Genomic DNA, 54,902 nt, shown 5'->3' with positions numbered 1-54,902 from the left:
GCGAGGTGCCGGACACCGACCGCATCATCGACTTCCCGTGGACCGAGGTACGCCGGCTGTCGGGCCTCGACCTGCCGCGGCCGGAGATGAAGGTGACGCTGGAATCCCTCGGTTTCCACGTCGCCGGCTCGGGCGACAGGGCCAAGGTGCTCTCGCCGTCCTGGCGCCCCGACGTCGAGGGCAAGGCCGACCTCGTCGAGGAGATCGTGCGCATCGCCGGCCTCGACCGGATCGAGCCGAAGCCCCTGCCGCGGATCGAGGCGACCGTCATCCGCCCGGTGCTGACCGTGATGCAGAAGCGCACCCGGCAGGCCAAGCGCGAATTCGCCGCCCGCGGCCTCGTCGAGGCGGTGACCTGGTCGTTCATCGCGCATGACGACGCGACCCTGTTCGGCGGCGGCAAGCCGGAGCTGGCGCTGGCGAACCCAATCGCCGCCGATCTCTCGGACATGCGCCCGAGCCTGGTGCCGGGCCTTGCCCGCGCCGCGCAGCGCAACGCCGACCGCGGATACGGCGACGTCGCCCTGTTCGAGGTCGGCCAGTGCTTCGCCTCCGACCAGCCCGAGGGCCAGACCACCAAGGCGACCGCGCTCCGCCGCGGCTCCGCCCGCCACGGCGGCGCCGGCCGGCACTGGGACGGCGCGTCGCGCCCCGTCGACGCCTTCGAGGCCAAGGCCGACGCGCTGGCGCTGCTGACCAGCCTCGGCGTGCCGACCGGCGGTCTGCAGGTCGTGGCCGGCGGGCCGGACTGGCTGCATCCCGGCCGCTCCGGCACGCTGCAATTCGGGCCGCGCAACCCCGTCGGGTTCTTCGGCGAATTGCATCCGCGGGTCCTGAAGGCCCTCGACATCAAGGGCCCGGTGGTGGTCTGCGAGATCACGCTGGACGCCCTGCCGCTGCCGAAGCACCGGCCGACCAAGATGAAGCCGGCGGCGGCACTTCCCGACTTCCAGCCGCTCACCCGCGACTTCGCCTTCGTGGTCGCCCGCACCGTCTCGGCGGGCGACATCCTGAAGGCGGCGCAAGCGGCCGAGCGCACCCTCGTCACCGGCATCGAGGTGTTCGACGTCTACGAAGGCGCCGGCATCGGCGAGGACCAGAAGTCCGTCGCCGTGGCGGTCCGGCTCCAGCCGACCGACCGCACCCTCACCGATGCGGAGATCGAGGCGGTGAGCCAGAAGATCGTCGCCGAGGTGACGCGCAAGACCGGTGCGACCCTGCGGGGTTGATTGCGGAACGAACCGGCGGCGCCTCGGGCGCCGCCGACCGGGCGAGGAGGCGGGCATGACGGACGACACGGACAAGACGGATATCGGGCTCGTGCAGGAGCTCTCCCGGGCGATCCACCTGCCGGAGGACGCCCTGCGTCGGGCGGCGGCGGACCCGGAGACGATCACCGTCCCGGTCCTCATCTTCCTCTACCGCGCCGCGGCGGCCGGCCTCGAGGAGGGCACCGAGCCGCTGAACGACGCCGAAGCGAACGTGCTGTTCTGGGGCATCCACGTCCTGGCCTCGATCGGCGAGAGCCGGATCCACGAGCCCCTGATGCGCCTCCTGTGCCGCGATGACGACGCGATCTCGTCGGCGCTCGGGGAAGACTATCCGATCACCCTTGCGGGCCTGATCGCCAGCACCTTCGACGGCGATGTCGACCGTCTGCTCGCCGCCATCGCCGGCGACGCGCCTGACGGCCTCGTGCGGATGGAGCTGTTCCACGCCCTGGCGCTGCTGACCGCCGACGGCGACATCGACCGCGAGACCGTCCGCGCCTTCCTGGTCCGCTTCGACGACGAGCGCCTGGGCGATTCCGACGAGGAGGCGTGGCAGGGCTGGGAGGATGCCGTCGCGCTGCTCGGCTTCGACGACCTTGTTCCCCGCCTCAAGGCGGCGCGCAAGGACGGCCGCAACACCGGCCTCTTCATCGACTTCGAGTCGGTGCAGGAGGCCCTGAAGGAGGCCCGCCTGCGGCCGAAGAGCCGCGAGCGCTTCAACGAGATGCAGGTCGGCTACCTCGACGACCTGATCGGGGCGCTGGAGCACACCCGCGAGGGCGCCGACGCGCACCGGCCCGACCTCGACGAGGACGGCTACCCGATCCCCGAGCGCAACCCCTACCGCGACGTCGGCCGCAACGATCCGTGCCCCTGCGGCAGCGGCAAGAAGTTCAAGAAGTGCTGCCTCGACAAGGTCGAGCAGGGCCTCGGCGCCCTGCCGCCGTTGCCGCCGGCGCGCTGAGCGGGTGCTTCGGCTCTCCGCGCCCCGTCGGAACTCACCGCGCGTACGAGAAGGTCGCGCACAAGCCGGGGCCGGATTCTCTCGTCGGGAGGGTGTCGCCGGTGAACGCCGCGAGGGTGAGCCTGCGGCCGTCGTCGCCCCGGTAGGCGACGATCCAACGGACCGGCGCTCCGCAGAGCCGGTTGCCGCGCAGGAGCACGGGATCGACCGGTTTCGTCACCCGCAGGATGCGGGCCGGTACCGGACCCGTCAGGGTGCCGAAGGCCGGGACGTCGGCGGCGACGGCGAGCGGCAGGGACTTGCCCGCCGCGACGAGCCGCGTCGGCGAGAGGGTGATGTCGCCGGTGATCGCCATGGCGGTCCGGCTCAGCGCCGACCAGCGCTCGACGCCGGGCGCCGCGAGGGCAGGATTCACCGTGAGCGCCGACAGGAGCGTTGCCGCCACTCGCCTCATCCGATCCTCCCGCGCGTCTCAGCCTTCCGTCCCGCTCAGCGGGTTGCCCGGGTCCCAGGCATAGGACAGCGTCTCGAAGCGTAGGGAGCGGGCATCGACCATCAGCAGGCGGCCGACCAGGGGTTCGCCGAAGCCGGCGACGGCGCGGATGATCTCCAGCGCCATCAGCGAGCCCATCAGCCCGGCGAGCGCACCGAGCACCCCGGCCTCGGCGCAGGTCGGCACCGAGCCGGCCGGCGGCGGGCTCGGAAAGAGGCAGCGATAGGTCGGGTTCGGCCGTCCGTCCGGCCCGGTCTCGTGCGCCCGGATCGTGGTGAGCGAGCCGTCGAACTGGCCGAGTGCCGCGGTCACCAGCGGCCGGCGGGCGCGGTAGCACGCATCCGAGACGGCGTAGCGGGTCGAAAAATTGTCCGAGCCGTCGGCGACGAGGTCGTACGACGCGATCAGCGCCTCGGCATTCTCGGGTGTCAGGCGGGTGGCGTGGGTCTCGACCCGGACATTCGGGTTGAGCCGGGCGATCGCGTCCGCCGCGCTCTCGACCTTCGGCCGCCCGATGTCCGGCGTGCCGTGGATCACCTGGCGCTGGAGGTTCGAGAGCGAGACCGTGTCGTCGTCGACGATGCCGATCGTGCCGATCCCGGCCGCCGCCAGGTACTGGATCAGCGGCGCGCCCAAGCCCCCGGCACCGATCACCAGCACCCGCGCCGCCTTGAGGCGGACTTGGCCGGGGCCGCCGACCTCCCGCAGCACGATGTGGCGGGCGTAGCGTTCGATCTCGTCGGGGCTGAGCGCGGTCATGCGGCCTAGTTAGGCGAGACGCCGGTCGCCGGGAAGGGTCTTGGAGGGCAGGGGCTCAGAGAGCGAGGGTCTCTACGCGGCGGGGGCGTCGATCGCGGCGGTTCTCATCGGTGGCGTTCGGCGCTACGGCTCGCGGCCACCGAGCCTTCGACCTCTCTGCGGATACGCGCCGTGACCGATTCCCATTCCCCCCTCGCCCTGGCCCAGGGGCTGATCCGCTGCCCCTCCGTGACGCCGCACGAGGGCGGGGCGCTCGCCACTCTCGCGGGGATCCTCGGCGAGGCCGGGTTCACGGTCGAGCGCCCGGTCTTCTCGGAAGCGGGCACGCCGGACATCGAGAACCTCTTTGCCCGCATCGGCGAGGGGCCGTGCCTGCTGCTCGCCGGCCACACCGACGTGGTGCCGCCGGGCGATGCCGCGGCTTGGCGCCACGACCCCTTCGCCGGCACGGTCGAGGGCGGGGAGCTGTTCGGCCGCGGCGCCGTCGACATGAAGGGCGGCATCGCCTGCATGCTGGCGGCGGTGCTGGCCTTCCTCGCGCGGCGGGGGCCGGATTTCGGCGGCGCGATCGCGTTCCTGATCACCGGCGACGAGGAGGGACCGGCGGTCAACGGCACCGTCAAGCTCCTCGACTGGGCGCGCGAGCGCGGCGAGCGGTTCGGCCACTGCCTGCTCGGCGAGCCGACCAATCCCGATGCCTTGGGCGAGATGATCAAGATCGGCCGGCGCGGCTCGCTCACCGCGACCCTGACCGTGCATGGGGTGCAGGGCCACGTCGCCTATCCGCACCGGGCCGAGAACCCGATCCCGGGCCTTCTGCGCCTGGCGCAGGGGCTGCTGGCCAGTCCGCTCGATGCCGGGACAGTGCATTTCGACGCCTCGAACCTTGAATTCACCACGATGGATGTCGGCAATCCGGCGACCAACGTGATTCCGGCCGAGGCGCGGGCGACCTTCAACATCCGCTTCAACGACCTCTGGACGCCCGAGACACTGGCCGCCGAGCTGGAGCGGCGCCTGACGGAGGCGGCCGGCAACGCCGTGCGCTACAGCCTCGACGTGCGCCCGACCAACTCCGTCGCCTTCCTGACCGCGCCCGACGCCTTCGTCGAGCAGGTGGCCGACGCGATCGAGGCCGAGACCGGCCGCCGGCCCGTCCTCTCGACCACCGGCGGCACCTCGGATGCCCGCTTCATCAAGGACGCCTGCCCGGTGATCGAGTTCGGCCTCGTCGGGCAGACGATGCACCAGGTCGACGAGCGGGTGGCGGTGGCGGACCTCGATCGGCTGGCGGCGATCTACGGGCGGGTGCTGGAGGCGTATTTTCCTGCCAAGCCCGCGACGCCGCGCCAGGCTTGACCGGCATTAGACGAAAGTTGAATCTGGCGGCCTCGATGCTGGGGGCCGCCGATGTTCGTGAGCGCTGACGAGGTGACCCGCTCCCTGCGCGGCACCGCCGGCCTGATCGGCCGCCGGCCGGGGGCGCTCACCCATTTCGACGTGAGCGAGCGCGGCTTCTGGCGCTCCTTCGGGGCGGTCTGGCTCACGGCGCCGGCGGTGACGGTGGCGCTCGCCCTGGAGCGCGGGGGCGGCTGCGCGCCGTTCCAGCTCGACCACGTCACCGTGGCGGTCCTCGCTGGGTGGGCGGCGGGGTTCCTGGCAGTGCCGCTGGCGATGGTCGCGGTGCTGCGCCGTCTCGGCCGCACCCGGGCCTACGTACCCTTCGTCGTCGTGACCAACTGGTGCCTGGCGACGGGCCTCGCCGCCCTGGCGCTGCCGGGCTGCCTGCTGCTTCTCGATCTGGCGACGCCCGGCCTCGCGGCACTCGATGCCGGCGCTTTCCTGGTCGTGGTGCTGTGGCTGCACGCCCGGGCCGTCCGGGCGATCCTCGGCCTCTCGGGGCCGGTCGCGGCGCTGGTCACGCTCGCCTGCTTCGGACTGATCGCCGGCGTCGCCGGCGGGGTGCACACGCTGGTGTGAGCGGACGTCCGGTCGTCATGGCCGCGCTCAATGGCCGGCAGGTGGCAAATAGCGAAAGGCAGCGATCATGATGCCGATGCCGGCGGCGACCAGCGCCCCGAGCTTCACGGTCATCCGCTGTTCCAAGAGCTTCATGTCGGCTCGGCCCGCCGCCAAGCCGAGATCCACGCGGTGAGACAGGTCCGTGACCCTCTGGGAAAGGTCCGTGATTTTCACCTCAAGGCGACCTTTGGACTCCCGCAGATCCGCCTTGAGCCGATCCTCGGCCTCACGCAGGTCCGTCTTCAGCGAGGTCTCGACGTTCCGCAGATCCGTCCGTAGCGAGGCCTCGACTTTCCGCAGATCGGTCTTCAGCGAGGTCTCGACGTCCCGCAGGTCCGTCCGCAGCGCGACCTCGCTCTCCCGCAGGTCGGCCTTGGTCGCCAGCGACGCCAGATCCGAGTCGCGCCCGTCCCTCAACGCGCCCGTGATCGCCTCGGCCTGATCCTCCGAGAAGCCGGAGGCCTTGAGCCGGCGGACCATCGCATACGTATCGAAGGCGATGGCGGTCATGGTCGCTGGCTCGATTCCGGCGATGCTCACGATGCCAGAAACGCCGGACCCGGCCAAGCGCTTCAGTGACGCTAGGTCACCCGAGCTCCTCCGGATAATCCACCCCGATCAGCGTCAGCCCGCCGGAGGGCGCCAGCGGCCCGCAGCGGCTGCGGTCGCGGGAATCGAGCACGTCGCGCACGCCCTGCGGCGTCAGCCGTCCGCCGCCGGCGAGCATCAGCGTGCCGACCATGCCGCGGACCTGATGATGCAGGAACGAGCGCGCGGCGGTGACCACCACGATCTCCTCGCCGTCCCGCGCCACGTCGAGCCGGTCGAGGGTGCGCACCGGGCTGTTGGCCTGGCACTCCGCCGCCCGGAAGGCCGAGAAATCGTGCCGGCCGAGCATCAGCTGCGCCGCCTCGTGCATGAGCCCGGCATCGAGCGGCCAGGGCACGTGCCAGACGAAGCCGCGGGTCAGGGCCGGCGGCGAGCGGCGGTTGAGGATGCGGTAGCGGTAGTGGCGCTTGATCGCCGAGTGGCGGGCGTCGAAATCCGGCCCGACCTCGGCGGCTGCGATCACCGCCACCGGCTCGGGCCGCAAGTGGGCGTTGGCGGCGTCGCGCACCGTGTCGGTGCGCCACGGCTTGTCGAGGTCGAGATGGACGACCTGGTGCGTGGCGTGCACGCCGGCATCCGTGCGTCCGGCGCAGTGGACCCGCACCGGCCCGCCGACGAAGCGGGCGATCGCTTCCTCCAGCGCCTGCTGCACCGAGCGGTCGGCGGCCTGCCGCTGCCAGCCGGCGAAGGCGGTGCCGTCATACTCGACGACGAGCTTGTAGCGGGGCATCAGGCGAGGCGGGCGCCCGGCGCGAGTTGCCGGCCGCGGGCGAAATCCTCGAACGCCATCGCGCCCTTGCCGGCCGGCTGCACGGTGACGAGGCGCAAAGCGCCCTCGCCGGCCGCGACCGTGCCGGCGCCGTCGAGGAGCGTACCGGGCTCGCCCTGACCTTGCGCGAGGCGTGCCCGCAGCACCTTCACCCGCTCCGGCCCCCGGCCAAGATCGGCCGTGACATAGGCGCCCGGGAACGGCGACAAACCGCGCACCCGGTCGTGGAGAGTTTTGGCCGGCTGCGACCAGTCGAGCCGCGCCTCCTCGTTGGTGATCTTGCGGGCGTACTCGACGCCCTCCTGGCTCTGCGCCCGGAACTGCAGGTTGCCGCGCTCGAGCGCGCCGAGCGCCCGCGCCATCAGGTCGGCACCGAGCGGCATCAGCCGGTCGTGCAGGTCGCCGGCACTCATGTCGGGGGTGATGCCCACCCGCTCGATCATGCCGACCGGGCCGGTATCGAGGCCGGGCTCCATCCGCATCACCGCGACGCCGGTCTCCTCGTCCCCCGCCATCACGGCGCGCTGGATCGGCGCCGCGCCGCGCCAGCGTGGCAGCAGGGACGCGTGCAGGTTGAGGCAGCCGAGCGCCGGTGCGTCGAGGATCGCCGGCGGCAGGATCATGCCGTAGGCCACCACCACGGCGACGTCGGCCGCGTGACTTCGGAACGTCTCGGCGGCCTCGTCCGTGCGCAGGGTCGCCGGGGTCAGGACGGGGAGCCCGAACTTCTCCGCCAGCGCCTGGACCGGCGAGGGCCGCAGGGCCATGCCGCGGCCGGCCGGGGCCGGCGCACGGGTATAGACCGCCACGACCTCGTGGCCGCCGCCGACGATCTCGGCCAGCGTCGGCACCGCGAAATCCGGGGTGCCCATGAACACGACGCGGAGGGACATCGGCGTTACGCGGCTTCGCGCTTGGCAGCCTTGGCGAACTTCTTCATCACCCGGTCGCGCTTGAGCTTCGACAGGTGGTCGATGAACAGCACGCCGTTGAGATGGTCGATCTCGTGCTGGAGGCAGGTGGCGAGCAGCCCGTCGGCCTCCTGCTCCACGGTCTCGCCGTCGAGGGTGCGGAAGCGCACCCGCACCCGGTCGGGCCGGATCACCTCGGCGTAGTATTCGGGGATCGACAGGCAGCCCTCCTCGTAGGGCCGGGTCTCCTCCGAGGTCCACACGATCTCGGGATCGAGGAGGACCAGCGGCTTGCGGTCCTCCTTCTCCTTCGAGGTGTCGATGGTGACGATCCGCACCGGCTCGCCGATCTGGATGCCGGCGAGGCCGACGCCGGGGGCGTCGTACATCGTCTCCAGCATGTCGGCCGCGAGCTTCCGCACCTCGCCGGTGATCGTGCCGACCGGCGCCGAGATCTCGCGCAGGCGCGCGTCCGGCAGGATGACGAGGGGACGGATGCTCATTGGTGCGCCAGCGAAGTCGGGGAACCGGGCGCCGACGGGCGCCCGCAAGTGTTTCGGGAAATAAGGTTTCGTGTCGCCGGGGTCAAACCCCGATGATGGGCGCCGCTAGAACGCCGTGCGCTGGCGGATCGCCGCCGACAGGGTGCCCTCGTCGAGGTAGTCGAGCTCGCCGCCGACCGGCACGCCGTGGGCCAGCCGCGTCACCTTGATCGACAGGTGGGTGAGCAGCTCGGTGACGTAATGGGCGGTGGTCTGGCCGTCGACCGTGGCGTTGAGCGCGAGGATCACCTCGCGCATCTCGGGCGCGCTCACCCGCTCGACCAGGCGGCTCAGGTTCAGGTTCTCCGGCCGCACCCCGTCGAGGGCCGAGAGCACGCCGCCGAGCACGTGGTAGCGCGCCGTCACCGCCCCCGAGCGCTCCAGCGCCCAGAGGTCCGAGACGTCCTCGACCACCACCAGCATCGAGGGGTCGCGGCTCTGGTCGCGGCAGATCGTGCAGGGATCCTGCGTGTCGACGTTGCCGCATTCGTGGCAGACCACGATCCGGTCGGCGGCGACCTTCATGGCATCGGCGAGCGGCGCCAGCAGGGTCTCACGCTTCTTGATGAGCTGGAGGGCGGCCCGCCGGGCCGAGCGCGGCCCGAGGCCGGGCATGCGGGCCAGGAGCTGGATCAGCCGCTCGATCTCGGGGCCCGCGACGGCCTGGGGCATGGGATGGAGGACTTTCGTGTTCTTCCCTCCTCCCCGAAGGGGGAGGCGAATGGCGTTAGAACGGCAGCTTCATGCCCGGGGGCAGGGGCAGGCCCTTGGTCAGCTCCTGCATCCGCTCCTGCGTCGCGCGCTCGGCCTTGGCCTTGGCGTCGTTGAGCGCCGCGACGATCAGGTCCTCCAGGATCTCCTTCTCGTCCGGCACCAGCAGGGCGGAATCCAGGCTGAGACCCTTCACGTCGCCCTTCGCGGTCATCGTCACCGAGACGGAGCCGCCGCCGGAGGCACCCGTGACCTGGACGCCATCGAGCTCGGACTGAATGTCGGCCAGCTTCTGCTGCATGGCCTGGGCCTGCTTCATCATTCCCATGATGTCCATGGCGGCGTCCTCGCGCTGTGAGAGAGAATCGGGGAGCGATGTGGGGTGCCGGCAGGCTGTCGGCTACGGGTGCGGGACCGTCAGAGATCCGGATCGTCGGCCTCGGGCGGCGGCGCGCCGTCGAGGGAAGGGGGCTCCGGCGTCTTGTCGCGCACGTCGACGATCTGGGCGCCCGGGAAGTTCTTCAGCACCGCCTGGACGAGCGGGTGGCTCGCCGCGCCCTGGTGGCGGCTCTCGACCGCGGCCTTGGCGCGGGCGTCGAGCGTCGCCTCGCCGGCCTCCTTCGACAGGGCGACCACCCAGCGCCGGCCGGTCCAGGCCTCGAGGGCGCGGGCGAGGTCGGTGGCGAGCGTCGCCCGACCGCCCTCGGCGAGGCGGAATTCGATCCGCCCGTCCTCGAAGCGGACGAGGTGTGCCTCGCGCTCCAGCGCCATCTTCAGGCCGATGTCGCGGCGCTCGTCGGCCAGCGCCACCACGTCCTCGAACCGGCGCAGGCGCGGGCCGGATTCCGCCTTGGCGGCGGGTTTGGGCGCAGGGGCGGACTGGACCAGGGTCGGGCGCGGCGCTGCCGGGGGAGGCGGCGCGGGGCGGGGAGCCGCCTCGGCCTGGAGCGGCTCCGGCAGGTTGCGGGCCAGGGCCGGCGCGGCGGCGGTCGCCTGGCTGCGCAGGGCCGCGACGGGCGCGGCGGCCGGCATCTCGCGCAACGCCGGCGCGGCCTGCAAGGATGCGGCTTGTACAGGAGCGGCCTGCGAGGCGGGCTGTGCCACAGCCGGCGCCCGGGCCGGGAGGCTCAGGCTGCCGCCGTCGCGGATCTGGCGCAGGGCCTCGTCCGGGGTCGGCAGGTCGGCGGCGTAGATCAGGCGCACCAGGGCCATCTCGGCCGCGGCCAGCGGCCGGGTCGCCGCCTGCACCTCGGGGATCGCCTTCAGCAGGATCTGCCAGGCGCGCGACAGGGCCCGCACCGAGAGCCGGTCGGCGAAGTCGCCGCCGCGCACGCGCTCGACCTCGCTGAGCGAGGTATCGACGCGGGCGGATTCGGGCGCGAGCTTGAGGCGGGTGACGAGGTGGGTGAACTCGGCGAGGTCGGAGAGCACCACCGCCGGGTCGGCCCCGGCCTCGTGCTGGGCCCGCAGTTCCGCGAAGGTGGCCGGCACGTCGCCGCGCATCGCCGCCTCGAACAGGTCGACGACCCGGGCGCGGTCGGCCAGCCCCAGCATGTCGCGCACGGTCTCGGCGGTGACGTGGCCGGCGCCGTGGGCGATCGCCTGGTCGAGGAGAGAGAGCGAATCGCGCACCGAGCCCTCGGCGGCCCGCGCGATGGCGGCCAGCGCCTCCGCCTCGGCCGCGACGCCCTCGGCGTCGCAGATCTTCTGCAGGTGGGCGATCAGCGCACCCGCCTCGACCCGGCGCAGGTCGAAGCGCTGGCAGCGCGACAGGATGGTGACCGGAACCTTGCGGATCTCGGTGGTAGCGAAGACGAACTTCGCGTGCGGCGGCGGCTCCTCCAGCGTCTTCAGGAAGGCGTTGAACGCCTTCTCGGACAGCATGTGGACCTCGTCGACGATGTAGACCTTGTAGCGCGCCGAGACCGGCGAGTAGCGGATGCCGTCGATGATCTGGCGGACGTCGTCGATGCCGGTGTGGGAGGCGGCGTCCATCTCCAGCACGTCGATGTGCCGGGATTCCATGATGGCGGCGCAGTGCAGGCCGAGCCGGGGCAGCCGGATCGTCGGCCCGGCATTCGCGTCGTCGGGCAGGGCGTAATTGAGGCCGCGGGCGAGGATACGGGCGGTGGTGGTCTTGCCGACCCCGCGCACGCCGGTCAGCATCCAGGCCTGCGGGATGCGGCCGGCCTCGAACGCGTTCGCCAGGGTGCGCACCATGGCGCCCTGGCCGATCAGGTCGTCGAAATCCTTGGGGCGGTACTTGCGGGCCAGGACCCGGTAGGCGGGGGCCGGCTGCCGGACGGGCTGCCGGCTCTCGGCCGCGCTGAACCCCGGGAGACCCGGCTCGTCGATCGAGGGCGTGCCGGAGGTCTCGTCCATGCGCTCGCAGGGTCGTGAGGGCGGCCCCCGGGATGGGGGCGCACGCGCTCCTGAAAGGAGGGTAGGGTGGGAGGCTGGACGAAAACCCGCTCGGTCTCGTTAGGGCTGCTTCCTTCCGGACCTGACCCGGTTGGCGAGTGAAACGTCCCTCGCCAACCTCCCGAGGCCTATATGGCGGCACGTCGCCGGAAACGCAAGCGCGGGGCGGGCCGGGTGCATGACTCCGTGGCGGCGGCGCGTTGTAGGAGCCTCGCCACTACCGGAGACTCCGCCGCATGCGCCTACCGCTCCCCGCCACCGCCCTGGCCGCCGCCCTCCTCACCGCCACTTCAGCCTTCGCCGCGCCCTCCTACGGCCCGGAACTCGAAGGCTTCGAGTATCCCTATCCGGTCCGGCGCCACGCCTTCGCGTCGCAGGGGCAGGACCTCTCGATGGCCTACATGGAGGTGACGCCGGAGCGGCCGAACGGCCGCACGGTCGTGCTGCTCCACGGTAAGAACTTCTGCGCCGCGACCTGGGGCGACACCGCCGCGGTGCTGGCGCGGGAGGGCTACCGGGTGCTGGCCCTCGACCAGGTCGGCTTCTGCAAGTCGACGAAGCCCCTCGGCTACCAGTTCAGCTTCAACCAGCTCGCCGCCAACACCCACGGCCTGCTCGCGGCGCTCGGCATCGGGCGGGCCACGATCGTCGGCCACTCGATGGGCGGGATGCTGGCGGCCCGCTACGCCCTGATGTTCCCCGATTCCACCGAGCAGCTGGTGATGGTCGATCCCCTCGGGCTCGAGGACTGGCAGGCCAAGGGCGTGCCTTACCAGACCATCGACGCGGCCTACGCCGCCGAGCGCAAGACGAGCGCCGCCGGCATCAAGGCCTACCAGATGAAGTTCTACTACAACGGCGAGTGGAAGCCGGCCTACGACCGCTGGGTCGACATGCAGGCCGGGCTCTATGCCGGTCCCGGAGCCGAGCGCGTGGCCTGGAATCAGGCCCAGACCTCCGACATGGTGTTCACTCAGCCGGTAGTGCATGAGTTCGACCGCCTGCGCGTGCCGACGGTGCTGATGGTCGGGACCAAGGACCGCACGGCTCCGGGCGGAAACCGCGCCGCGCCGGAGGTGGCGCAGACCCTCGGGCGCTACGACCGGCTCGGACCCGAGGTGGCGGCGCGGATCAAGGGCGCGCGGCTGGTGATGTTCGAGGGCCTCGGCCACTCGCCCCAGGTCGAGGCGCCGGACCGGTTCTACGCCGCGCTGCTGAAGGAGCTGGCGGCGAGATAGGTCTTCGCGGGGGAGGGAGCGCTACTGCAGCGACTGCATCTCGCAATTCGCGTAGGCGACGCTGCCGTCGGCATAGGCCTTGAGCTTGCGCGCATAGGCCTCGGCGCCGGTGCGGTAGGGGCCGAGCTGCGCGTTGTAGGCCTTGATCCCGTCATTGTAGGTGTAGGCCTCCCAGCCCGGGCAGCCGCCCTTGGCGTCGAGGCAGGCGGGCTTCTGCGGCAGGGCGGGCTTCACCGGCTTCTCGCTCGCCGGCGGCGGCGCCGGCGCGGTACAGGCGGCGAAGGCCGCGGTGGGGACCGGCATCAGGAGCAGGAGGGCGGCGAGGGCGTTGCGCGGCACGGCTTGTCTCCTCAGGGGGCCGCCTCTCACGCCATCGTGTGGTCGGCCGAGCGGGTCAAACCTCCGCTCGCGGCTTATCTGTGGCGCATTCCGCACTGCACTCAGGTCCCGCATGACCGTCCACCCCCGGATCGCCGCACCCCGCCCCGCCTCGCCGCGCATCGCCTGGCCGTGGCTCGACCGGGCCGGCCGCCTGTCGCGGTTCAAGCTCGCGGTGTTCCTCCTCGCCCTCGCGCCGGGCCTGTGGTTCACCGCCGCCTACGCCCTCGACCGGCTGGGGGCTAAGCCCCTCACCGCCTACCTGCACGCCATGGGTGACTGGTCGGTGCGGTTCCTGATCCTGTCCCTCGCCGTCACGCCGATGCGGCGCATCGCCAACGCGCCGAAGCTGATCCTGGTGCGGCGGATGCTCGGGCTCACCGCGCTCGCCTACGCGCTGGTCCATTTCACCCTGTACGTCGCCGACCAGAAGTTCGACCTCGCCCGGGTGGCGAGCGAGATCGTGTTCCGCATCTATCTCACCATCGGGTTCGCCGGCCTGCTCGGCCTGACGGTGCTCGGCGTCACCTCGACCGACGGCATGATCCGCCGCCTCGGCAAGACCTGGCCGCGGCTGCACCGGCTGGTCTACCCGCTCACCGCCTTGGCTTTGCTGCACTTCTTCCTGCAATCGAAGATCGACGTTTCGAGCCCGGTCTACTGGAGCGGCCTGTTCCTCGCCCTGATGGGCTGGCGGCTGATGCACCATCTCAAGGTGCCGAGCACGCCGCTGCCGCTCCTCGGCCTCAGCCTCGCGGCCGGCCTCGCGACAGTGGGGCTCGAGACGGCCTGGTACGCGCTCGCCACCGGGGTGCCGGCAAGCGCGGTGCTGGCGGCCAATCTCGACTTCTCCTACGACGTGCGCCCGGCCTGGTGGGTGCTCGCCACGGTCATCCTGATCGTGCCGCTCAACTTGTGGCAGAACCGGACGGCCTCGGGCGGACGGGGCCCCGTCGGGCGGCCGGCGCCGGCGCGCTGATCCCGCCCGGCCGCGCTCCGGCATCCCGCCGAGCACTGCCCCCGCGATCGGAAGGCCGTCGGGACGAGCCCTACGGCGCCGTCCCGCCGACCGCCCGCGCCAGGATCTCCATCGGATCGGCCTCAGGACCCGCGTCGTCTCGCGCCCGGGCCGGGCCTGTACCGGGCTGGGTCCCGGCATCGATCGCTCATAATAGTCAGACGTCTGATGATTTGTCGACCGGCGGCTTGTCCGGCCCCGGCGCCTGGCCTATCAGGCGGCGCGCTCCCTCATTCCTGGATCCGATGACCGGCGACCCTCTGGACGACCTCTACGAGCGGCCCGGCTTCATGATCCGGCGCGCGCACCAGATCGCCGTGTCGGTGTTCCTGGCCGAGACCGACGACCTCGGGATCACCACGACCCAGTACGGCATCCTGTTCATGCTCCGGCACCGCCCGGGCATCGACCAGATCACGGTGGCGCGGCTGCTCGGCCTCGACCGCTCGACCACCGGCATGGTCGTCAAGACCCTGGAGGAGGGGGGCCTCGTCGCCCGCGTGGTCGACCCCGCCGACAAGCGCCGCCGCAGCCTCGAACTGACGCGGGAGGGCGGCGACCTCCTCGACCGGCTCGCGGTGCCGGCCGAGCGGGCGGTGGCGCAGCTCCTCGCGCCCCTCGATCCGGCGGAGCGGCCGGTCTTCCTGGCGCTGCTGCGCAAGCTGACGGGCGCCTTCGACGCGACCTCGCGGGTGCCGCTCGCCAAACGCTTGCGCGCCGAGGCAGGCGGCGGGCCCTAAGCGGACGAAGCGTTGGCAAGCCAACGCTTCGTCCGCTTAGATTCTTGTTTTGTCGCAGGTTTTTATCGCAAAACCGGCGGCCACTTTTGCGAAACCTGCTTAGCCGTCCACCGACCCGATTTGACAGCCGCCCGCGGCCACGCTCAAGGGACCACACTCGAGGAGCGCGGGAGCGGCGGGACATGAACGCGAACGAGGCGCGGACGCGGACGCTCCTTCACGAGCGCATGGCGCTGATCGGCATCGTCGGCCTCGGCTATGTCGGGCTGCCGCTGGCGCTCGCGGCGCTCCGCGCCGGCTTCTCCGTGCTCGGCTTCGACGTCGATCCCGACCGGGTCGCGGCGCTGAACCGGGGCGAGGGGGCGTTCCACCACATCCCGGGCGAGGCCTTGGGCGACGCGCTCGCGGCCGGCACCTTCGCGGCCACCGGCGACATGGCGCGGCTCGCCGAGCCCGACGCGGTGCTGATCTGCGTGCCGACGCCGCTCACCCGCCACCGCGAGCCCGACCTGTCCTACGTCGAGGCCACCGCCCGGGCGGTCGCCGCGACGCTCCGGCAAGGCCAGCTCGTGGTGCTCGAATCGACCACCTATCCGGGCACCACCGCCGAGGTGATGCGGCCGATCCTGGAGGCCGGCGGCCTGCGCTCGGGAGAGGACTTCTTCCTCGCCTACTCGCCGGAGCGCGAGGACCCGGGCAACGGCGAGTTCGACACCGCCCGCATCCCCAAGGTGGTGGGGGCGGACGACGCCGCCGCGCGCGGCCTGGCGGAGGCGCTCTACGGGGCGCTGGTGGTGCGCACGGTGCCGGTCTCCTCTGCCGCCGCCGCCGAGGCGGTGAAGCTCACCGAGAACATCTTTCGGTCGGTCAACATCGCCCTCGTGAACGAGTTGAAGCTCGTCTACGACGCGATGGGCATCGACGTCTGGGAGGTGGTCCAGGCGGCGGCCACCAAGCCCTTCGGCTTCATGCCGTTCCAGCCCGGGCCGGGCCTGGGGGGGCACTGCATCCCGATCGACCCGTTCTACCTCGCCTGGAAGGCGCGGGAATTCGACGTGCCGGCCCGGTTCGTTGAGCTGGCCGGCGAGGTCAACACGCGGATGCCCTACCACGTCGTCGAGCGCCTGGCGGCGGCCGTCGACCGGACCGGCCGCGCCTTCTCGGGCGCCCGGGTGCTGGTGCTCGGGCTCGCCTACAAGCGCAACGTCGAGGATACCCGCGAGAGTCCGGCCCTGAAGCTGATCCGGCTGATCGAGGCGCGGGGCGCGGCGGCACTCTACCACGATCCCCTGGTGCCGGTCCTGCCGGCGACCCGCGAGCATCCGGAACTCGCCGGGCGGCGCTCCGAATCCCTGACGCCTGAGACCCTGCGCGGGGTCGACGCGGTGCTGGTCGCCACCGACCATGACGGCGTCGACTACGAGCTTGTGGCGCGGGAAGCCCGGCTGATCGTCGACACCCGCAACGTCATGGCGCGGCATGGACTGACAGGTGCGACGATCGTGAAGGCGTAGAACCCGAGAAAATCACGGGCCGATCGACACATGGCCGGGCGCAAGCCCGGCCGCACCCTGGCGAGCGCGGCCGCGCCGGGCTAAGAACACGGAAGGGCAGTACCGCATCCGCGGGGTCGAGGGCAGCAGATGGGTCGGCTCGCAACGTTTCCCTTCTTCAAGGACGCGGGCATCGACCTGATCTCGTACGAATCGCGCTGCATCTGGCGGCGGTTCGACGCCAACGAGATCCTCGTCGATTTCGACGACGCCTCGACGGACGTCTACCTGCTGGCCTCCGGCGAGGTGCGGATCCTCAATCGGACGCAGTCGGGCAAGGAGGTGATCCTGGGCGAGATGCGGGCCGGCGAGTTCTTCGGCGAGCTCGCCGCCATCGACGGGGTCAGCCGCTCGGCCAACGTCACGGCGCTCACCCGGGGCGAGCTCTGCGTGGTGCCGGCCGCCGTGTTCCGCGAGATCGTCTTCGCGGCGCCCCCGATCGCCGACAAGCTGCTGCGGCTGCTCGCCAAACGGGTGCGGATGCTCAACGCCCGGCTGATGGAGCACGCGGTCCTCGACCTGCGCCACCGCCTCTACGCCGAGCTCCTGCGCCTCTCCGCGCCCCGGCCGGGCACCGACGGCGAGCGCGCGGTGAGCCCGCCGCCCTATCACCACGTGCTCGCCGCCCGCATCGGCTGCCGCCGCGAGCAGGTGACGCGGGAATTCACCGTCATGGCCCAGGAAGGCCTCGTCGACCGCACCCGCGGCGCGCTGATCCTGCGCCGGCCGGACATCCTGGAGGCCCGGGTGGCCGAGGCGCTGCGGGAAGACGCGTAGGCGGCTTCCGCGGACCCGTCACCGAACCGTCAAGGAGCCGTGGTTGCCTCGGGGCGAACCAGCGCGCAGCCCCGGTCCGTCCCGGCGAGGCTGCAGGGAGGACGAGACCGCGATGACGGACCACCACACCCTGACCCGCCGCACCACCCTGGCCGGCGCCACGGCCCTGGCGCTCGCCCCCCTCGCGGCGCGGGCGCAGGGCGCGCCGGGAACGAGTCAGGGAGCCGGACAGGTCACCGGCGTCGTGTACGAGGACCGGGGCGGCCGGGGGCGACGCGGGCCCGACGATCCGGGCCTGCCCGACGTGCTGGTCTCGAACGGTCGCGAGGTGGTCCGCACCGGCGCGGACGGGCGCTACACCCTGCCGGTCGGCGACGAGGCGGTGATCTTCGTGATCAAGCCGACGGGCTTCAGCCTGCCTACGGGGCCCGACGGCCTGCCGCTGTTCTCGTACATTCACCAACCGGCCGGCACGCCGCCGGACCTCGCCTTGCGCTATCCCGGCATCGCGCCGACCGGGCCGCTGCCGGCCTCCGTCGATTTCGGCCTGGTGCGACGCCCGGAAGCCGGCGACTTCGACGTGGTGCTGTTCACCGATCCGCAGCCCGAGAGCCACGCCGAGCTGACCTTCGTGCGCGAGACCGCCATCGCCCGGGTGCTCGGGATGCGGGACGCCTCGAACCGGATCGCCTTCGGCATGACCACCGGCGACGTGCTGTTCGACGATCTCTCGCTCTATCCGCGCCAGAACCGCCTCATTGCCCAGATGGGCCTGCCGTGGTTCCATCTCGGCGGCAACCACGACCTCAACTTCGAGGCGCCGGACGCCCGCCATTCCCGCGAGACCTTCAAGCGCAGCTTCGGGGCGCCGTATTACGCGCTGGAATACGGCGGCGTTCTCTTCCTGATGCTCGACAACGTGCATTACCTCGGCGCCCACACCGCCACGGGAACCCGGGGCGGGCGCTACGAGGGCCGGATCGGCGAGCGCCAGCTCGCCTTCGTGGAGAACCTGCTCAATCTGACGCCCACCGACCGCCCGGTCGTGGTCGCGATGCACATCCCGCTCGCCAGCGACCTCGGGCCGGACGATCCCGGCATCAGCACCGCCGACCGGGCGCAGCTGCTGCGGCTCCTCGCCGGGCGCCCGTCCCTCAGCGTCTCGGGCCACACCCACACCACCGAGCACCATTATCTCGGACCCGATGGACGACCAGGGGCGACCGGCGAGGACGCCCACCACCACCACGTGCTCACCGCCGTCTCGGGCTCGTGGTGGAGCGGCCCGCCGGACCGGCGCGGCATCGCCACCGCCGACAGCCGGGACGGCACGCCGCACGGATTCCACCTGCTCAGCGTCACCGGCGGGCGGTCCATCAACACCCGCTACGTCCCGGCGAGCGACGATGCGGGGCGCCAGATGCGGATCGTGCTGGAGAGCCAGTTCCACGCCGACGACCTCGCCCGCCTGCCCGACACGCGGCTCTACGAGCTGCTCGGCGCCACCATCCCGGCCGAGAGCGCGGGGGGCACCACCGTGGTGGTCAACCTGTTCGACGGCGGGCCGCGCAGCCGGGTGTCGTTCCGGGTCGGCGACGGGCCGCCCGTGGCGATGACCCGGACGCGCCGGCCCGACCCGTTCGTCGCCGCGCTCTACGCCCGCAACGCCGCGACGAAGAAATCCTGGGTGAAGGCCGAGCCGTGCTCGCATCTCTGGGTCGCGCGCCTGCCGCGGGACCTGAAGCCCGGCACCCACCGCCTCACCGTCGAGGCGACCGACGAGTACGGCCGCCCGCACCGCGACGCGCTGGTGCTTGAAGTGCTGGACGGGGCGGGCAGGGCCGGCTGAGGGCCGGCCCGCGCCGGCTGACGGCCGGCCCGCGCCGGCCGGTCGTCACAGCCGGCTGGGCAGGGAGATCACCGCGTCGACCGTCTCCTTGATGGCGCGGCCGGCCGGGGCGAAATCGGGCATCGGGACGCCGAGGAAGCGGGTCGGCTCTTCTGCGGCCGGCGCCGCGGCCGGCTGGGCGGCGGCGCTGCGCTGGTGCGCGTCGGGCTTCTCCCGCCGGGCGACCGGCTTCTCGGTCGTGTGCTTCGCCGGGGCGGGCTTGGCCGGCTCGGCCTTAACCTGCTCGGCTTTGGCCTCCCGGGCCGGCGCGGGCCTCGGCGTCGCCTTTGGCTCGGCCGTCGCCGCGCGCGGCGGGGCGACGGGTTTGGGTTCGACCTTGGCCTGCACCGCCCGGGCCGGCGGCAGCGGCGCGGGTTCGCGCGGCGCCGGGACGGCGCGGGGGATCGCGGCCTCGACGTTCGCCTTGGCCTCGCGGACGGGGGCCGGCCGGGGCGTTTGCGGCGCCTTCGGGGTGGCGGGTACAGGCTGGAACGCGGCGGTGCCGGTCGCGGCCACGTCGGAGGCCGGGGACCAGGAGCCCCGCACCGGCGAGGTCTGTGCGAGCGAACCCGCCACCGGAGCGCTCTGCGGCGGCGCCGTCGCCACGGTCGAAACCGGATCGAGCAGGGCGGCGGGTGCTGCCGATGCTAGAACGCCCGCCGCCGGGGCGGCGGGCGCTTGAACGATGGGAACCTGGCGCACTGGCGTCGTCCGCAGGGCCGGGACACCGTCCTTGATCTCCGGCATCTCGGCGACGCGGCCGAAATGGACCTCCGGGGGGCGCGGCCGCAGCAGGTCGCTGATCGTCGGATAGGCCGCCGCGGCGAGGCCGGCGCAGCCGCCGATCCCGACCACGGCCAGGGCGGCCAGCATCGCCGGACGGCCGAGGCGCGCGCGAACGCTCTCGTGCGGGTCCGGGCGCGGCTGGCGCACCTCCGACGGGTCGATCTCCACTGGCATCATGGCACGGGCTCTCCGATGACCTGCCCTCAACCATGATCAGAACCACCGAATCAGGCGTGAAGATGTCGGTGGAAAACAGGCGTCCTGTGGATAACCTCGCGAAATCCCGCGAGACGTCGGGGCGGCCGGCGATTGACTCGCGGCGGGCGCGGGCGCTTGTACGGCGCGCGGGGGCGTCGGGATCGGACGCGAGGACGGGTGCAGACGAGAACGAAGATGGCGATCGGCCTGATCGCGGCCGCGCTGGCATTGGGAACCGGCGCGCTCCTGGTGACCCGGCACCGCGCCGGCGGCGGGCAGGGCGTGGCGGCCTTTCGCGAGGCCCGGGCCTTCGCGGTCTCGAGCGAACTCAAGCAGATCGACGGGCCCTACGGGCTGCTCCTCGGCGATTCGCAGATGGAGCGCCTCCACCTGCCGACCCTGTGCGGGCATCCGGCCGTCAACGCCGCCATCGCCGGCACGCGGATCTCCGGCCTGCGGGCGGTCGCGGACTGGATCGCGCTGCCCCGGCCGCCGGAGGTGGTCGTGGTGACCATCGGCACCAACGACCTCACCCAGCGCCAGCGCTCCGGCCGTGACGCCGCGGCCGGGCAGTTCCGCGAGGAGGCGAGGGCGCTGTTCGCCGAGCTCGTGCCCCGCGCCCGGCGCGTCGTCGCCACCGCGGTGCCGCCCTTCGACGCCGCGCGGCCCGGGGTGACGAAGTTCTACGACGTCGCCGCCGCGCCGGCCTACTCGGCGATCCTGTCGGAGGAATGCGCCCGGGCCGGCTGCCGCTTCGTCGATGCCTTCGCGGACCTGCGCGACGCGGCCGGCACGGGCCGATCGCCGGACGGAGTCCATCTCGGCCTCGATGGTGCGGCGCGGGATCGCATCGCCGCGCGTCTGGAGGAGGCGGCCTGCCCTGATCTTGCCGCCCGCCCGCGATGACGCGGTTCCGCGACGCCAGCCGGACGACGATGGTTAACATCTACTTGCCTTAAGGGTGCCTTCGTCCGCACCCTTACCACCCAGGACTGTGCAGCCGCGGCTCCATTCGGAGCGCCACCCTATTCGATGTTCCGTGGCGGCAAGTGCCGAAATGATTTCGATGCTGCTCTGGCAGATCATGGCCCGATGGCGATTTTGCCCGGGAAAGCTTTTGGAGTCGGCGTCAGGCTCTTGGACAAATCGCGTCCTTGGGTTAGCAGAAGCAGGATTCGGGATTTACCCGATTCGGCTGGGCGCGGGCGGCGCCCGCGGCGCGACGGTGGTCGCGCCCGGGCGTCACGCGGGTGCCGGCCACCTCACGCTCGGCGCGGATGGCGTAGGAGAGCTGATGACGGCGCGGACCGCGCACCCGATCGCGGGCATCCCGGTCGACAGACCGGGCGGTGCCCTCGGCCGTGCGCTTCCGGAGAGCGAACCGGGGATGAGCGGGCTGCCGTCGCGCCTGATCCTCGACGCGTTGCCGCAGAAGATATGGATGCTCGACCGCGACGGGGCGGTCCGCTTCGCCAACCGGGCGGCGCGGGAGATCGGCTCCAGCCTCGGCGAGCCCGACGGCTGGGACAGCGTGATCCACCCGAAGGACCGCAACCGCGCTGCGGCGGCGCGCAGCTCCGCCATCCGCTCCGGCCAGCCCTACGACCTGACGATCCGCCTGCGCGACACCAGCGGTCGCTGGCACTGGCACCAGACCGACGTGGTGCCGATCCGCGAGGGCGCCGGCATCACCGGCTGGATGATGACCGCCGCCGACGTCGACGACGTCGTGGCCGACAACCAGGCGCTGGAAGCCACCACCAACCTGCTGCTCCTCACCCACAAGGCGGCCGGCGTCGGCCTGTGGGACTGGAACATGCGCACCGGCGCGCTCTCGCTCTCGGCGGAGGGCGCGCGCCTGCACGGCCTCTCGGCGCAGGCCTGCATCATCACCTCCTCGGCCTGGACCGGGCTGGTCCATGCCGACGACCGCGCCATGCTGTGGGACGCGGTCACCAAGGCGGTCACCACCCGCACCCCGTTCTCCGTCGACGTGCGGGTGACGGCCGAGCACGGCGGCACCCGCTGGATCCAGAGCCTCGGCCGCGTCCTCGACGACGCCCACGGCCTGAGCGGCCGCATCGTCGGCCTGACCCTCGACATCACCGCGCGCAAGCGCGCCGAGCAGGCCCTGTCCAACGCCAAGGAAGGGGCCGAGCAGGCCAACCGCGCCAAGTCGGATTTCCTGGCGATGATGAGCCACGAGATCCGCAACCCGCTCAACGCGGTCCTCGGCTATACCGAGCACATGCTCAGCCGCTCGCGCGAGCCCGAGACTCTGCGCCACCTCGCCGCCGTCCAGGAGGCCGGCGAGATCCTGATCCGGGTCGTCGACGACGTGCTCGACGTGGCGCAGATCGAGGCCGGCCAGGTCGCCCTCGACCCGGAATCCTTCCTCCTCGCCGACCTGCTGGAGGGCACCGCCGCCGTCGCCCGGGGCGCGGCCTCGCGCAAGGGCGTGGCGGTGGAGGTGCTGCGCGACCCCGCCACCCCGACCCTGGTGCTCGGCGATGTCGGGCGCCTGCGGCAGGTCCTGCTCAACCTCCTCACCAACGCGGTCAAGTTCACGCCGGCAGGCCGGGTGGTCCTGGCGGTGAGCCCAGACACCGCGCGGGGCGGGGAAGGGCGGCTGCTCTTCACGGTGAGCGACACCGGCATCGGCATGTCGGCGGCGCAGCAGGAGCGGCTGTTCGTGCCCTTCGGCCAGGGCGACGAATCGATCCGCCGCCGCTTCGGCGGCAGCGGGCTCGGCCTCGTCATCTGCCGCCACCTCGTCGAGCTGATGGGCGGGCAGATCGGCGTCACGAGCGAGCCGGGGCGTGGGACCCGGATGTGGTTCTCGGTGCTATTGCCGCCGGCTTGAAGCAGTCGTGCGAGCGTTGACCTTAAAACCTATCGGCTCGACGGTTCGCAGTGCCTCAGGAAATTGACCATTGGGACTCTTCACCTGAAGGCAGGCATTTCGACTTCGGCTCCTACCGGTCGATTGGTGATTCATAAGGTTTACCTTTTGCGACAAACAAGCTAGGATGCCATATGATTCATAACTCGTTGCTTCCAAAGAGAAGGCTGAATTCGCGCAAATTTCGGGAGACTCGTGATATAAGAGTCCGAAGATTTATTTGGAATTTCATATGACTCGCATTTAAGAAATGAGGGCTTTCGTGGGCGCGCTTATCGCAAAGTTAATATACACAGCTATCCTTGTTGGACTGATCGCGATGCTTTCCCGCGAACTGTGGAAAGTATGGCTGGATCCGCAAATTTATATTGGCCGATTCGAGGTAATGTCTGACACCGGCAAGGATGAAGACGCCAGTATTGCGTTCTCCAAGCGAATTGTCAGTGCGCAGGCCATGCTCGTCCGGCAGATGAGCGAATATCAGACACGAAACGTCACGGCTGCATCTTCGGATCAGACTTACGCCTTGCCAGGAAGCCTGCCGCTCTCTTTGCCGCCGGAAGCTTTAGAGGGAATTGAGATCACGATACAGAACGTCAATATTCGTCAAATTTTGACGACTATACGACGCGCATTTCTGGCGCCCAACGAAATTAGCGGTCACGTAACAATTCGTAGCGGTTCGGTGCTTGCTGCCATCGATTGGCCTAACGCACCAACCCCGACAGGCGAGCGCCTACCCCTCAGTCAGTTTCTCATCCCTAGTCAACCAAGCCTGCAAGAATCTGCCGCTTATATTGCATGCTTGCTGTCGTGGGCACGCGCAGTCGGTGTCGATAGCAAGTTTGCAGCTATTCCGCGTCAGCAGTTCTGCGATTTTTCTACTGCACTGAATGATCTGTTTGCATTGCGCGATAAATCATCAACCGTATCAGGACTGGACAAAGAACAGACTGCGCTTGTACGAAGACGCGCAATGCAGTTGAAGAATCACTATGGTGCCGGATCCATATACCCCGAACTCTACCGCCTCAGGGCTGATCTCCTTGAGCTACTGCCGGAGGACGCTCGCACAAACGGTGAACTCGTTGACGTTCAGGAAGATCGAGTTCAATATGCGATGCTCAGTAAGGATTTACGCAATCTCCCGCCGGACGAGAAGCGGATGGCCGCGCTGGCGCTCGCTCGACCTGCACTGATCATCGAAGGCGGAAAGGTCACAGAGCCTCCTGACAACTGGGCGGGACTGCTCCGTCGTCATGAGACCGATAGCATGGCCGTCTCAGCCTCTACAGGCGTTTTCCGTGGAAACAAGGATAGTCGCTCTGGGACGGGTTTCATCGTTGCTCCAGGACTTGTGATGACCGCTGCATATGTAATCGATTATGCCGGCGGCGAGACATCTATAGAAAGAGGCGATTTGATGTTTTGCCCTGGAGATGGCAATACAGATCAATGCATGAAGGTCGGCAAAACTGTCTATACTGGCGAAATTGGCTTAAGGAAAATAATTATTGCCGAGATTAGCAATCATGATCCTGTTCTCGCTCCACCTGTTTCGTTCTGGCAGCCCCTGCCGACGGCGAATGAGCTCACAGGTCGTTATGTCTACGTAATGGGGTTTCCATACCCGGACCTTCGCTTGCCAATCGAATTTATGAACCGACTGCTCGGAGGGGTTGGCGGCCGCAAACGCCTTATGCCTGGCCGAATCCTTGCTGTCGGCCAAAAAGGACCCAGCGGGGAGTTCGAAGGTGCTCTGGAAGAGGCGCCTCTCATTACGACCGACATCAGTACTTCGGGCGGCTCGGCGGGTGGTCCACTCGTAGATCTCGCAACAGGAAAGGTAATTGCGCTAAGTTATTATGGTGTTTGGAAGGGAGAGCGCGGAAAATTTGCTTATGCTCAGAGCATTCCAAAAGAGGCTCTTGATGTTATTAATAAGCGTCTTCTAGGGCAGTTTGATAGCAATGATCGATTTGGTCCGCAAAACCCAGCGTCTCCTTGATTTTAAATTTATGATTATAGCGATTATTTTTATTTTTTGCCGATAATATATGGAAAACACCCCAATTTGGTCTGCTTGGCCGAGCCGAAACAAATAGTTTTGGATGCAAGATTCTGGTTCAGTTCCGCCCCCCAAGCGGCTATTGACCGTCCCATGCAATGGACGGATGACGGGCTGGTACTCGGGGCGCGGCGGCACGGCGAGACCGGCGTCGTCCTCGAACTGATGACGGCCGAGCACGGCCGGCATCTCGGCCTCGTCCATGGCGGGCGCTCGCGGCGGATGCAGCCGGTGCTCCAGCCCGGCAACCTGGTGCGGGCGGTGTGGCGGGCGCGGCTCGACGAGGGGTTGGGCTCCTACGCGGTCGAGCCGATCGCGAGCGCCAGCGCCCGGCTGATCGGCTCGCGCCTCGCGCTCTACGGCATCGGCTACGCCGCAAGCCTGCTGCGGCTCCTGCCCGAGCGCGATCCGCATCCCGCCCTGTACGCGGCCGCAGCCGTGCTGATCGAGCACCTGCACGAGCCCGCGATCGCCCCCGCCCTGATGGTGCGCTTCGAGCTCGCGATGCTCGCCGAGCTCGGCTTCGGCCTCGACCTCTCGGCCTGCGCCGCCACCGGCACCAACGAGTACCTCGCCTACGTCTCGCCGAAGAGCGGGCGGGCGGTGAGCGCGGCCGCCGGCGAGCCCTGGCGCGACCGGCTGCTCGCGCTCCCCGACTTCCTGGTCGACCGCCCCGACCGGCGCGGCCTCAACGTGCCGACGGAGCGGGAGATCAAGCAAGGGTTTACCTTAACGGGTTATTTCCTCGACCAGCACATCTGGGGCCCGCGCGACCTCGCCGAGCCGGAGGAGCGGGTGCGCTTCGTCGCGCTCGGCACCGCCGGGGCCACGTGATTCCCCCGCTCCGGCGAATGCAGAGCGTTCGCCGGAGCGGAGGCAAGCCCGAACGGGCGCCGGCGCCGATGCGCCGGGCGCCTTCGCGCACGCGAAGGCACCGATCGAACGCACGGAGGAGTTGTCTCGCCCTCCTGGCAATCGATGCATGTTCGTGTTATGTTCTCATCTTGAGACCGCCGAAACCGTGAGTTGACGTCCGCCCATGGGAAAGCCCTTCGAGCCACCCTCCGACCGCGACGGGATCGAGAACGTCGACCTGAAGGCGGCGCTTGAGGAGCGCTACCTCGCCTACGCGCTCTCGACGATCATGCACCGGGCGCTGCCCGATGCCCGCGACGGCCTCAAGCCCGTGCATCGCCGCATCCTGCACGCGATGCGGCTGCTGCGCCTCGATCCCGGCAGCGCCTACAAGAAGTGCGCCCGCGTCGTCGGAGACGTGATCGGCAAGTATCACCCGCACGGCGACGTCGCGGTCTACGATGCGCTCGTGCGGCTCGCGCAGGACTTCGCCCAGCGCTACCCGCTCGTCGACGGCCAGGGCAATTTCGGCAATATCGACGGCGACAATCCGGCGGCCCAGCGGTACACCGAGTGCCGGATGACCGAGGTCGCCCGTCTCCTTCTCGAGGGGATGGACGAGGACGCGGTCGATTTCCGTCCGAACTACGACGGGCAGGAAGAGGAGCCGGTCGTCCTGCCGGCGGCCTTCCCGAACCTGCTCGCTAACGGTTCGCAGGGCATCGCCGTCGGCATGGCGACCTCGATCCCGCCGCACAACGCGGCGGAGCTGTGCGAGGCCGCGCTCTACCTCATCACCCACCCGGCTGCGACCTCCGAGCAGCTGACCACCTTCGTCAAGGGACCGGACTTCCCGACCGGCGGCATCGTCATCGATTCCGCGGCCTCGATCGCCGAGGCCTACCGCACCGGGCGCGGCGGTTTCCGGGTGCGGGCGCGCTGGCAGAAGGAGGATCTCGGCCGCGGCACCTGGGCCGTCGTCGTCACCGAGATTCCCTACAGCGTGCCGAAGGCCCGGCTGATCGAGAAGATGGCCGAGCTTCTGCAGGAGAAGAAGCTGCCGCTGCTCGCCGACGTGCGCGACGAATCGGCCGAGGACGTGCGGGTGGTGCTGGAGCCGCGCTCGCGCACCGTCGATCCCGTGGTGCTGATGGAATCGCTGTTCCGGCTCACCGAGCTGGAGAGCCGCATCTCGCTGAACATGAACGTGCTGGTCGGCGGCACGGTGCCCCGGGTGATCGGCTTGGCCGAGGCGCTCCGCGAGTGGCTCGACCATCGCCGGGTCGTGTTGCAGCGCCGCTCGCGCCACCGCCTCGCGCAGATCGAGCGCCGCCTCGAGATCCTCGGCGGCCTGCTCATCGTCTATCTCGACCTCGACCGGGTGATCCAGATCATCCGCGAGGAGGACGAGCCGAAGGCCGAGCTGATGCGGGTCTTCGAGCTCACCGAGTTGCAGGCCAACGCCATCCTCGACACCCGGCTGCGCTCCTTGCGCAAGCTGGAGGAGATGGAGCTGAAGCGCGAGCACGACGCGCTGACCAAGGAGAAGGCGGACCTCGACGGGCTGATGGGCTCCGACGAGAAGCAGTGGAAGTCGATCGCGACCCAGATCCGGGCCGTGCGCAAGACCTACGGTCCCGAGACCCCCCTCGGCCGCCGCCGCACCACCCTGGAGAACCCGCCCGACACCTCCGGCATCGACTTCTCGGAGGCGATGGTCGAGCGCGAGCCGATCACCGTGATCGTGTCGCAGAAGGGCTGGATCCGCGCGCTCAAGGGCCACGTCGCCGACCTCTCGGGCGTCCAGTTCAAGGGCGACGACACCCTCAAGGTCAGCCTCCCGACCGAGACGACCGCGAAGATCCTGGTGCTGGCCTCGAACGGCAAGGTTTTCACCCTGGAGGCGGCCAAGCTCCCCGGCGGGCGCGGCTTCGGCGATCCGATCCGCCTGATGGTCGACATGGATGAGGGTTCTGAGATCGTCACCGTCTGGGCGCACAAGCCGGGGGTGAAGCTCCTGCTCTGCACCACCGACGGGCGCGGCTTCGTCACCCCCGCCGACGGGCTCGTCGCCAATACCCGCAAGGGCAAGCAGGTGATCGGCCTCGACGAGCCGGCCACCGCCAGCCTCGTCCTCGAAGTGGGGGAGGGCGACCACGTCGCGGTCTGCGGCACCAACCGCCTGCTGACGGTCTTCCCGCTCGCCGAGATCCCCGAGATGGTCCGCGGCAAGGGCGTGCGGCTGCAGAAGTACCGCGACGGCACGCTCGATTCCGTGGTGATCTTCCGCCTCGCCGACGGCCTGACTTGGCCCGACAGCGCCGGGCGGACCCGCTCGGAAGCCGGCGAGGAACTGGCGAGGTGGGTCGGCCATCGCGGCGGTACCGGCGCGATGGCGCCGCGGGGCTATCCCAAAGCCAATCGCCCGTGACCCGGGCTCGGATCGCGCATGGCGGGCGGGCTGCAACCCGAGGGAGCGGGTGAGGACGAAGACGACGAGGAGCGTTTGCGGCTCGCCCGCGACATCCTCGTCCACAACGAGCAGGTGAAGCTGACCGCGAACCTGATGAATATCGGGGCGGCCGGTTTCACCATCACGGGCATCGTCGCCCCGCTCACCGCCGCCATGGCGACGACGGGCCGCGTCACTGCGCCCGCCCTCGCGCTGATGGCCGTTTGGTTCGTGCTCGGCGTTGGTCTACACTTCGGTGCGAGGCTGACGTTGACCAACCTGCGATGATGAGCTTGACGACCTACGCCCTGGTTCTGGTGCCCTGCCTCGTCGGAGGCGCGGCGGCGCTCGGCGTGGTCGGCCTGCGCCGGTCGGCCGCCCGGCTCGACCGGCGGGCGGCGCGGATCGCCGCCGAGGCGGCACCGCCGCGCCATCCCCGCGAGTATCGCTCCCGGCCTGTCCGGCACGCCGTTGGGCGCTGACTCGACGCGAATTCCAACTCGCTACGTCATCCCGGGGCCGCGCAGCGGAACCCGGATTCCATAACCGCTGACGGTCCAGGACGAGGCGGAACGTTAGCTGCTACTGTCTCCGACGTCAGCGGTTATGGATCCCGGGTTCTCGCCTTCGGCGAGCCCCGGGATGACATGGAGATCAGACAAGCTCCGGCGTGCGAACAGGTGGGACCTCGTCACACCCACTGCCCCGCAGCGCCCTCCGCCACCCGACGGATCGCCGCGATATTATCGGCATAGGCCTCGCGCCCGCCCTTGAAGGTGGCCGAGCCTGCGACGAGGGCGTTCGCCCCCGCCCGCACCACCGCCGGCGCCGTCTCCGGCGTCACGCCGCCATCGACCTCGATATCGATGTCGCGGCCCGCGGTCATGGCGCGCACCCGCGACACCGTCTCGCAGACCGACCCGATGAAGCTCTGGCCGCCGAAGCCCGGATTGACGGTCATGCACAGGACGAGGTCGACCATGTCGAGCACCGGCTCGACCAGGCTCGCCGGCGAGCCCGGATTGATCGCCACGCCCGCCTTCTTCCCGAGCGCCCGGATGGTCTGGAGCGAGCGGTGCAGGTGCGGGCCGGCCTCGGCATGGACCGTGATGATGTCGGCGCCGGCTTCCGCGAAGGCCGCAAGGTAGGGATCGGCCGGCGCGATCATCAGGTGGACGTCGAACACGGCGCTCGTGTGCGGGCGCAGCGCCTTCACCACGACGGGGCCGAAGGTGAGGTTCGGCACGAAGTGGCCGTCCATCACGTCGATATGGACCCAGTCGGCCCCGGCCGCGACGACATCGCGGACTTCCTCGCCGAGCCGGGCGAAATCGGCCGACAGGATCGAGGGGGCGATCACCAGGGGACGGGTCATGGCAGAGCCTCTTTAAGACGCGCAAAAGGCCAGGGTTCTCACCCCAGCCCCGCGCAGACACAGGTCTTGTGGAGGACGGATCAGCGCCGGCGGAACTGGCTGCCGCCGCGGAACGGCGGGCGCGGGCCCGAGGAGCGCTCGTCCTTGTGACGGAACACCAGACGGCCCTTCTCCAGGTCGTAGGGCGACATCTCGACGGTGACCCGGTCGCCGGCCAGAGTCTTGATGCGGTTCTTCTTCATCTTGCCGGCCGTGTAGGCCACGATCTCGTGGCCCTGGTCGAGCTGCACGCGGTACCGTGCGTCCGGCAGGATCTCGAGCACGAGACCGTCGAACTGCATCAACTCTTCTTTCGCCATTCACACTCTCCACCCGGGTCGCCGTCGCGGTCGGCGCCGCCGGGAGCACATCTTCGGAATTCGATCGCGACGCGGCCGGCCGTACGGGTGCTCGGCCGAGATGCCGGGCGCGCTGATGGCCTTGTAACGCTCGCTGTGCATGTAAGGTGAGGCGAAGGGACGCGCAAGCCGCGCGTGTGACGCACGCACGGCTTCGTCAACGGAAAAAGGCCCGGCGCTCGGGGAACGCCGGGCCGGCCCGAAGGCTCGTGATCGTTACTGGGTCAGCTCGTTGCCGGTATAGTCGATCCGGCCGTCGCCGCCCTTCTTCCACATGTACATCACGTAGTCGGGACGGGTGATGTCACCCTTCTTGTCGTAGGAGATGTCGCCGATCACGGTCTTGAACGGCTTGCCCTCGGCCATGTAGGCCGCGACCTTCTTGCCGTCGGTCGACTTGGTGGCCTCCATCGCGGCCTTCAGGATCTGCACGGCGGCGTAAGAGTACAGGGTGTAGGCCTCCGGATCGATGTTGCGGGCCTTGAAGGCCGCGACCACGTCCTTGGCGTTGGGGTTCTTGCGGGCATCCGGCGAGAAGGTCATCAGCGTGCCGTCGGCGCCCGGACCGGCGATCTGGGCGAATTCCTTGTCGGTGATGCCGTCGCCGCTCATCAGCGGGGCGTTGAGGCCCTGGTCGCGCATCTGGCGCACGATCAGGCCGGCCTCGGTGTGCAGGCCGCCGTAATAGACCACGTCGGCCTTGGCCTGCTTCAGCTTCGAGACGAGCGCCGAATAATCCTTCTCGCCGGGGTTGATGCCCTCGAACAGCACGTCCTTGCCGCCCTTGGACTTCAAGGTCTTCAGGGTCTCGTCGGCGAGGCCGCGGCCGTAGGGCGTCTTGTCGTGCACGAAGGCGATGTTCTTGCCCTTGAACTTGTCCGCCAGCCAGGTGCCGGCGACCGCGCCCTGCTGGTCGTCGCGGCCGCAGGTGCGGAAGGTGTTCCACAGCTTGCGGTCGGTGTATTTCGGGTTGGTCGAGGCCGGGGTGATCTCGACGATGCCGGATTCGGCGTAGACGTCGGAGGCCGGGATCGAGACGCCCGAGTTGAAGTGGCCGACCACGGCCTTCACGCCCTCGGCGGCGAACTTGTTCGCGACCGAGACGCCCTGCTTGGGATCCGAGGCGTCGTCGCCGATGACCAGGACGATCTTCTGGCCGTTGATGCCGCCGGCCTTGTTGATGTCGGTCACGGCCTGCTCGGCGCCGTTCTTGAGCTGGGCGCCGAAGGCGGCGTTGGCACCGGTGATCGGGCCGGCCACGCCGAGCTTGATCTGGGCCTGCGCCGATCCGGCCCAGGCAAGGCCGGCCGCGAGGGCGAAGCCGGCCAGTAGCGTGCGCTTCATCTCTGTACTCCTCTGGGATCGACGGGACATGTCGGGCTCGCGGGCCCTTTCGGCCGGGAGACCGGGGCCGGAAGACCGGGGCATGGGGACCCCGGATGGGTGCACCGGGGCTGAAAAGACCCCGGATCGGTGGCGGCCCTCGCTCCGGAGGGCGCGGGGCAGGGGCGGGCGGTTAAGCCTTCGCCCGCCAGGTGAGCGGGCCGCTGCGCTCGTAGAGCCAGCGGTACTGGGTCGTCATCTGCCGCGCGCGGGTGGCGCGGTAGCCGGCCGAGCCGATGACGAGCAGCACGATCGTGTCGACGACGTAGTAGTGCGGCGACAGGAAGCTGCCCTCGAACAGGGCGTGGTGGATGAAGCGCACGGCGATGCCGAGCAGCAGGAGCGAGACGATCGCCTGCCAGTACGGCTTCCAGCCGAGCGCGATGCCGCGCCCGATCATCCAGGCCATCCAGCCGCCCATCACCACCGTGACGAGCAGGAAGAGCCAGATCGTGCTCTCCTCGTAGAGGATCCCCTGCATCAGTGCCGTCCTCCCTCGAGATAGGCGGCCTTCACCGACGGGTCGTCGAGGAGCTGCTTGCCGGTGCCCGACATCGTGATCGTCCCCGTCACCATGACGTAGCCGCGATGCGCGAGCTTGAGGGCGTGGTAGGCGTTCTGCTCGACGAGGAACACCGTCATGCCGTCGCGCTCGTTGAGCTCCTTGATGGCGGAGAAGATCTGCTTGACGATGAGCGGGGCGAGACCCAGCGACGGCTCGTCGAGCATCAGGAGCCGCGGCCGGCTCATCAGGGCGCGGGCGATCGCCAGCATCTGCTGCTCGCCGCCCGACATCGTGCCGCCGCGCTGGTAGAGCCGCTCCTTGAGCCGCGGGAACATCACGCAGACCCGCTCCAGGTCCTGCTCGAAATGGGCGCCGCCATTGACCTGCGCCCCCATCTGCAGGTTCTCGTAGACGGTCATCCGCGGAAAGATCCGCCGCCCTTCCGGCGACTGCGCCAGGTTGAGGCGGGCGATCTCGTGGGTCGGCATCCTGGTGATGTCCCGGCCCGCATAGGTGATGGTGCCCTCGCGCGCCCGGGGGCTGCCGAAGATCGTCATCATCAGGGTCGACTTGCCGGCGCCGTTGGCGCCGATCAGCGTGACGATCTCGCCCTCGTTGACGTCGAGGTCGACCCCCTTGAGCGCGATGATGTTGCCGTAATAGGTCTTCACCCCACGGACGGTGAGGAGCGGGGCCCGCGCGCCGGCTTCCCGGGCGCGGGTCTCGTCGACCAGGACGTTGATGCCGGCGACGCTCATACCCCCACCTCCGCCTCGACCTGCTCCACCTCGTCGTCCTCGACCCCGAGATAGGCGGCGATCACGCTCTGGTCGCTCTGGATCTCCGCCGGCGTGCCGTCGGCGATCTTGGTGCCGTAATCGAGCACCACGACGTGGTCGGAGATCTCCATCACCACCGACATGTCGTGCTCGATCAGCAGCACCGAGGTGTCGTGGTCGTCGCGAATCGCCCGCAGCAGGTCGTTGAGCAGCAATGATTCCCGCGGGTTGAGGCCGGCGGCCGGCTCGTCGAGGCAGAGCAGGACCGGATCGGTGCACATGGCGCGGGCGATCTCGAGCCGGCGCTGGTCGCCATAGGGCAGGGCGCCGGCCGGATCGTCGGCGCGGTGCATCAGGTGGATGCGCTCCAGCCACTCCTTCGCCTTCTCCACCGCGGCCTTCTCGGCCCGCCGGTATGCCGGCAGGCCGAGCAGCCCGGCGATGGTGAAGCCGGAGGCCAGCATCAGCGGGTTGTGCTGGGCCACCAGCAGGTTCTCCAGCACGGTCATGCCGGTGAACAGGCGGATGTTCTGGAACGTGCGGGCGACCCGGGCGTTCCGGTTCACCGCGTAGCCGGGGAGCTGCTCCAGCAGGAACTCCGCGCCGTCGCGGTGGCGCAGGGTCATCATGCCTTCGGTCGGCTTGTAGAAGCCGGTGATGCAGTTGAAGACCGTGGTCTTGCCGGCGCCGTTCGGGCCGATCAGCGCCGTGATGTCGCCGCGGCCGACCCGGAACGACAGGTCGTTGACGGCGACGAGGCCGCCGAAGCGCATGGTGACGTGGTCGACCGCGAGGACCGGGTCGGCCATGCGGGGGGAGGCGAGCGTCTCGGCCATCAGCCGTGGCCCTCCTTCACGAGCGAGCCCGAGATGCGCTTGCGCTCCTTCAGCACGATCGAGGGGGCGCGCTCCGAGATCAGGCCGCGGGGGCGCCAGATCATCATGATCACCATGGCGAGGCCGAACAGCAGCAGGCGGTACTCGCTCGGATCGAAGTGGTCGCCGAACACCGCCTTGAGGAAGCCGAGGTTGCGCAGGAGCTCAGGCCCGCCCACCATCGCGACCGCCGCGATGGCGACGCCGATCTGCGAGCCCATGCCGCCGAGCACCACGATCGCCAGGATGATCGCGCTCTCGAGGAAGTTGAAGCTCTCCGGGCTGACGAAGCCCTGGCGCACGGCGAAGAACGACCCGGCGAACCCGCCGAACATCGCGCCGAGCGCGAAGGCCGTCAGCTTGGTGTTGGTGGTGTTGATGCCGAGCGAGCGGCAGGCGATCTCGTCCTCGCGCAGGGCCTCCCAGGCCCGGCCGATCGGCAGGCGCCGCAGGCGCAGGGTCACGCCGTTGGTGATCAGCGCCAGGGCCAGGATCAGGTAGTAGAGGAAGATCACCCGGTGCATCGGGCTGAAGTCGAGCCCGAACTTCGCCGCGAACCCGTCCTCGTCCGCCGTGAACGGAACGCCGAAGAAGGTGGCGCGCGGGATCGACGAGATGCCGGCGGCTCCCCCTGAGAAGTCGGTCCAGTTGATCAGCACCAGCCGGATGATCTCGCCGAAGGCGAGGGTCACGATGGCGAGGTAGTCGCCGCGAAGCCGCAGGACGGGGAAGCCCAGCATCATGCCCCACAGGCCCGCGAACAGGCCGGCGAGCGGCAGGCAGACCCAGAACGACAGGCCGAACACCGTCGAGAGCAGGGCGTAGGAATAGGCGCCGACCGCGTAGAAGGCGACGTAGCCGAGATCGAGGAGGCCCGCGAGGCCGACCACGATGTTGAGGCCCCAGCCCAGCATCACGTAGGTGAGGATCAGGATGCCGAGGTCGATCCAGTAGCGCGACTCGCCGAGGCCCCCGGTGCCGAGCACCACCAGGAGGGGAAAGGCGAGGGTCACGCCCAGGAAGGCCGGCAGGGCGTAGGACGAGATCGTCTGCGAGGCGTTCGGCGTCGCGTCGACCGCCTCCGTCGCCTGGGTCGGCGCGGGGCTGAGCGCCCGGCGGGCGTCGCGGTTGGCGAGGACCAGCCGTTGCGCGAGCCGCGCGACGAACACGATGCCGCACAGGATCGCCACGAGGCCCCAGCGCGGCACGAGGTCGAGGGCCGAGGTCTGGCTGAGATCGGTGCGGAAGGCGACGATCGGCACGCAGAGGCCGAGGGTGACGAGCGCGAACAGCGCCGCGTCCTTGACGATCGCCGCCATGTCGGTGGCGGCGCGGTCGGCGGCGGGTGTCGCCGCCAGGGTGGTGGGCGGGTTCGCCATCAGACCTTCTCGACCTCGGGCCGGCCGAGGATGCCGGACGGCATGAAGATGAGCACGATGGCGAGGATCGAGAACGCCGCCACGTCCTTGTACTCGATGGAGAAATACGCCGACCAGAAGGTCTCGACGAGGCCGATGAGGAGGCCGCCGAGCACCGCGCCGGGCAGGCTGCCGATGCCGCCGAGCACCGCCGCCGTGAAGGCCTTGACGCCGGGGGTGAAGCCGTCGGCGAAGGACACGACGCCGTAATAGAGGAGGTACATCGTGCCGGCGACCGCGGCGAGCGCCGCACCGAGCACGAAGGTCAGCGAGATGGTGCGGTCGACGTCGATGCCGAGAAGCGCGGCCATCTTGCGGTCCTGCTCGCAGGCGCGCTGGGCGCGGCCGAGCGGCGTCTTCTGCACCAGGTACCAGAACCCGGCGAGCAGCACGACCGTGGTCAGCATGATGATGATCTGCTTGTAGGAGAGCGCCACCGCGTAACCGTTATCGCCGGTCCACAGCGTGATCACGTCGCGCATCATCGGCGGCGTCGGCTTGTTGCGGGCGCCCTGCACCACCTGGACGAAATTCGACAGGAAGATCGAGACGCCGATCGCCGAGATCAGCGGCGCGAGGCGGAACGAGCCGCGCAGCGGCCGGTAGGCGATGCGCTCGATCGACCAGCCCCACAGGGCGGTGAGCACCATCGCGCAGATCAGCACGATGAGGAGCGCCAGCGCGATCGACGAGATGCCGAGCCAGGTCGTGACGATCAGGAAGGTGATCAGCGCGATGAAGGCCGAGAGCATGAACACGTCGCCATGGGCGAAGTTGATCATGCCGATGATGCCGAACACCATCGTGTAGCCGATGGCGATGAGGCCGTAGATCGACCCCAGCGTCAGCCCGTTGATGAGCTGCTGCGCGAAGACCTCCATGCGGTCACGTTCTCCGTTCGCGGGCGGTTCGAGCCCGTGCCTCCCTGGCCGCGCCCCGTCGTCCGGGTGTCACGGCCGTCCCTTGGCGTGAGGCTTAGCAAGCACCGCACCACTCGACAATCCGGCGTTGCCGGTCGGGTGTGCGAAAGGCCGGCTGGCCCCGACGCCACGGCTCCGCTACCGTTCCGGCGAAGCCCGTTTGACCACAACGATTGGGGGGAGCGCCGCCATGGCGATGACGATGACCGGCGAGGTGCTGCTGCCGGCCGACCAGCAGACCGTGTGGGAGAAGCTGAACGACCCGGAGGTGCTCAAGCGCTGCATACCGGGCTGCGAGACCCTCGAGAAGGTTGGGGACAACGAGCTGCAGGCCTCGGCGAAGATCGCGGTCGGCCCCGTGAAGGCGACCTTCAAGGGCAAGGTGACCCTGACCGACATCGACCCGCCGAACGGCTACCGCATCACCGGCGAGGGCCAGGGCGGCGTGGCCGGCTTCGCCAAGGGCGGGGCGGTGGTGCGGCTGGAGCCAGCGGAAGGTGGCCAGACCAAGATGACCTACGATGTCGAGGCCAGCGTCGGCGGCAAGATCGCCCAGCTCGGCGGCCGCCTGATCAACGGCGTCGCCAAGAAGTACGCCGACAATTTCTTCGACACGTTCGCCAAGGAGGTCCAGGGCGGCGCGGTCGCCGGCGAGACCTCCGCGGCCTGATCCCGTTTTCGATCGCCCGCGATCAACTTGTTGCGAGGCGAACGGGCAGGATGCCGCGAATCGGCGGAAAACGGCCGGTTTGCGCGCCAAAAAGCCGAGACGCGGCGCCTTGACCGGCGCTTCCGGCCGGTTGACACTCGAATTCGAGCGATTCCAGAGAGGCACGGCCGGCCCGGCCACCACGAGCGACAGGGTCCGACAGACAGGACCCGCGGGCTTTCGGCCAGAGGAGGACGTCACCCATGAGCGCTGTCAGCCTGACGGTGAACGGCAAGGCCGTGACCGCCGACATCGATCCGCGCACGCTGCTGGTGCAGTACCTGCGCGACAACCTTCGTCTCACCGGCACCCATGTCGGCTGCGACACCTCGCAGTGCGGCGCCTGCGTCGTCCATCTCGACGGCGAGGCGATCAAGGCCTGCACCGTTCTGGCGGTGCAGTGCGACGGTCGCTCCGTCACCACCATCGAGGGCCTGGCGTCGGGCGGCGAGCTGCACCCGATGCAGGCGGCCTTCCGCGAGCATCACGGCCTCCAGTGCGGCTACTGCACCCCCGGCATGATCATGACTGCGGTGGATCTGGTGCGCCGGAAGGGCAACGCGCTCGACGAGCAAACCATCCGGCACGAGCTCGAGGGCAATATCTGCCGCTGCACCGGCTACCACAACATCGTGAAGGCCATCGCGGCGGGCGCCGAGACCATGGCGGGCGAGCCGCACAAGGTCGCGGCGGAGTAGCACCACCCTGAACCCTCCCCCCTCTGCGGGGGAGGGTGCCCCACGGAGTGGGGCGGGAGAGGGGACGCTGCTTCCGGAGAAATCGCGCGCTCGATGAAGGGCGGAACCTGGATCAGCGTCGCGCTGCCCCTCTCCCGGCTCACTCCGTTCGCCACCCTCCCCCGCAGAGGGGGGAGGGTTGGGCGTCGCGCCCTACGAAAAATGTCCGCGCCATCCGGACCAACAAGAAACGCCGCGAGAGACCGAGGCCGGCCTCGATGCCGGCCCGCAAGGCCAGATCCGGGAGAGACACGCCCATGACCGCCACGGGTATCGGCGCCTCGGTGCGCCGCAAGGAAGATCAGCGCTTCATCACCGGCAAGGGCCGCTACGTCGACGACTACAACCGTCCGGGCCAGGCCTACGCCTACTTCCTGCGCTCGCCCCACGCCCACGCCGAGATCCGCGGCATCGACACGGCGGCGGCCGCCGCGATGCCGGGCGTGGTCGGGATCCTGACCGGCGCGGACCTCGCCGCCGACAAGGTCGGCGGGCTGATCTGCGGCTGGATGATCCATTCCAAGGACGGCACGCCGATGAAGGCCGGGGCGCATCCGGCGCTCGCCCAGGGCAAGGTGCGCTACGTCGGCGACCACGTCGCGGTCGTCATCGCCGAGACCCTGGCCCAGGCCAAGGACGCCGCCGAGGCGATCTCGGTCGATTACGACGTGCTCCCGGCGGTGGTGGAGACCGCGAAGGCCGCGGGCGCCGGCACGGTGGTGCACGACGTCGCCCCCGACAACACCGTCTTCAACTGGCATCTCGGCAACCAGGCCGACGTCGAGGCGGCCTTCGCCCGCGCGGCGCACGTGACGAAGCTCGACATCGTCAACAACCGGCTGGTGCCGAACCCGATCGAGCCCCGCGCCGCCGTCGGCGAGTACGACGAGGCCGAGGAGGCCTTCACCCTCTACACGACGAGCCAGAACCCGCACGTCGCCCGCCTCGTGCTCTCGGCCTTCATCGGCATCGCGCCGGAGAACAAGCTCCGGGTGGTGGCGCCCGACGTCGGCGGCGGCTTCGGCTCGAAGATCTTCATCTACGCCGAGGAGACCGTCTGCGTCTGGGCGGCGAAGAAGGTCGGCCGGCCGGTGAAGTGGACCAGCGACCGCACCGAGGCGTTCCTGTGCGACGCCCACGGCCGCGACCACGTCACCCACGCCGAACTCGCGATGGACGAGGGCGGGAAAATTCTGGCGCTCAAGGTCCACACCACCGCCAATCTCGGCGCCTACCTGTCGACCTTCTCGTCATCGGTGCCGACCTACCTCTACGCGCCGCTGCTGTCGGGCCAGTACAACATCCCGGCGATCTACTGCGAGGTCGACGGCGTCTATACCAACACCGCGCCGGTCGACGCCTATCGCGGGGCCGGGCGGCCGGAGGCGACGTTCGTCATCGAGCGGCTGGTCGAGGTCGCGGCGCGCGAGCTGAACCAGGAGCCGGCGAAGTTCCGGCGCAAGAACTACGTCAAGAGCTTCCCGCACCAGACGCCCGTCATCATGATGTATGACGGCGGCGATTACTCCGCCTCGCTCGACAAGGCGCTGGAGATCGCCGACCACAAGGGCTTTCCCCGCCGCCGGCGCGAGAGCGCCCGCAACGGCAAGCTGCGGGGCATTGGCTTCTCGTCCTATATCGAGGCCTGCGGCATCGCGCCCTCGCAGGCGGTGGGGTCGCTCGGCGCCGGCGTGGGCCTGTGGGAATCGGCTGAGGTGCGGGTGAACCCGACCGGGTCGATCGAGGTGCTGACCGGCTCGCACAGCCATGGCCAGGGCCACGAGACCACCTTCGCCCAGCTCGTCTCCGACCGGCTCGGCGTGCCGATCGAGAGCGTCACCATCGTGCACGGCGACACCGACAAGGTGCAGTTCGGTATGGGCACCTACGGCTCGCGCTCCGGCGCGGTCGGCATGTCGGCCATCGCCAAGGCGATCGACAAGGTGGTGGCGAAGGGCCGCAAGGTCGCGGCCTACGCGATGGAGGCCGGCGAGGACGACATCGAGTTCAAGGACGGCCGCTTCTCGGTCGCCGGCACCGACAAGTCGCTGGCTTTCGGCGAGGTGGCGTTGCAAGCCTATGTCGCCCACAAGTTCAGCGGCGCCCAGCTCGAGCCCGGCCTGAAGGAGGGGGCGTTCTACGATCCCACCAACTTCACCTTCCCGGCCGGCATGCATATCTGCGAGCTCGAGGTCGATCCCGACACCGGTGTCGTCACCATCGAGAAGTTCACGGCGGTCGACGATTTCGGCAACGTCATCAACCCGATGATCGTCGAGGGCCAGGTCCATGGCGGCATCGCGCAGGGCGTCGGCCAGGCCCTGTTCGAGGGCGCGCTGTACGATGCGGACGGCCAGCTCGTCACCGCGAGCTTCATGGATTACCGCATGCCCCGTGCGGCCGACCTGCCGTCGTTCGAGGTCGGCATGACGGTGACGCCGTGCCCGTCGAACCCGCTCGGCATCAAGGGCTGCGGCGAGGCCGGGGCCATCGCGGCGCCGGCCGCCGTGATGAACGCGCTCACCGACGCGCTGGGCCACGAAAACATCGCGATGCCGGCCACGCCCTTGGCGGTGTGGCGGGCCGCGCAGGCGAGCCCCCACCTGCGCCCGGAAGCCGCGGAATAAGATCTGTCTGGAGAGCATCATGTACGCTTTCGCCTACCACCAGCCGACCAGCCTCAAGGAGGCCGTGAGCCTGCTTTCCGGCGAGGACGCCAAGCTCGTCGCCGGCGGCCACACCCTGATCCCGACGATGAAGCAGCGCCTCGCCGCCCCCGGCACGCTGATCGACCTCGGCAAGGTGCCGGATCTCGTCGGCATCGAGCGCAGCCCGCGCTCGATCACCATCGGCGCCATGACCACCCACGGCGCGGTCGCCGAGTCGAACGACGTGAAGGAGGCGATTCCCGCCCTCGCCGAGCTGGCCGCGCTGATCGGCGACCCGGCGGTGCGCCACCGCGGCACGATCGGCGGCTCGGTCGCCAACAACGATCCCGCCGCAGACTACCCGGCGGCCTGCCTGGCGCTCGGCGCTACGATCAGCACCAACAAGCGCAAGCTCACGGCGGAGGAGTTCTTCACCGGCCTGTTCGAGACCGCTCTGGAGGAGGGCGAGATCGTCACCGGCGTCTCGTTCCCGATCCCCCACAAGGCGGCCTACGAGAAATTCCGCAACCCGGCCTCGCGCTACGCCCTCGTCGGCGTGTTCGTCGCCAAGCGCCCGAGCGACATCCGCGTCACGGTGACCGGCTCCGGGTCCAACGGGGTGTTCCGCTGGACCGAGGCCGAGGAGGCATTGGGCAAGCGCTTCGCCGCGAAGTCATTGGAGGGGATGTCGCCGTCGGCGAGCGGGCTCAACAGCGACATCCACGCCGATGCGGCCTACCGCGCCCACCTGATCGGCGTGATGGCGCGCCGCGCGGTGCAGAAGGCGGCGGACCGGTAGGGCGCGACGTGTCTCGTGAACCCTCTCCCCTTCGCGGGGGAGGGTGCCCCACGGAGTGGGGCGGGAGAGGGGACCGCGACGCCGATCCAGGTGGCGCCCTTCACAACGGTTCAGTGATTTCCGGTAGCGGCGTCCCCTCTCCCGGCCTGCACCGCAGGCCACCCTCCCCCGCAGAGGGGGGAGGGGATGGAACGGCGCGGCCGCGCTCTAATATTCCCATCTGAGTATTTCGGCGGAAAGCCGACCGCCCTCGCGAGAAGCAGCCCCCGCCGAATGAATCTCCCCACCTCCATCGACGCCACCCAGGCGCTGCTCTCCTCCGCCGGCTACGTCGCCGACCGGGCGCTCTCCACCGTCGTCTTCCTGTCGCTCAAGCTGAAGCGCCCGCTCTTCCTCGAAGGCGAGGCCGGGGTCGGCAAGACCGAGATCGCCAAGGTTCTGGCAAAATCCCTCGGGCGGCCGCTGATCCGGCTGCAATGCTACGAGGGGCTCGACGTCGCCGCCGCGGTCTACGAGTGGAACTATGCCGGCCAGATGATGGCGATCCGCCTCGCCGAGGCCGGCGGCGCCGTCGACCGCGAGCGGCTCGAATCCGAGCTCTTCTCCGAGCGCTACCTGATCCGCCGGCCGCTGCTCCAGGCGCTGGAGCCGGGCGAGGGCGGGGCGCCGGTGCTGCTGATCGACGAGCTCGATCGCACCGACGAGGCCTTCGAGGCCTTCCTGCTCGAGGTGCTGTCCGACTTCCAGGTGACGATCCCGGAGCTCGGCACCGTGCGCGCGCCCGAGCCGCCGCTGGTGATCCTGACCTCGAACCGCACCCGCGAGATCCACGACGCGCTCAAGCGCCGCTGCCTCTACCACTGGGTCGATTACCCGGACGCGGAGCGCGAGCTGCAGATCCTGCGCACCCGCCTGCCGGACGCCCCCGAGGCCCTGTCGCGCCAGGTCGTCGGCTTCGTGCAGGCGATCCGCAAGGAGGACCTGTTCAAGGCGCCCGGCGTCGCCGAGACCCTGGACTGGGCCACGGCGCTGGTCGAGCTCGACGCCATCGCCCTCGATCCGACCCTCGTCATCGACACGCTCGGCGTGCTGCTGAAGTACCAGGACGACATCCAGGCGATGCAGGGCGGGCGCGCCAAGGCGCTGCTCGACGAGGTGAGATCCTCCGGCGGATGAGCGACGCTCCCGCGGGCACCGGCCGGCTCCCCGACAACATCGCGTACTTCGCGCGGGCGCTCCGCGCCGCCGGCGTGCCGGTCGGGCCCGGCGACGTGATCGACGCCGTCGAGGCGGTGGAGGCCGCCGCCATCGGCAGCCGCGAGGACTTTTACTGGACGCTGCACGCCGTGCTGGTGCGCCGGCGCGAGCACTCGGCCCTGTTCGCCGAGGCCTTCCGGCTGTTCTGGCGCCGGCGCGACCTCATCGAGAAGATGATCGCCCAGATGTCACCGGTCGCCCCCGACAAGGCGCCGCCCAAACCCCCGAATGCTGGGGCTCTGCGGGTGCAGGAGGCGCTGTCGCCGAAGACCGAGCGGCCGAAGCCGAAAATCACCGAAGAAGACCTCACCACCGTGACCCTCTCGGTGTCGCAGGCCGAGGTGCTGAAGGGCAAGGACTTCGCCCAGATGAGCGCCGACGAGGTCGCGCAGGCCCGCCGCCTCATCGGCTCCCTGAGGCTGCCCGACGACGCGACCCGGACCCGGCGGTTCGAGGCGCGCCCGCGCGGGCGCATCGATCCGCGCCGCAGCTTCCAGCGCACGGTGCGGGCGGGAGGGGCCATCGACCTCGCCTTCCGGGCGCCGCGGGAGCGGCCGCCGCCGATCGTCGCCTTGTGCGACATCTCCGGCTCGATGGCCGAGTATTCGCGGCTGTTCCTGCACTTCCTGCACGCGCTCTCCGAGCAGCGCAGGGTGCACAGCTTCGTCTTCGCGACCCGGCTCACCAACATCACCCGCGAACTGACCCGCCGCGACCCCGATGAGGCGCTCGCCCGCGCCAGCGCCCGAGCGCAGGACTGGGAGGGCGGCACCCGCATCGCCGAGGCGCTGCACCTGTTCAACCGGCACTGGTCGCGCCGGGTGCTCGGCGGCGGCGCCGTGGTGCTGCTGTTCACCGACGGGCTCGAACGCGAGGTGACGCCGGAGCTGACCCACGAGATGGACCGCCTGCGGCGCTCGTGCCGGCGCCTCGTCTGGCTCAACCCCCTGCTGCGCTTCGACGGGTTCTCGGCCCGCGCCAGCGGCATCCGGGCGATGCTGCCTCATGTCGACGATTTCCGGCCGATCCACAGCCTGTCGGCGATGGCCGACCTCTGCCGCGCGCTCGGCGCGCACCAGCCGCGCGGCCGCGCGCCGAAGGCGTGGTTGCGCGACGCGAGCTAGATCCTAACTTCTTGTCGGGGCCCAGCCGTCCCGGAGATTCGTTCCATGCTGTCGACAGACACCGACATCCTCGCCACCGCCGAATCCTGGCGCGAGGCCGGCCGCGGCGTGGCGCTCGCCACCGTGATCGAGACCTGGGGCTCGGCCCCGCGACCGGTCGGCAGCCACCTCATCATCGACGAGGAGGGGAACTTCCTCGGCTCGGTCTCGGGCGGCTGCGTCGAGGGCGCGGTCATCGCCGAGGCCGCCGACGTGATCGAGGACGGCAAGCCGCGGGTGCTCGAATTCGGCGTCGCCGACGAGACCGCCTGGCGGGTCGGCCTGTCCTGCGGCGGGCGCATCCGCGTGCTGGTCGAGCCGGTCGCGTGAGGCTCGACATCCTGCGGGAGATGAACCGGGAGCGCGCCGCCCGCCGCGCCGTCATCCTGGTCACCGACACCGCCGACGGCACCCAGCGCCTGGTGCGCGAGGCCGACGCCGAGGCCGATCCGCTGGCCTCCGAGCTGTCGGCGCGGTTCCGCTCGGGCAAGAGCGGGATCGTCGAGGCCGAGGGCCGCTCGCTGTTCCTCACCGTCCAGGTGCCGCCGCCGCGCCTCGTGGTGATCGGCGCGGTCCATATCAGCCAGGCGCTCGCCCCGATGGCGCGTCTGACCGAACTCGACGTGACCATCATCGACCCGCGCACCGCCTTCGCGACGCCGGAGCGGTTTCCGGACGTCACCCTGCTGGCGCTCTGGCCGGATGATGCGCTGGCGCAATTGCCGCCCCTCGATCGCTACACGGCGGTCGCCGCGCTGACCCACGACCCGAAGATCGACGATCCCGCCCTCGTCGCGGCGCTCAAGGCCGAGTGCTTCTATGTCGGGGCGCTCGGCTCGCGGAAGACCCATGGCCGGCGCGTCGAGCGCCTCACCGCTTCGGGCCTGAGCGAGGCGCAGATCGGCCGCATCGCCGCGCCGATCGGCCTCGATATCGGCGCCGTCAGCCCGGCCGAGATCGCCGTTTCGGTGCTGGCGCAGGTGATCGCGGCGTTGCGCCAGGACCGGCGCTGGGCGCCCGCATGAGGTTCGGCCCGGTTCCGATCGGAGAGGCCGCCGGGCTGATCGCCGCCCACTCGGTCCGCGCCGGCGAGGCGGTGGTGAAGAAGGGCCGCCCGATCGGCGCCGAGGACGCGGCCCGGCTCGCCGCGGCCGGCATCGCCGAGGTGGTGGCGGTGGCCCTCGAACCGGGCGATGTCGGCGAGGACGCGGCGGCCGAAACGCTGGCCGCCGCGGTGGCGGGCCCGGGTGTCACGGTCGAGCCGCCCTTCACCGGCCGGTCGAACCTGCACGCGGCGCAAGGAGGCCTGCTCGTCCTCGACGAGGCGGTCATCGCCGGCGTCAACCGCGTCGACGAGGCGGTGACCCTCGCGACCCTGGTGCCGTTCAAGCCGGTCGTGCCCGGCGAGATGGTCGCCACCGTCAAGATCATTCCCTATGCGGTGCCGGGGGCGGTGCTCGACCGGGCCCTCGCCGCGGCCGCGCCGGCGATCCGGATCGCGCCCTACCGCCTGAGCCGGGTGGCGGCGATCTCGACCCTGCTGCCCGGCCTCAAATCCAGCGTCGTCGACAAGACCCTGCGCACGCTGGAGGCTCGCCTCGGCCCCTCCGGTGGGCGGATCGTCGGCGAGGCGCGGGTGCCGCACGAGGCCGGCGCCGTGGCGCGGGCCCTGCGCGACGCGATCGAGCGGGACGGCGCGGAACTGGCGGTGGTGTTCGGCGCCTCGGCGATCGCCGACCGGCGCGACGTGGTCCCGGCCGGGATCGAGGCCGCCGGCGGCGTGGTCGACCATCTTGGCATGCCGGTCGATCCCGGCAACCTGCTGCTGCTCGGACGCCTGCGCCAGGACACGCGGCATGCGGTGCCGGTGATCGGCGCCCCGGGCTGCGCCCGCTCGCCGAAGGAGAACGGCTTCGACTGGGTGCTGCAGCGCCTTCTCGCCGGCCTGCCCGTCACCCGCGACGACATCGTCGGGTTCGGGGTCGGCGGGCTGCTGATGGAGATTGTGTCGCGGCCCCAGCCCCGGGACGGCGGGGAGAGTGCGGATGAGGCCTGATCCCATCGGTACGGTGCTGCTCGCCGCCGGCCGCGGCACCCGCTTCGGCGCCAGCCCGAAGCTCCTGAGCCGCCTCGACGGCAAGCCGCTGGTGCGCCACGCGGCCGAAGCCGCGGTGGCGGCGGATCTCGGGCCGGTGGTGGCGGTGCTCGGCCATGCCGGGGCGGATGTCCGCGCGGCGCTCGCCGGGCTGCCGCTGACGCTGGTCGAGAATCCCGCTTACGCCGAGGGCCTGTCGACCTCGCTGCGCGCCGGGCTCGGCGCCCTGCCGGAGACCGTGCCGGCATCGCTCGTTCTGCTGGGCGACATGCCGCGGGTCGGGCCCGGCCTGCTGGTGCGGCTCGCCGCGGCGTTCCGCGGGGCGCCGGTCGCGCCCTCGGCCGTGGTGCCGGTGCAGGGCGGGCATCGCGGCAACCCGGTGCTGCTCAACCGCCGGCTCCTCGCGGAGGGCCTCGCCGGCCTCACCGGCGACCGCGGCGCCGGGCCGCTGCTGGCGCGGCGCGACGACGTGCTCGAATTGCCGGTGGACGATCCGGGCGTGCTGGTGGACGTGGACACGCCGGCGGCCCTGGCGGGGCTGTCCTGAGCCGTTGGTCAGAACCGCCATCGAGGTTGCGTTGAGAGCCCGTTCGATTGGCCTCTGTCGATTTTTATACCCGCAGAGTCATTCCGGGGCCGCGCAGCGGAGCCCGGAATCCAGAGCCGCAGGTTCTAGAGAATAAAGCGGTAAGTGGTCCGCTCTGTTCTGTACCATCTGTGGTTCTGGGTGTGCCTGCGGCACTCCGGGCTCCGCTGCGTGGCCCCGGAATGACGCGATGGATGTCAACGATGGCGATGAGACCGAGCAGGCTCGCAAGCAGCGAGCCGTACCATTCTCACGCCCCCGCCGCCGCAGCCCCCAGGTTCAGCAGCCCCATCACGGCGGTGAACACCGCGTAGACGAAGCCGAGGTTCAGCAGCACGCCGAGCACCCCGATCCCGAGACCGGCCGCCACGACGACGCCGTCGCGCTCAACGAGGCCGAGGCCGACGAGGGTGACCGCGAGGCCGAGCGGGATCTGGCCGACGAGCGGGGCGGCGACGATCAGCACCAGCGACAGCGCCAGGATGAGCAGCCCCATGGCGCGCATGCCGATGTCGTTCTCGAACACCCGCAGCCGCGGCCGCGACCAGCGCTCCAGGCGGCGCAGGAGGGGCACCGCGCGGGAGACGGCCCGCTGCAGGTCGGAGCGGGCGATCGAGCGGCCGAGCAGCGCGCGCGGCAGCCACGGCGCCGACATGCCGGCGGCGATCTGCGCCGCCACCAGGGCGAGGAGGAGGCCGCAGATCAGCGGGATCGGCGGCGGCATCGGCAGGCAGTTCGGCAGGCCGAGCAGCACGACGAGGAGGGCGAAGGCCCGGTCGCGCAGGACCGCCACGATGTCGCCGACGGTCAGCCGCTCGGTCTCCTGGGCGGCGAGGACGGTCAGGACCTCGGAAGTGCGGGCGAATTGCGTCACGGGGCTCTGGCCGTCCGGTGCCGGGGAGGCGCCCCCTTGCGGGGTCGCGGCACCCTCGAAAGCGGGGGCGACGCTCGCCGGCGGGGTCGCGGCGCCCCGGGCCGGGGTCGCCCGGCCCCCTCTAGCCCACTCCGCCGCCCGGGCCAACCCGCGCGCATGGGTGGTGCCCGCGCCGAGATCGGCGCGGACGGGCCCGGCGGCGGGAAGGGGGCCGAGCCGCCGTCGAAGCGGCCCGGCCGCGAAGAGGAAGCGCCTGTGCATGGTTCACCGACGTGAGCGCCGCGCTGCTCGACAGCGCGGCCGTGACGGGCCTCTCACACGGCCAACCGGGCAATCGTAGGGCAGAGCCCTCGAAAAATGGCGGGCGCCCGGAGTCAGTGCAGCGTGAGCACACCGTTCACGGCACGGAACTCCGCCGGCTTGATCAGCTGCGAATGGGCCACCCGGACCGAGTGCAGCGGTCCTTCCAGCTCGCGCTTCCAGAAATCCAGGAAGCCGGTGAGCACGGGGAAGCGCGGGGCGAGGTCGTAATCCTGCCAGACATAGGTCTGCAGCACGCCGGGATGGTCGGGGATGCGGTAGAGGATATGAGCCGTGGTCAGGCCGTATCCCTCGATCTGCTGCCGAAACTCCTTGGAGACCATGACACCTCCTGCCGGGTTGGAGATCCTTCGCGGGTGCGTAGCGCTTTGCCGGCCAAGGGTCCGATGATGCGGTTAACCAATGGTTACGCTCAAGCACAAACAGCGTCTAATGCGTTGATTTTTCAGGCAATAGCAGCCTACGCCGGCGAGTGCTGACAGTCGCGGAGACTCATCGCGCCGGCTCCCGCCCTGGCGGCAGTCCGATGCGGCTCCGCCCGGATCGCCGGATGCCCAACCGACGCGGCCGATCGCCTATGGCGTAGTCATAGCACTGGCTTGACGCTGCGTTTCATGGAAAAGATATTTCCATGAACGCAACGTCAGGCCCGGATCCCGTGCCCCTTTTCCCGGCTCGATTCGTCCTACTCTGTGCAGCCACCAGCCTGGCCTGCCTGGATGTCGCGTCGGCCGACGAGCGGGACGACGTGCGGACGGTCCTGTTCGGCAGCCTGGATGCCGGCCGTTCGACCTTCGTCAGCGCCGGGGCCAAGGTTGCGCCGGGCGGGATCGCCCGGGACGGCGCCGTGACCCTCACGACCCTCGGCTACGGCATACGGCCGGAGCGGGACTGGTGGGGCGATCCGCGGGCGAAGAACGGGAGCGCGCCGCCGCGCACCCTGCGCCATACCGTGCAGGCCGGGGCCCTGGCCGGGTGGCAATGGGTGCGCGGCTGGGGCGTCGCGGCCCTGTTCGCCGGACCGGAACTCGCCTTCGAGGTGCTGGACAGCCCCGGCACGCGGCGGCTGCCGGCGCCGCGCCTCGGCGTGCGGGTGCAGGGAGAGCTGTGGGCCCGGCCGAGCGAGGCGACGCTCGTCACCGCGACGCTGATCGGCGGGACGGCGCGCTGGAGCGCCTGGGGCCGCGTGTCGTGGGGCATCCGGTTCCCGGACCTGACCGCGGCTTATCTCGGGCCGGAGGCCGCGCTCTATGCCGACCGCACCGGCTACCGGAAATGGAGCCTCGGCCTCCACGCCACCGATGTCGCGGTGGCACGGGTGAGCCTTCGCGTCTCGGCCGGCTGGGTCTACGAGGAGCAGATCCGGCGCCCCGACCTGTACGGCACGCTCACCGCCTGGCTACCCCTCTGACACGGGTGCGGGAGGCTTCCTTCCGGATCCTGTGTCGCAAGCCCGCGCGGTGAAGCCGTAGGGTCCACACGCTTGAGCGAAGCCGACTCATGTGAGCGCATCGAGGAAGCGGGCGGCATCCGCCACGATCGTGTCGCGGCGCGCCGGCGCCATCGTGTCGAGGGTGCGGTAGGGCATGGCGAGGCGCGGGTTGCCGCGCAGGGTGTCCGCGTTCCCGATCAGGAAATTCCAGTACAGGTAGTTGAACGGGCAGGCGGTCTCGCCGGTCTTCGCCTTCACGTCGTAGGCGCAGCCGCGGCAATAATCCGACATCCGGTCGATATAGGCGCCGGACGAGGCGTAGGGCTTCGAGCCGAGGAGCCCGCCATCGGCCCAGAGCGCCATGCCGTGGACGTTGGGCAGTTCGACCCACTCGTAGGCGTCGGCGTAGACGACGAGGAACCACTCCTCGACCTGGCGCGGCGCGAGGCCGGCGATGAGCGCGAAGTTGCCCAGCACCATCAGGCGCTGGATGTGGTGGGCATGCGCGTGGGCCTTCGTGTCGCGGACGCATTCGGCGAGGCAGGCCATGGCGGTCTCGCCCGACCAGTAGAACCACGGCAGGTCGCGGGTGGCGCCGAGCGCGTTGGTCTCGGGGTAGTCCGGCATCCGCGCCCAGTAGAGGCCGCGCACGTATTCGCGCCAGCCGAGGATCTGGCGGATGAAGCCCTCGACTGCGTTGAGGGGGGCCGCGCCCTCGCGCCAGCGGCCTTCCGCCGCCCGGCACACCTCCTCGGTGTCGAGGAGGCCGAGATTGAGGGCCGGGGCGATCAGCCCGTGATAGAGGAACGGCGTGCCGGACCGCATCGCGTCCTGGTAGTCGCCGAACCAGGGTAGGCAATCGTCGAGGAAGTGGCGCAGGGCCTCGAGCGCCTCGGCGCGGGTCACCGGCCAGGCGAAGCCGTCGAGGTCGCCGAAATGGTCGGGGAAACGGCGGGCGACGAGGTCCATCACCTCCCGCGTCACTGCGTCGGGCGCGAAGCGCCGGCGCTCCGGCACGGCGTGGCTCGCGGGCAGGCGGCGGCGGTTGTCGTGGTCGAAGTTCCACTGCCCGCCCACCGGCTCGCGGCCCTCCATCAGGAAGCCGGTGCGCCGGCGCATGGCGCGGTAGAAGTTCTCCATCCGCAAGCTCCCGCGCCCCTCCGCCCAGCGGGCGAAGACCGGGCGCGGGCACAGGAAGCGGGTGTCGTCCCGGATCTCGACCGGGAGCCCGAACCGCTCCTCCCACTCGAGCATCATCGCCTCGACCCGCCACTCGCCGGGCTCGGTCACGACGATCCGGTCGGGCCGGTGGCGCGCGATCGCCCGGGCGAGCTCGCCGGTGAACGATCCGGCATTGTGGGGATCGTAGAGGGCGACGTAGTCGACCGCGACGCCGCGCTCCCGCAACTCGGCGGCGAAGTGGCGCATCGCGGAAAAAACCAGCACCAGCTTCTGCTTGTGGTGGCGCACATAGGTCGCCTCCTCGGCGACCTCGACCATCAGAACCGTGTCGGCGCCGGGATCGAGGTCGGTAAGGGTGGCGAGCCGCGGATGGAGCTGGTCGCCGAGGACGAGGCGCAGCGTGCGCATGCGCGATCAGCGTCCCGCGCCGGCATGCGAAACGTTGATTAACACTCGCGCCATTGCGGCTCCCCTCCGGCTGACCATAACCCTAGCTAGAGCGATCGGAGGCCCTGGCGCGTGCGTTGTGCCGGGCCGAACCGACGCAGGGGCGGACGGGTTGAGGTCCGCTCGCCGGGAATGGGCGGGTCTGAGGAGTCGCGTCGTGAAATTCGCCTTCGCGGGAATCGATTTCCTGGGCGGTGTCTTCGAGGCCCTGGTCGCGGCGGGCTGGCAGCCGATCAAGCTGTTCTCCCGCCCCTGCGACGGGATCTACGACCAGAACGAGACGGTGGTGGCGCTGGCCCGGCGGCACCGGGTGCCGATCCAGCTCTCGCGCATCCGCGTCGCCGACATCGAGGCGCTCTCGGCCGAGCACGGGCGGGACTGGGCGCTGGTGGTGGCGGGCTATCCGTGGCTCGTCACCGGCTGGCCGGGCCGGGTACGCTACGCCCTCAACATCCATCCCTCGCCGCTTCCCGACGGGCGCGGGCCCTACCCGCTGTTCCGCGCCGTCCTCGATTCCTACGAGAGCTGGGGCGTGACCGCCCACGTCCTCGCCGAGGAGGGGTTCGACACCGGCGACATCCTGGCGCAGGACATCTTTCCGATCTCCGGCGCGGAGACGCACGAGACCCTGCTCGCCCGCTGCCAGATGGCGGCGGCGCGGCTCGCCCGCGGACCGATCGCCCGCGACCTGCCCGCCCTGTGGCGCAAGGCCGAGCCGCAGGGCGACGGCGCCTACTGGCCGCGGGTGACCGATCTCGACCGCACCCTCGACTTCCGCCAGTCGGTCGCGGCGATCCTGCGCCGGGTCCGGGCCTTCGGGTCGATCGAGACCCTGGCGCGGGTCAACGACAACCGCATCTTCGTGCAGGAGGCGCACGGCTGGACGGAGGCCCACCGCCACGCCCCCGGCGCGGTGGTGCACGCCTATCGCCGCCAGATCCTGGTGGCGGCCCGGGACGGCTACGTGCAGATCACCCGGTGGAGCACCATCCCGCTCGCCGACGCGGGCAAGACGGGGCGCTGACGCGATGCCGAAGATGCGCCGCAAGGGCGACCTGCCGCAGAAGACCTGCGCCCAGTGCGGGCGGCCCTTCGCCTGGCGCAAGAAGTGGGAGCGGGTCTGGGACGAGGTGCGCTACTGCTCGGATGCCTGCCGGCGGGCGGCGCACCGGGGCGAGCCGGCGCGGTCGCCCGACTCGCACCCGTCCCGGTAGCCACGCTTCCCGGCCGCTTAGGCTTCGAGGTGGCGGGCCGGGATCAGCCGCCAGACCAGCCCGCCGCGGGGCCCGAGCAGCATCGAGGCCACGTAGAGGGTACCGGCGGCGAGCACGATCGCTGGCCCGGTCGGCAGGCTGGCATAGTACGAGACCAGGAGCCCCGCCACGCTCGCGACGAGCGCCAGGATGACCGCCGCCGGCATCAGGCCGCTGAGGTCGAGGGCCCAGAACCGGGCGGTGATCGCCGGCAGCAGCATCAGCCCGACGGCGAGCAGGGTGCCGAGCGCCGCGAAGCCGCCGACGAGGTTGAGCACCACCAGGGCCAGGAAGGCGTAGTGCACCGGCCCGCTCGCCCGGCCGACCGAGCGCAGGAACAGCGGATCGACGCATTCCATCACCAGCGGCCGGTAGGCGACGGCGAGGCCCGCGAGCGTCACGGTGGCGATGCCGCCGAGCAGCACCAGGGCGTCGTCGTCCAGCGCCAGCACCGTGCCGAACAGGATGTGCAGGAGGTCGATCGACGAGCCCCGGGCCGAGATCAGCAGCACGCCCGCGGCGAGCGAGATCAGGTAGAACGCCGCCAGGCTGGCATCCTCGCGCAAAACCGTCGAGCGGGCGATGAGACCCGACAGGAGCGCCACCGCGAGCCCGGCGACGAGGCCGCCGAGCGTCATCGCCGGCAGCGACAGCCCGGCCCAGAGGAAGCCGACCGCCGCGCCCGGCAGGATGGCGTGGCTCATCGCCTCGCTCATCAGGCTCATGCGGCGCAAGGTGAGGAAGACGCCGACCGGGGCGGCGCCGACCGACAGGGCGACGCAGCCGGCGAGCGCCCGGCGCATGAACGAGAACTCGACGAAGGGCGCCGTCAGGAAGTCGATCACGCGGCGTGCCCGTGGGTGTGGTCGTGATGCGCGTGGTCGCGCGGCCCGTGGTCGTGCGGCTGCTGGTCGTGATTTGCAGGATCGTGGGGCGGATGGTCGTGGGACTGGTGATCGTGCTTGGCCGCGGCGCGGCACACCGGCGCGTCCTCGTCCCAGGCCTCGCAAAGCCGGCGGGCGCGGCGCAGGTTGTCGGCGGTCAGCACCTCGTGCGTCGCGCCCCAGGCCACCGCCCCGCGGGCGAGGAGCAGGGTCGAGGGGAAGTGGCGGGCGACCTGGTCGAGGTCGTGCAGCACCGCCACCACGGTACGACCTTCCGCGTGCCAGCCGTGGACCAGCCCCAGGAGCTCGTCGGTGGTGCGCGCGTCGATCGCCGCGAAAGGCTCGTCGAGCAGGATCACCCGGGCGTCCTGGAGCAGGACGCGGGCGAACAGGGCGCGACGCAGCTGACCGCCCGAGAGCGTGCCGATCGGCCGGCGCTCGAAGCCGGTAAGCCCCACCGCCGCGAGTGCCGCGGCGACGGCGGCCCGGTGCGGCTTCAGGGCGCGCCACGGCCCGACCCGGCGCCAGAGCCCCATCGCCACGAGGTCGAACACGCCGATCGGAAAGGCCCGGTCGATCTCGGCGGCCTGGGGCAGGTAGGCGATGTCCTGCCGCGCCAGCCCCGCGCGGGCGACCTCGCCCTCCAGCGGCGCGATCTCGCCCATGATGCCCTTGAGCAGGGTCGATTTGCCGGCGCCGTTCGGCCCGATTACCGCGGTGAGCGACCCGGGGAGGATCGTGCCGTCGAGGTGGTGGACCGCCGGATGGCGGGCATAGCCGAGGGTGAGGCCGCGAAAGGACAAGGCGCCGCCGGGCGCGGGAGGCTTGAGCGGTGCCGTCACGCCATGGCCCAGCCGATCAGGGCCCACAGGGCCGAGGCCAGGAGGCCGGCCACGGCGAGGCGCGGCCCGACGCCAACCCGCAGCAGGGAAAACGGCGCGGCCTGCGGGCGCGGAGCGGACCCGGCTCGCGGGGCGTGAGAATGCGGCATCGGCGAATCGTTCGCTCGGGTCCGGCTCGCGCCCTTACGCGGGCGGGCGCACGGACCCCATATGAGGGGCGGCCGGCTGCTGCCCCGACGCGGATCGTTACACTGTAACAGGCAGGGCCTGTCAACCGCCGCCGGGTTGGGGTAGGACGGCGCCGGGAGGGTGGCGGATGGACGAGCACGGAACCTGCGGGCCTCATGGTCATGCCCACGGACAGGAGGCGCACGGCCCCGCCCGGACGGCCGACCTCGTCGCGCGGGCCGAGCGGCTGGCACAGGATCTCGGCCTCCAATTCACGACGCTCCGCCGCCGCACCCTGGAGGTCGTGGCCGAGGAGGGGCGCCCGCTCGGCGCCTACGACATCGCCGAGCGCCTGAGCGCCCCGGGCAAGCGCGTCGCCGCGGTCTCGGTCTACCGCGCCCTCGACTTCCTGACCGAGCACGGCCTCGTCCACCGCATCGCCAGCCGCAACGCCTTCGTCCCCTGCGAGCACGGCCACGGCGCCGGCGAGAGCGCGGTCTTCCTGATCTGCCGCAGTTGCGGCAGCGTCGACGAGACGATCTCGGCCGAGATTGAGCGCAGCTTGGATCGGACCCTGGCCCAGGCGGGGTTCAAGCCGGCGAGCCGGATCGTCGAGATCGAAGGGGAATGCGGGGCGTGCCAGGGGCAACGAGATATTAGGCTGTAGTGAGGAATTAATGAACACCAGCCTGGCGCAAGGTTGCGGTTGCTGATTGTGGCCGGAGGAGTTCCAGCCATGTCGCAAGATCCCGATGCCCTGACCGACGAGCAATGGGAGCGCCTGAAGGTGCTGGTTCCTGGCGGCCGGAAAGGAACACGCGGACGCCGCGCCGACAATCGGCGTTTTCTTGATGCGCTGCTCTGGATGGCCCGGTCGGGTGGCCGCTGGAAGGATCTTCCGGAGCGGCTTGGCAAACCCGACACGGTCAAGCGGCGCTATTACGACTGGATTGCCCGTGGTGTCTTGGACGAGATGCTGGATGTCCTGGCCCAGGAGGCTGATCTGGACTGGCTGATGCTGGACGCGACGATTGTGCGAGCGCACAGTCAGGCTGCGGGAGCGCGCAAGATTAAAGGGGGGCGGATGCCCAGGGCTTGGGTCGGTCACGCGGTGGTCTGACGACGAAGATCCATACGGCCACGGATGGTCTTGGCTTGCCTGTCCGGCTGATGGGCGGCCCTGGCCAGGAACACGACGTGACACGCGGTTGTGCGTTGCTTGACGGCTTCGAGCCTGGATCCGTGATCGCCGACAAAGGTTATGATGCGGACCGCTTGGTTGAGGTCGTGAGTGCGAGCGGCGCGACGGCGGTAATCCCACCGCGCCGCAACCGCAAAGTCGCACGTGAATTTGATCGCGATGTGTACAAGGAGCGCAACCAGATCGAGCGCTTCTTCAACAAGCTGAAGCAATTTCGGCGGGTGGCCACGCGCTATGACAAATTGCTTGCCAACTACATGGGCTTCGTCAAGCTCGCGGCCATCGCCATCTGGCTCAGATAGTTAATTCCTCACTACGGCCTAGAT

57 protein-coding genes and 1 other RNA gene (1 of these 58 running past the window's edge) are annotated in these 54,902 nt (G+C 70.3%); 32 read left to right on the top strand and 26 right to left on the bottom strand.

Features of this window, described 5'->3' with window-relative positions; translation table 11 throughout:
- Window positions 1-1,229, top strand: partial view of a phenylalanine--tRNA ligase subunit beta gene (gene pheT, locus BM430_RS23090; RefSeq protein ID WP_093569592.1) — the 3' portion only. It extends 1,195 nt beyond the left edge of the window; only the last 1,229 of its 2,424 coding nucleotides appear in the window; its start codon lies off the left edge, out of view; its stop codon occupies window positions 1,227-1,229.
- A gap of 55 nt (window positions 1,230-1,284) precedes the next feature.
- A complete protein-coding gene (locus BM430_RS23085) occupies window positions 1,285-2,235 on the top strand; it encodes a DUF1186 domain-containing protein (RefSeq protein WP_093569644.1) in 951 nt (316 codons plus the stop codon).
- 34 nt (window positions 2,236-2,269) lie between these two features.
- Here BM430_RS23085 and BM430_RS23080 read toward each other — a convergent pair whose 3' ends face one another.
- The gene (locus tag BM430_RS23080; protein WP_093569591.1) at window positions 2,270-2,680 is read right to left on the bottom strand and encodes a hypothetical protein; all 411 of its coding nucleotides are present in this window, start codon (window positions 2,678-2,680) and stop codon (window positions 2,270-2,272) included.
- A gap of 27 nt (window positions 2,681-2,707) precedes the next feature.
- Window positions 2,708-3,487, bottom strand: a complete 780-nt coding sequence (gene moeB, locus BM430_RS23075) for a HesA/MoeB/ThiF family protein (protein ID WP_093569590.1) — start codon at window positions 3,485-3,487, stop codon at window positions 2,708-2,710.
- A gap of 171 nt (window positions 3,488-3,658) precedes the next feature.
- Between moeB and dapE the strand changes: the two genes are divergently transcribed.
- On the top strand, window positions 3,659-4,846 hold the full coding sequence (dapE, locus tag BM430_RS23070; RefSeq protein WP_093569589.1) for a succinyl-diaminopimelate desuccinylase: 1,188 nt from the start codon (window positions 3,659-3,661) through the stop codon (window positions 4,844-4,846).
- 51 nt (window positions 4,847-4,897) lie between these two features.
- Window positions 4,898-5,467 (top strand): hypothetical protein, encoded by a 570-nt coding sequence (locus tag BM430_RS23065; RefSeq protein WP_093569588.1) that lies wholly within the window; start codon window positions 4,898-4,900, stop codon window positions 5,465-5,467.
- Window positions 5,468-5,494: 27 nt separating this feature from the next.
- On the opposite strand, the gene BM430_RS23060 is transcribed toward BM430_RS23065, so the two are convergent.
- From BM430_RS23060 to ffs, 8 genes are all read right to left on the bottom strand, one after another.
- Window positions 5,495-6,019, bottom strand: coding sequence for a coiled-coil domain-containing protein (locus BM430_RS23060; protein ID WP_093569643.1), 525 nt, complete (start codon window positions 6,017-6,019; stop codon window positions 5,495-5,497).
- Window positions 6,020-6,095: 76 nt separating this feature from the next.
- Window positions 6,096-6,848 carry a tRNA pseudouridine(38-40) synthase TruA gene (truA, locus tag BM430_RS23055; RefSeq protein WP_093569587.1) on the bottom strand — a complete coding sequence of 251 codons (753 nt, stop codon included), beginning with the start codon at window positions 6,846-6,848 and terminating at the stop codon, window positions 6,096-6,098.
- Entirely contained in the window at window positions 6,848-7,780 is a 933-nt protein-coding gene (gene fmt / locus BM430_RS23050) for a methionyl-tRNA formyltransferase (RefSeq protein ID WP_093569586.1), read from the bottom strand. Before fmt ends, truA begins: the two co-directional genes overlap by 1 nt.
- 5 nt (window positions 7,781-7,785) lie before the next feature.
- Window positions 7,786-8,301: a peptide deformylase gene (def, locus tag BM430_RS23045; RefSeq protein ID WP_093569585.1), complete on the bottom strand. Its 516-nt coding sequence runs from the start codon at window positions 8,299-8,301 to the stop codon at window positions 7,786-7,788.
- 105 nt (window positions 8,302-8,406) lie between these two features.
- A complete protein-coding gene (gene recR, locus BM430_RS23040; protein ID WP_093569584.1) occupies window positions 8,407-9,012 on the bottom strand; it encodes a recombination mediator RecR in 606 nt (201 codons plus the stop codon).
- A 55-nt stretch (window positions 9,013-9,067) separates the two neighbouring features.
- The gene (locus tag BM430_RS23035) at window positions 9,068-9,388 is read right to left on the bottom strand and encodes a YbaB/EbfC family nucleoid-associated protein (protein WP_093569583.1); all 321 of its coding nucleotides are present in this window, start codon (window positions 9,386-9,388) and stop codon (window positions 9,068-9,070) included.
- A gap of 80 nt (window positions 9,389-9,468) precedes the next feature.
- Window positions 9,469-11,433, bottom strand: a complete 1,965-nt coding sequence (locus BM430_RS23030) for a DNA polymerase III subunit gamma/tau (RefSeq protein ID WP_093569582.1) — start codon at window positions 11,431-11,433, stop codon at window positions 9,469-9,471.
- Between the two features lie 65 nt (window positions 11,434-11,498).
- Window positions 11,499-11,595, bottom strand: an RNA gene (gene ffs, locus BM430_RS23025) — signal recognition particle sRNA small type.
- Window positions 11,596-11,708: 113 nt separating this feature from the next.
- Here ffs and BM430_RS23020 point away from each other — a divergent pair.
- On the top strand, window positions 11,709-12,710 hold the full coding sequence (locus tag BM430_RS23020; RefSeq protein WP_093569581.1) for an alpha/beta fold hydrolase: 1,002 nt from the start codon (window positions 11,709-11,711) through the stop codon (window positions 12,708-12,710).
- Window positions 12,711-12,731: 21 nt separating this feature from the next.
- Here the strand turns inward: BM430_RS23020 and BM430_RS23015 are convergent, their stop codons facing one another.
- A complete protein-coding gene (locus BM430_RS23015) occupies window positions 12,732-13,013 on the bottom strand; it encodes a hypothetical protein (protein WP_093569642.1) in 282 nt (93 codons plus the stop codon).
- A gap of 148 nt (window positions 13,014-13,161) precedes the next feature.
- Between BM430_RS23015 and BM430_RS23010 the strand changes: the two genes are divergently transcribed.
- The 5 genes from BM430_RS23010 to BM430_RS22990 all read left to right on the top strand — a co-directional run bounded on the left by BM430_RS23010 (window position 13,162) and on the right by BM430_RS22990 (window position 19,025).
- Entirely contained in the window at window positions 13,162-14,067 is a 906-nt protein-coding gene (locus BM430_RS23010) for a protein-methionine-sulfoxide reductase heme-binding subunit MsrQ (RefSeq protein WP_093569580.1), read from the top strand.
- A gap of 284 nt (window positions 14,068-14,351) precedes the next feature.
- Window positions 14,352-14,846 carry a MarR family winged helix-turn-helix transcriptional regulator gene (locus BM430_RS23005; protein WP_093569579.1) on the top strand — a complete coding sequence of 165 codons (495 nt, stop codon included), beginning with the start codon at window positions 14,352-14,354 and terminating at the stop codon, window positions 14,844-14,846.
- A gap of 182 nt (window positions 14,847-15,028) precedes the next feature.
- A complete protein-coding gene (locus tag BM430_RS23000; protein ID WP_093569578.1) occupies window positions 15,029-16,360 on the top strand; it encodes a nucleotide sugar dehydrogenase in 1,332 nt (443 codons plus the stop codon).
- Between the two features lie 129 nt (window positions 16,361-16,489).
- The gene (locus BM430_RS22995; protein WP_093569577.1) at window positions 16,490-17,176 is read left to right on the top strand and encodes a Crp/Fnr family transcriptional regulator; all 687 of its coding nucleotides are present in this window, start codon (window positions 16,490-16,492) and stop codon (window positions 17,174-17,176) included.
- A 112-nt stretch (window positions 17,177-17,288) separates the two neighbouring features.
- Window positions 17,289-19,025, top strand: coding sequence for a calcineurin-like phosphoesterase C-terminal domain-containing protein (locus BM430_RS22990; protein ID WP_093569576.1), 1,737 nt, complete (start codon window positions 17,289-17,291; stop codon window positions 19,023-19,025).
- A 45-nt stretch (window positions 19,026-19,070) separates the two neighbouring features.
- On the opposite strand, the gene BM430_RS22985 is transcribed toward BM430_RS22990, so the two are convergent.
- The gene (locus BM430_RS22985) at window positions 19,071-20,027 is read right to left on the bottom strand and encodes a hypothetical protein (protein ID WP_093569575.1); all 957 of its coding nucleotides are present in this window, start codon (window positions 20,025-20,027) and stop codon (window positions 19,071-19,073) included.
- A gap of 216 nt (window positions 20,028-20,243) precedes the next feature.
- Between BM430_RS22985 and BM430_RS22980 the strand changes: the two genes are divergently transcribed.
- The 7 genes from BM430_RS22980 to BM430_RS22950 all read left to right on the top strand — a co-directional run bounded on the left by BM430_RS22980 (window position 20,244) and on the right by BM430_RS22950 (window position 28,807).
- Complete coding sequence (locus BM430_RS22980) at window positions 20,244-20,954, top strand: SGNH/GDSL hydrolase family protein (protein ID WP_093569574.1); 711 nt, start codon at window positions 20,244-20,246, stop codon at window positions 20,952-20,954.
- Between the two features lie 388 nt (window positions 20,955-21,342).
- Complete coding sequence (locus BM430_RS22975; protein WP_177303144.1) at window positions 21,343-22,911, top strand: PAS domain-containing sensor histidine kinase; 1,569 nt, start codon at window positions 21,343-21,345, stop codon at window positions 22,909-22,911.
- A gap of 301 nt (window positions 22,912-23,212) precedes the next feature.
- Window positions 23,213-24,958, top strand: coding sequence for a S1 family peptidase (locus BM430_RS22970; protein WP_177303143.1), 1,746 nt, complete (start codon window positions 23,213-23,215; stop codon window positions 24,956-24,958).
- A gap of 153 nt (window positions 24,959-25,111) precedes the next feature.
- The gene (recO, locus tag BM430_RS22965) at window positions 25,112-25,852 is read left to right on the top strand and encodes a DNA repair protein RecO (protein ID WP_093569572.1); all 741 of its coding nucleotides are present in this window, start codon (window positions 25,112-25,114) and stop codon (window positions 25,850-25,852) included.
- A gap of 205 nt (window positions 25,853-26,057) precedes the next feature.
- The gene (parC, locus tag BM430_RS22960) at window positions 26,058-28,304 is read left to right on the top strand and encodes a DNA topoisomerase IV subunit A (RefSeq protein ID WP_093569571.1); all 2,247 of its coding nucleotides are present in this window, start codon (window positions 26,058-26,060) and stop codon (window positions 28,302-28,304) included.
- Between the two features lie 18 nt (window positions 28,305-28,322).
- Window positions 28,323-28,613, top strand: a complete 291-nt coding sequence (locus BM430_RS22955; RefSeq protein WP_093569570.1) for a hypothetical protein — start codon at window positions 28,323-28,325, stop codon at window positions 28,611-28,613.
- A gap of 5 nt (window positions 28,614-28,618) precedes the next feature.
- On the top strand, window positions 28,619-28,807 hold the full coding sequence (locus BM430_RS22950; protein WP_143132105.1) for a hypothetical protein: 189 nt from the start codon (window positions 28,619-28,621) through the stop codon (window positions 28,805-28,807).
- A gap of 209 nt (window positions 28,808-29,016) precedes the next feature.
- On the opposite strand, the gene rpe is transcribed toward BM430_RS22950, so the two are convergent.
- From rpe to BM430_RS22910, 8 genes are all read right to left on the bottom strand, one after another.
- Window positions 29,017-29,700, bottom strand: coding sequence for a ribulose-phosphate 3-epimerase (gene rpe / locus BM430_RS22945; RefSeq protein ID WP_093569568.1), 684 nt, complete (start codon window positions 29,698-29,700; stop codon window positions 29,017-29,019).
- 80 nt (window positions 29,701-29,780) lie between these two features.
- Complete coding sequence (infA, locus tag BM430_RS22940; RefSeq protein WP_048429304.1) at window positions 29,781-30,059, bottom strand: translation initiation factor IF-1; 279 nt, start codon at window positions 30,057-30,059, stop codon at window positions 29,781-29,783.
- A gap of 255 nt (window positions 30,060-30,314) precedes the next feature.
- A complete protein-coding gene (locus BM430_RS22935; protein ID WP_093569567.1) occupies window positions 30,315-31,442 on the bottom strand; it encodes a branched-chain amino acid ABC transporter substrate-binding protein in 1,128 nt (375 codons plus the stop codon).
- A 172-nt stretch (window positions 31,443-31,614) separates the two neighbouring features.
- Entirely contained in the window at window positions 31,615-31,962 is a 348-nt protein-coding gene (locus BM430_RS22930) for a DUF6867 family protein (protein ID WP_093569566.1), read from the bottom strand.
- Window positions 31,962-32,744: an ABC transporter ATP-binding protein gene (locus tag BM430_RS22925; protein ID WP_093569565.1), complete on the bottom strand. Its 783-nt coding sequence runs from the start codon at window positions 32,742-32,744 to the stop codon at window positions 31,962-31,964. Before BM430_RS22925 ends, BM430_RS22930 begins: the two co-directional genes overlap by 1 nt.
- Window positions 32,741-33,601 (bottom strand): ABC transporter ATP-binding protein, encoded by an 861-nt coding sequence (locus tag BM430_RS22920; protein ID WP_093569564.1) that lies wholly within the window; start codon window positions 33,599-33,601, stop codon window positions 32,741-32,743. The genes BM430_RS22925 and BM430_RS22920 overlap by 4 nt, the downstream gene beginning before the upstream one ends.
- Window positions 33,601-35,019 (bottom strand): high-affinity branched-chain amino acid ABC transporter permease LivM, encoded by a 1,419-nt coding sequence (livM, locus tag BM430_RS22915; protein ID WP_093569563.1) that lies wholly within the window; start codon window positions 35,017-35,019, stop codon window positions 33,601-33,603. The genes BM430_RS22920 and livM overlap by 1 nt, the downstream gene beginning before the upstream one ends.
- Window positions 35,019-35,939, bottom strand: a complete 921-nt coding sequence (locus tag BM430_RS22910; RefSeq protein ID WP_093569562.1) for a branched-chain amino acid ABC transporter permease — start codon at window positions 35,937-35,939, stop codon at window positions 35,019-35,021. Before BM430_RS22910 ends, livM begins: the two co-directional genes overlap by 1 nt.
- 229 nt (window positions 35,940-36,168) lie before the next feature.
- Between BM430_RS22910 and BM430_RS22905 the strand changes: the two genes are divergently transcribed.
- The 10 genes from BM430_RS22905 (at window position 36,169) to BM430_RS22860 (ending at window position 45,933) form a co-directional block, all read left to right on the top strand.
- Window positions 36,169-36,648, top strand: a complete 480-nt coding sequence (locus tag BM430_RS22905) for an SRPBCC family protein (RefSeq protein WP_093569561.1) — start codon at window positions 36,169-36,171, stop codon at window positions 36,646-36,648.
- A gap of 242 nt (window positions 36,649-36,890) precedes the next feature.
- Window positions 36,891-37,385: a (2Fe-2S)-binding protein gene (locus tag BM430_RS22900; protein WP_093569560.1), complete on the top strand. Its 495-nt coding sequence runs from the start codon at window positions 36,891-36,893 to the stop codon at window positions 37,383-37,385.
- A gap of 296 nt (window positions 37,386-37,681) precedes the next feature.
- Window positions 37,682-40,051: a xanthine dehydrogenase family protein molybdopterin-binding subunit gene (locus BM430_RS22895; RefSeq protein WP_093569559.1), complete on the top strand. Its 2,370-nt coding sequence runs from the start codon at window positions 37,682-37,684 to the stop codon at window positions 40,049-40,051.
- A 19-nt stretch (window positions 40,052-40,070) separates the two neighbouring features.
- Window positions 40,071-40,871, top strand: coding sequence for an FAD binding domain-containing protein (locus BM430_RS22890; RefSeq protein ID WP_093569558.1), 801 nt, complete (start codon window positions 40,071-40,073; stop codon window positions 40,869-40,871).
- Window positions 40,872-41,144: 273 nt separating this feature from the next.
- Window positions 41,145-42,047: an AAA family ATPase gene (locus tag BM430_RS22885; RefSeq protein ID WP_093569557.1), complete on the top strand. Its 903-nt coding sequence runs from the start codon at window positions 41,145-41,147 to the stop codon at window positions 42,045-42,047.
- A complete protein-coding gene (locus BM430_RS22880) occupies window positions 42,044-43,252 on the top strand; it encodes a vWA domain-containing protein (RefSeq protein WP_093569556.1) in 1,209 nt (402 codons plus the stop codon). Before BM430_RS22885 ends, BM430_RS22880 begins: the two co-directional genes overlap by 4 nt.
- Before the next feature lie 45 nt (window positions 43,253-43,297).
- Window positions 43,298-43,621, top strand: coding sequence for an XdhC family protein (locus BM430_RS22875; RefSeq protein ID WP_093569555.1), 324 nt, complete (start codon window positions 43,298-43,300; stop codon window positions 43,619-43,621).
- A complete protein-coding gene (locus BM430_RS22870) occupies window positions 43,618-44,316 on the top strand; it encodes an XdhC family protein (protein ID WP_093569554.1) in 699 nt (232 codons plus the stop codon). Before BM430_RS22875 ends, BM430_RS22870 begins: the two co-directional genes overlap by 4 nt.
- On the top strand, window positions 44,313-45,347 hold the full coding sequence (locus BM430_RS22865) for a molybdopterin-binding domain-containing protein (protein ID WP_093569553.1): 1,035 nt from the start codon (window positions 44,313-44,315) through the stop codon (window positions 45,345-45,347). Before BM430_RS22870 ends, BM430_RS22865 begins: the two co-directional genes overlap by 4 nt.
- Complete coding sequence (locus tag BM430_RS22860) at window positions 45,337-45,933, top strand: nucleotidyltransferase family protein (RefSeq protein WP_093569552.1); 597 nt, start codon at window positions 45,337-45,339, stop codon at window positions 45,931-45,933. Before BM430_RS22865 ends, BM430_RS22860 begins: the two co-directional genes overlap by 11 nt.
- A 289-nt stretch (window positions 45,934-46,222) precedes the next feature.
- Here BM430_RS22860 and BM430_RS22855 read toward each other — a convergent pair whose 3' ends face one another.
- Complete coding sequence (locus BM430_RS22855; RefSeq protein ID WP_093569551.1) at window positions 46,223-46,846, bottom strand: exopolysaccharide biosynthesis protein; 624 nt, start codon at window positions 46,844-46,846, stop codon at window positions 46,223-46,225.
- 374 nt (window positions 46,847-47,220) lie between these two features.
- On the bottom strand, window positions 47,221-47,490 hold the full coding sequence (locus BM430_RS22850) for an usg protein (RefSeq protein ID WP_093569550.1): 270 nt from the start codon (window positions 47,488-47,490) through the stop codon (window positions 47,221-47,223).
- 425 nt (window positions 47,491-47,915) lie between these two features.
- On the opposite strand from BM430_RS22850, the gene bcsS reads away from it, so the two are divergent.
- Window positions 47,916-48,578, top strand: coding sequence for a cellulose biosynthesis protein BcsS (gene bcsS / locus BM430_RS22845; RefSeq protein WP_244539627.1), 663 nt, complete (start codon window positions 47,916-47,918; stop codon window positions 48,576-48,578).
- Window positions 48,579-48,665: 87 nt separating this feature from the next.
- Here the strand turns inward: bcsS and BM430_RS22840 are convergent, their stop codons facing one another.
- The gene (locus BM430_RS22840) at window positions 48,666-50,189 is read right to left on the bottom strand and encodes a cryptochrome/photolyase family protein (protein ID WP_093569548.1); all 1,524 of its coding nucleotides are present in this window, start codon (window positions 50,187-50,189) and stop codon (window positions 48,666-48,668) included.
- Window positions 50,190-50,385: 196 nt separating this feature from the next.
- Between BM430_RS22840 and BM430_RS22835 the strand changes: the two genes are divergently transcribed.
- A complete protein-coding gene (locus BM430_RS22835) occupies window positions 50,386-51,252 on the top strand; it encodes a methionyl-tRNA formyltransferase (protein ID WP_093569547.1) in 867 nt (288 codons plus the stop codon).
- Window positions 51,253-51,256: 4 nt separating this feature from the next.
- Window positions 51,257-51,442: a DUF2256 domain-containing protein gene (locus tag BM430_RS22830; RefSeq protein ID WP_093569546.1), complete on the top strand. Its 186-nt coding sequence runs from the start codon at window positions 51,257-51,259 to the stop codon at window positions 51,440-51,442.
- Window positions 51,443-51,459: 17 nt separating this feature from the next.
- Here the strand turns inward: BM430_RS22830 and BM430_RS22825 are convergent, their stop codons facing one another.
- From BM430_RS22825 to BM430_RS34845, 3 genes are read right to left on the bottom strand one after another with little or no spacing between them, the layout of a single operon-like run.
- Window positions 51,460-52,284, bottom strand: coding sequence for a metal ABC transporter permease (locus BM430_RS22825; protein WP_177303147.1), 825 nt, complete (start codon window positions 52,282-52,284; stop codon window positions 51,460-51,462).
- 38 nt (window positions 52,285-52,322) lie between these two features.
- Window positions 52,323-53,207, bottom strand: coding sequence for a zinc ABC transporter ATP-binding protein AztA (aztA, locus tag BM430_RS22820; protein ID WP_093569544.1), 885 nt, complete (start codon window positions 53,205-53,207; stop codon window positions 52,323-52,325).
- Window positions 53,204-53,356 (bottom strand): hypothetical protein, encoded by a 153-nt coding sequence (locus BM430_RS34845; protein WP_177303142.1) that lies wholly within the window; start codon window positions 53,354-53,356, stop codon window positions 53,204-53,206. Before BM430_RS34845 ends, aztA begins: the two co-directional genes overlap by 4 nt.
- 167 nt (window positions 53,357-53,523) lie before the next feature.
- On the opposite strand from BM430_RS34845, the gene BM430_RS22815 reads away from it, so the two are divergent.
- Together BM430_RS22815 and BM430_RS22810 are read left to right on the top strand one after the other, a co-directional pair.
- On the top strand, window positions 53,524-54,042 hold the full coding sequence (locus tag BM430_RS22815) for a Fur family transcriptional regulator (RefSeq protein WP_093569543.1): 519 nt from the start codon (window positions 53,524-53,526) through the stop codon (window positions 54,040-54,042).
- Window positions 54,043-54,111: 69 nt separating this feature from the next.
- Window positions 54,112-54,878, top strand: a protein-coding gene (locus BM430_RS22810) for an IS5 family transposase (protein WP_093569542.1) whose coding sequence is annotated in 2 segments (ribosomal slippage) — window positions 54,112-54,460 and window positions 54,460-54,878 — 768 coding nt in all. Because the reading frame shifts where the segments join, the coding sequence is not laid out codon by codon here.
- Window positions 54,879-54,902 lie beyond the last annotated feature (24 nt).

The sequence above is a fragment of the Methylobacterium sp. 174MFSha1.1 genome (assembly GCF_900116815.1).
Taxonomy (GTDB): Bacteria; Pseudomonadota; Alphaproteobacteria; order Rhizobiales; family Beijerinckiaceae; genus Methylobacterium.
This window is presented reverse-complemented; position numbering and strand designations above follow the sequence as displayed.

Excerpts from the sequence above, each read along its gene's own strand:
- BM430_RS23085 (WP_093569644.1), top strand. The coding sequence starts at position 1,285 with ATGACGGACGACACGGACAAGACGGATATCGGGCTCGTGCAGGAGCTC.
- moeB (WP_093569590.1), bottom strand. The coding sequence starts at position 3,487 with ATGACCGCGCTCAGCCCCGACGAGATCGAACGCTACGCCCGCCACATC.
- BM430_RS23065 (WP_093569588.1), top strand. The coding sequence starts at position 4,898 with ATGTTCGTGAGCGCTGACGAGGTGACCCGCTCCCTGCGCGGCACCGCC.
- BM430_RS23060 (WP_093569643.1), bottom strand. The coding sequence starts at position 6,019 with ATGACCGCCATCGCCTTCGATACGTATGCGATGGTCCGCCGGCTCAAG.
- truA (WP_093569587.1), bottom strand. The coding sequence starts at position 6,848 with ATGCCCCGCTACAAGCTCGTCGTCGAGTATGACGGCACCGCCTTCGCC.
- fmt (WP_093569586.1), bottom strand. The coding sequence starts at position 7,780 with ATGTCCCTCCGCGTCGTGTTCATGGGCACCCCGGATTTCGCGGTGCCG.
- def (WP_093569585.1), bottom strand. The coding sequence starts at position 8,301 with ATGAGCATCCGTCCCCTCGTCATCCTGCCGGACGCGCGCCTGCGCGAG.
- recR (WP_093569584.1), bottom strand. The coding sequence starts at position 9,012 with ATGCCCCAGGCCGTCGCGGGCCCCGAGATCGAGCGGCTGATCCAGCTC.
- BM430_RS23035 (WP_093569583.1), bottom strand. The coding sequence starts at position 9,388 with ATGGACATCATGGGAATGATGAAGCAGGCCCAGGCCATGCAGCAGAAG.
- BM430_RS23030 (WP_093569582.1), bottom strand. The coding sequence starts at position 11,433 with ATGGACGAGACCTCCGGCACGCCCTCGATCGACGAGCCGGGTCTCCCG.
- BM430_RS23020 (WP_093569581.1), top strand. The coding sequence starts at position 11,709 with ATGCGCCTACCGCTCCCCGCCACCGCCCTGGCCGCCGCCCTCCTCACC.
- BM430_RS23015 (WP_093569642.1), bottom strand. The coding sequence starts at position 13,013 with ATGCCGGTCCCCACCGCGGCCTTCGCCGCCTGTACCGCGCCGGCGCCG.
- BM430_RS23010 (WP_093569580.1), top strand. The coding sequence starts at position 13,162 with ATGACCGTCCACCCCCGGATCGCCGCACCCCGCCCCGCCTCGCCGCGC.
- BM430_RS23005 (WP_093569579.1), top strand. The coding sequence starts at position 14,352 with ATGACCGGCGACCCTCTGGACGACCTCTACGAGCGGCCCGGCTTCATG.
- BM430_RS23000 (WP_093569578.1), top strand. The coding sequence starts at position 15,029 with ATGAACGCGAACGAGGCGCGGACGCGGACGCTCCTTCACGAGCGCATG.
- BM430_RS22995 (WP_093569577.1), top strand. The coding sequence starts at position 16,490 with ATGGGTCGGCTCGCAACGTTTCCCTTCTTCAAGGACGCGGGCATCGAC.
- BM430_RS22990 (WP_093569576.1), top strand. The coding sequence starts at position 17,289 with ATGACGGACCACCACACCCTGACCCGCCGCACCACCCTGGCCGGCGCC.
- BM430_RS22985 (WP_093569575.1), bottom strand. The coding sequence starts at position 20,027 with ATGATGCCAGTGGAGATCGACCCGTCGGAGGTGCGCCAGCCGCGCCCG.
- BM430_RS22980 (WP_093569574.1), top strand. The coding sequence starts at position 20,244 with ATGGCGATCGGCCTGATCGCGGCCGCGCTGGCATTGGGAACCGGCGCG.
- BM430_RS22975 (WP_177303144.1), top strand. The coding sequence starts at position 21,343 with ATGACGGCGCGGACCGCGCACCCGATCGCGGGCATCCCGGTCGACAGA.
- recO (WP_093569572.1), top strand. The coding sequence starts at position 25,112 with ATGCAATGGACGGATGACGGGCTGGTACTCGGGGCGCGGCGGCACGGC.
- parC (WP_093569571.1), top strand. The coding sequence starts at position 26,058 with ATGGGAAAGCCCTTCGAGCCACCCTCCGACCGCGACGGGATCGAGAAC.
- BM430_RS22955 (WP_093569570.1), top strand. The coding sequence starts at position 28,323 with ATGGCGGGCGGGCTGCAACCCGAGGGAGCGGGTGAGGACGAAGACGAC.
- rpe (WP_093569568.1), bottom strand. The coding sequence starts at position 29,700 with ATGACCCGTCCCCTGGTGATCGCCCCCTCGATCCTGTCGGCCGATTTC.
- infA (WP_048429304.1), bottom strand. The coding sequence starts at position 30,059 with ATGGCGAAAGAAGAGTTGATGCAGTTCGACGGTCTCGTGCTCGAGATC.
- BM430_RS22935 (WP_093569567.1), bottom strand. The coding sequence starts at position 31,442 with ATGAAGCGCACGCTACTGGCCGGCTTCGCCCTCGCGGCCGGCCTTGCC.
- BM430_RS22930 (WP_093569566.1), bottom strand. The coding sequence starts at position 31,962 with ATGCAGGGGATCCTCTACGAGGAGAGCACGATCTGGCTCTTCCTGCTC.
- BM430_RS22925 (WP_093569565.1), bottom strand. The coding sequence starts at position 32,744 with ATGAGCGTCGCCGGCATCAACGTCCTGGTCGACGAGACCCGCGCCCGG.
- BM430_RS22920 (WP_093569564.1), bottom strand. The coding sequence starts at position 33,601 with ATGGCCGAGACGCTCGCCTCCCCCCGCATGGCCGACCCGGTCCTCGCG.
- livM (WP_093569563.1), bottom strand. The coding sequence starts at position 35,019 with ATGGCGAACCCGCCCACCACCCTGGCGGCGACACCCGCCGCCGACCGC.
- BM430_RS22910 (WP_093569562.1), bottom strand. The coding sequence starts at position 35,939 with ATGGAGGTCTTCGCGCAGCAGCTCATCAACGGGCTGACGCTGGGGTCG.
- BM430_RS22905 (WP_093569561.1), top strand. The coding sequence starts at position 36,169 with ATGGCGATGACGATGACCGGCGAGGTGCTGCTGCCGGCCGACCAGCAG.
- BM430_RS22900 (WP_093569560.1), top strand. The coding sequence starts at position 36,891 with ATGAGCGCTGTCAGCCTGACGGTGAACGGCAAGGCCGTGACCGCCGAC.
- BM430_RS22895 (WP_093569559.1), top strand. The coding sequence starts at position 37,682 with ATGACCGCCACGGGTATCGGCGCCTCGGTGCGCCGCAAGGAAGATCAG.
- BM430_RS22890 (WP_093569558.1), top strand. The coding sequence starts at position 40,071 with ATGTACGCTTTCGCCTACCACCAGCCGACCAGCCTCAAGGAGGCCGTG.
- BM430_RS22885 (WP_093569557.1), top strand. The coding sequence starts at position 41,145 with ATGAATCTCCCCACCTCCATCGACGCCACCCAGGCGCTGCTCTCCTCC.
- BM430_RS22880 (WP_093569556.1), top strand. The coding sequence starts at position 42,044 with ATGAGCGACGCTCCCGCGGGCACCGGCCGGCTCCCCGACAACATCGCG.
- BM430_RS22875 (WP_093569555.1), top strand. The coding sequence starts at position 43,298 with ATGCTGTCGACAGACACCGACATCCTCGCCACCGCCGAATCCTGGCGC.
- BM430_RS22865 (WP_093569553.1), top strand. The coding sequence starts at position 44,313 with ATGAGGTTCGGCCCGGTTCCGATCGGAGAGGCCGCCGGGCTGATCGCC.
- BM430_RS22860 (WP_093569552.1), top strand. The coding sequence starts at position 45,337 with ATGAGGCCTGATCCCATCGGTACGGTGCTGCTCGCCGCCGGCCGCGGC.
- BM430_RS22850 (WP_093569550.1), bottom strand. The coding sequence starts at position 47,490 with ATGGTCTCCAAGGAGTTTCGGCAGCAGATCGAGGGATACGGCCTGACC.
- BM430_RS22840 (WP_093569548.1), bottom strand. The coding sequence starts at position 50,189 with ATGCGCACGCTGCGCCTCGTCCTCGGCGACCAGCTCCATCCGCGGCTC.
- BM430_RS22830 (WP_093569546.1), top strand. The coding sequence starts at position 51,257 with ATGCCGAAGATGCGCCGCAAGGGCGACCTGCCGCAGAAGACCTGCGCC.
- BM430_RS22825 (WP_177303147.1), bottom strand. The coding sequence starts at position 52,284 with ATGCGCCGGGCGCTCGCCGGCTGCGTCGCCCTGTCGGTCGGCGCCGCC.
- BM430_RS34845 (WP_177303142.1), bottom strand. The coding sequence starts at position 53,356 with ATGCCGCATTCTCACGCCCCGCGAGCCGGGTCCGCTCCGCGCCCGCAG.
- BM430_RS22815 (WP_093569543.1), top strand. The coding sequence starts at position 53,524 with ATGGACGAGCACGGAACCTGCGGGCCTCATGGTCATGCCCACGGACAG.